Source organism: Aliarcobacter vitoriensis, assembly GCF_003316695.1.
In the GTDB taxonomy this organism is placed as follows: Bacteria; Campylobacterota; Campylobacteria; order Campylobacterales; family Arcobacteraceae; genus Aliarcobacter; species Aliarcobacter vitoriensis.
Window position 1 is genome coordinate 1 of the sequence record NZ_PDKB01000006.1, and the last position, 57,671, is coordinate 57,671.

At 26.1% G+C, this 57,671-nt stretch carries 63 protein-coding genes (1 of these 63 running past the window's edge); 23 read left to right on the plus strand and 40 right to left on the minus strand.

What is annotated here, in order from left to right:
* The 4 genes from CRU91_RS12155 to CRU91_RS04245 all read left to right on the plus strand — a co-directional run.
* On the plus strand, positions 1-786 hold a 786-nt coding region (locus CRU91_RS12155), incomplete at its 5' end, for a hypothetical protein (RefSeq protein WP_222718394.1).
* A gap of 274 nt (positions 787-1,060) precedes the next feature.
* Positions 1,061-2,791 carry a DUF262 domain-containing protein gene (locus CRU91_RS04235; protein WP_113893728.1) on the plus strand — a complete coding sequence of 577 codons (1,731 nt, stop codon included), beginning with the start codon at positions 1,061-1,063 and terminating at the stop codon, positions 2,789-2,791.
* On the plus strand, positions 2,792-3,937 hold the full coding sequence (locus tag CRU91_RS04240) for a DUF3696 domain-containing protein (RefSeq protein ID WP_113893777.1): 1,146 nt from the start codon (positions 2,792-2,794) through the stop codon (positions 3,935-3,937).
* 5 nt (positions 3,938-3,942) lie between these two features.
* Positions 3,943-4,803, plus strand: a complete 861-nt coding sequence (locus CRU91_RS04245) for a hypothetical protein (RefSeq protein WP_113893779.1) — start codon at positions 3,943-3,945, stop codon at positions 4,801-4,803.
* Here the strand turns inward: CRU91_RS04245 and CRU91_RS04250 are convergent.
* Positions 4,771-6,243 carry a phosphoadenosine phosphosulfate reductase domain-containing protein gene (locus CRU91_RS04250; protein ID WP_113893781.1) on the minus strand — a complete coding sequence of 491 codons (1,473 nt, stop codon included), beginning with the start codon at positions 6,241-6,243 and terminating at the stop codon, positions 4,771-4,773. The two genes, CRU91_RS04245 and CRU91_RS04250, sit on opposite strands and share 33 nt — an antisense overlap.
* A 211-nt stretch (positions 6,244-6,454) precedes the next feature.
* Here CRU91_RS04250 and CRU91_RS04255 point away from each other — a divergent pair, with 211 nt between their 5' ends.
* Positions 6,455-6,706, plus strand: a complete 252-nt coding sequence (locus tag CRU91_RS04255) for a type II toxin-antitoxin system Phd/YefM family antitoxin (RefSeq protein WP_046994518.1) — start codon at positions 6,455-6,457, stop codon at positions 6,704-6,706.
* The gene (locus CRU91_RS04260; protein WP_113893784.1) at positions 6,696-6,980 is read left to right on the plus strand and encodes a type II toxin-antitoxin system RelE family toxin; all 285 of its coding nucleotides are present in this window, start codon (positions 6,696-6,698) and stop codon (positions 6,978-6,980) included. Before CRU91_RS04255 ends, CRU91_RS04260 begins: the two co-directional genes overlap by 11 nt.
* Before the next feature lie 234 nt (positions 6,981-7,214).
* Here CRU91_RS04260 and CRU91_RS04265 read toward each other — a convergent pair whose 3' ends face one another.
* The 18 genes from CRU91_RS04265 to hypB form a co-directional block, all read right to left on the minus strand.
* Positions 7,215-8,162, minus strand: coding sequence for a hypothetical protein (locus tag CRU91_RS04265; RefSeq protein WP_113893786.1), 948 nt, complete (start codon positions 8,160-8,162; stop codon positions 7,215-7,217).
* Positions 8,163-8,252: 90 nt separating this feature from the next.
* The gene (locus CRU91_RS04270) at positions 8,253-9,101 is read right to left on the minus strand and encodes a PD-(D/E)XK nuclease domain-containing protein (RefSeq protein WP_113893788.1); all 849 of its coding nucleotides are present in this window, start codon (positions 9,099-9,101) and stop codon (positions 8,253-8,255) included.
* Positions 9,102-9,376: 275 nt separating this feature from the next.
* Entirely contained in the window at positions 9,377-10,465 is a 1,089-nt protein-coding gene (locus tag CRU91_RS04275; protein WP_113893790.1) for a tyrosine-type recombinase/integrase, read from the minus strand.
* Positions 10,466-10,639: 174 nt separating this feature from the next.
* Positions 10,640-11,290 carry an energy-coupling factor ABC transporter ATP-binding protein gene (locus CRU91_RS04280; RefSeq protein ID WP_113893792.1) on the minus strand — a complete coding sequence of 217 codons (651 nt, stop codon included), beginning with the start codon at positions 11,288-11,290 and terminating at the stop codon, positions 10,640-10,642.
* On the minus strand, positions 11,287-11,931 hold the full coding sequence (locus tag CRU91_RS04285) for an energy-coupling factor transporter transmembrane component T (protein WP_113893794.1): 645 nt from the start codon (positions 11,929-11,931) through the stop codon (positions 11,287-11,289). The genes CRU91_RS04280 and CRU91_RS04285 overlap by 4 nt, the downstream gene beginning before the upstream one ends.
* Positions 11,928-12,410: a hypothetical protein gene (locus tag CRU91_RS04290; protein ID WP_113893796.1), complete on the minus strand. Its 483-nt coding sequence runs from the start codon at positions 12,408-12,410 to the stop codon at positions 11,928-11,930. The genes CRU91_RS04285 and CRU91_RS04290 overlap by 4 nt, the downstream gene beginning before the upstream one ends.
* A complete protein-coding gene (locus CRU91_RS04295) occupies positions 12,404-13,009 on the minus strand; it encodes a CbiM family transporter (protein WP_113893798.1) in 606 nt (201 codons plus the stop codon). Before CRU91_RS04295 ends, CRU91_RS04290 begins: the two co-directional genes overlap by 7 nt.
* Positions 13,010-13,016: 7 nt before the next feature.
* A complete protein-coding gene (locus tag CRU91_RS04300) occupies positions 13,017-13,739 on the minus strand; it encodes a DUF4198 domain-containing protein (protein ID WP_113893800.1) in 723 nt (240 codons plus the stop codon).
* Positions 13,740-13,827: 88 nt separating this feature from the next.
* Positions 13,828-14,169 (minus strand): hydrogenase/urease nickel incorporation protein HypA, encoded by a 342-nt coding sequence (gene hypA / locus CRU91_RS04305; RefSeq protein WP_113893802.1) that lies wholly within the window; start codon positions 14,167-14,169, stop codon positions 13,828-13,830.
* A complete protein-coding gene (gene hypE / locus CRU91_RS04310; RefSeq protein WP_113893804.1) occupies positions 14,169-15,167 on the minus strand; it encodes a hydrogenase expression/formation protein HypE in 999 nt (332 codons plus the stop codon). The genes hypA and hypE overlap by 1 nt, the downstream gene beginning before the upstream one ends.
* Positions 15,168-15,524, minus strand: a complete 357-nt coding sequence (locus CRU91_RS04315; RefSeq protein ID WP_113893806.1) for a nucleotide pyrophosphohydrolase — start codon at positions 15,522-15,524, stop codon at positions 15,168-15,170.
* Positions 15,525-15,533: 9 nt separating this feature from the next.
* Complete coding sequence (locus CRU91_RS04320; RefSeq protein WP_235826947.1) at positions 15,534-16,412, minus strand: NAD(P)-dependent oxidoreductase; 879 nt, start codon at positions 16,410-16,412, stop codon at positions 15,534-15,536.
* Between the two features lie 9 nt (positions 16,413-16,421).
* Positions 16,422-17,252, minus strand: coding sequence for a BRO-N domain-containing protein (locus tag CRU91_RS04325; RefSeq protein WP_113893808.1), 831 nt, complete (start codon positions 17,250-17,252; stop codon positions 16,422-16,424).
* Between the two features lie 2 nt (positions 17,253-17,254).
* Entirely contained in the window at positions 17,255-18,955 is a 1,701-nt protein-coding gene (locus tag CRU91_RS12510) for an McrB family protein (protein WP_306458723.1), read from the minus strand.
* Positions 18,948-20,099, minus strand: a complete 1,152-nt coding sequence (locus tag CRU91_RS04335) for an McrC family protein (RefSeq protein ID WP_113893810.1) — start codon at positions 20,097-20,099, stop codon at positions 18,948-18,950. Before CRU91_RS04335 ends, CRU91_RS12510 begins: the two co-directional genes overlap by 8 nt.
* A gap of 8 nt (positions 20,100-20,107) precedes the next feature.
* Positions 20,108-21,232, minus strand: a complete 1,125-nt coding sequence (hypD, locus tag CRU91_RS04340; RefSeq protein ID WP_113893812.1) for a hydrogenase formation protein HypD — start codon at positions 21,230-21,232, stop codon at positions 20,108-20,110.
* Between the two features lie 2 nt (positions 21,233-21,234).
* Positions 21,235-21,501, minus strand: a complete 267-nt coding sequence (locus CRU91_RS04345) for a HypC/HybG/HupF family hydrogenase formation chaperone (protein ID WP_113893814.1) — start codon at positions 21,499-21,501, stop codon at positions 21,235-21,237.
* A 4-nt stretch (positions 21,502-21,505) separates the two neighbouring features.
* Positions 21,506-22,309, minus strand: coding sequence for a hydrogenase nickel incorporation protein HypB (gene hypB, locus CRU91_RS04350; protein ID WP_113893816.1), 804 nt, complete (start codon positions 22,307-22,309; stop codon positions 21,506-21,508).
* A gap of 115 nt (positions 22,310-22,424) precedes the next feature.
* Here hypB and CRU91_RS04355 point away from each other — a divergent pair, with 115 nt between their 5' ends.
* Entirely contained in the window at positions 22,425-23,060 is a 636-nt protein-coding gene (locus tag CRU91_RS04355; protein WP_113893818.1) for a hypothetical protein, read from the plus strand.
* On the opposite strand, the gene hypF is transcribed toward CRU91_RS04355, so the two are convergent.
* The 13 genes from hypF to CRU91_RS04420 all read right to left on the minus strand — a co-directional run bounded on the left by hypF (position 23,043) and on the right by CRU91_RS04420 (position 38,887).
* Positions 23,043-25,292: a carbamoyltransferase HypF gene (gene hypF / locus CRU91_RS04360; RefSeq protein WP_113893820.1), complete on the minus strand. Its 2,250-nt coding sequence runs from the start codon at positions 25,290-25,292 to the stop codon at positions 23,043-23,045. The two genes, CRU91_RS04355 and hypF, sit on opposite strands and share 18 nt — an antisense overlap.
* Before the next feature lie 33 nt (positions 25,293-25,325).
* Complete coding sequence (locus tag CRU91_RS04365) at positions 25,326-26,945, minus strand: hypothetical protein (protein ID WP_113893822.1); 1,620 nt, start codon at positions 26,943-26,945, stop codon at positions 25,326-25,328.
* Positions 26,929-27,489, minus strand: coding sequence for a HyaD/HybD family hydrogenase maturation endopeptidase (locus CRU91_RS04370; protein ID WP_113893824.1), 561 nt, complete (start codon positions 27,487-27,489; stop codon positions 26,929-26,931). Before CRU91_RS04370 ends, CRU91_RS04365 begins: the two co-directional genes overlap by 17 nt.
* Entirely contained in the window at positions 27,489-28,154 is a 666-nt protein-coding gene (gene cybH / locus CRU91_RS04375; RefSeq protein WP_113893826.1) for a Ni/Fe-hydrogenase, b-type cytochrome subunit, read from the minus strand. Before cybH ends, CRU91_RS04370 begins: the two co-directional genes overlap by 1 nt.
* Before the next feature lie 17 nt (positions 28,155-28,171).
* Positions 28,172-29,902, minus strand: a complete 1,731-nt coding sequence (locus CRU91_RS04380; RefSeq protein ID WP_113893828.1) for a nickel-dependent hydrogenase large subunit — start codon at positions 29,900-29,902, stop codon at positions 28,172-28,174.
* A 1-nt stretch (position 29,903) separates the two neighbouring features.
* On the minus strand, positions 29,904-31,070 hold the full coding sequence (locus tag CRU91_RS04385) for a hydrogenase small subunit (RefSeq protein ID WP_113893830.1): 1,167 nt from the start codon (positions 31,068-31,070) through the stop codon (positions 29,904-29,906).
* Positions 31,071-31,142: 72 nt separating this feature from the next.
* The gene (locus CRU91_RS04390) at positions 31,143-32,642 is read right to left on the minus strand and encodes a Kae1-like domain-containing protein (RefSeq protein ID WP_113893832.1); all 1,500 of its coding nucleotides are present in this window, start codon (positions 32,640-32,642) and stop codon (positions 31,143-31,145) included.
* Entirely contained in the window at positions 32,626-33,231 is a 606-nt protein-coding gene (locus tag CRU91_RS04395) for a HyaD/HybD family hydrogenase maturation endopeptidase (RefSeq protein WP_235826948.1), read from the minus strand. Before CRU91_RS04395 ends, CRU91_RS04390 begins: the two co-directional genes overlap by 17 nt.
* Before the next feature lie 15 nt (positions 33,232-33,246).
* Positions 33,247-33,948, minus strand: a complete 702-nt coding sequence (locus tag CRU91_RS04400; protein WP_113893834.1) for a cytochrome b/b6 domain-containing protein — start codon at positions 33,946-33,948, stop codon at positions 33,247-33,249.
* Positions 33,949-33,958: 10 nt separating this feature from the next.
* Positions 33,959-35,683: a nickel-dependent hydrogenase large subunit gene (locus CRU91_RS04405; protein ID WP_113893836.1), complete on the minus strand. Its 1,725-nt coding sequence runs from the start codon at positions 35,681-35,683 to the stop codon at positions 33,959-33,961.
* Positions 35,683-36,918 (minus strand): hydrogenase small subunit, encoded by a 1,236-nt coding sequence (locus CRU91_RS04410; protein ID WP_113893838.1) that lies wholly within the window; start codon positions 36,916-36,918, stop codon positions 35,683-35,685. Before CRU91_RS04410 ends, CRU91_RS04405 begins: the two co-directional genes overlap by 1 nt.
* A gap of 225 nt (positions 36,919-37,143) precedes the next feature.
* Positions 37,144-37,725 carry a hypothetical protein gene (locus tag CRU91_RS04415; RefSeq protein WP_113893971.1) on the minus strand — a complete coding sequence of 194 codons (582 nt, stop codon included), beginning with the start codon at positions 37,723-37,725 and terminating at the stop codon, positions 37,144-37,146.
* A gap of 1 nt (position 37,726) precedes the next feature.
* Entirely contained in the window at positions 37,727-38,887 is a 1,161-nt protein-coding gene (locus CRU91_RS04420) for an FAD-dependent oxidoreductase (RefSeq protein WP_113893840.1), read from the minus strand.
* 81 nt (positions 38,888-38,968) lie between these two features.
* Between CRU91_RS04420 and CRU91_RS04425 the strand changes: the two genes are divergently transcribed.
* The 5 genes from CRU91_RS04425 to CRU91_RS04445 all read left to right on the plus strand — a co-directional run bounded on the left by CRU91_RS04425 (position 38,969) and on the right by CRU91_RS04445 (position 42,784).
* A complete protein-coding gene (locus CRU91_RS04425; RefSeq protein WP_113893842.1) occupies positions 38,969-39,331 on the plus strand; it encodes a response regulator in 363 nt (120 codons plus the stop codon).
* A 7-nt stretch (positions 39,332-39,338) separates the two neighbouring features.
* Positions 39,339-39,956, plus strand: coding sequence for a chemotaxis protein CheX (locus CRU91_RS04430; RefSeq protein ID WP_113893844.1), 618 nt, complete (start codon positions 39,339-39,341; stop codon positions 39,954-39,956).
* Positions 39,953-41,449 (plus strand): PAS domain-containing sensor histidine kinase, encoded by a 1,497-nt coding sequence (locus CRU91_RS04435; protein WP_113893845.1) that lies wholly within the window; start codon positions 39,953-39,955, stop codon positions 41,447-41,449. Before CRU91_RS04430 ends, CRU91_RS04435 begins: the two co-directional genes overlap by 4 nt.
* A 69-nt stretch (positions 41,450-41,518) precedes the next feature.
* On the plus strand, positions 41,519-42,382 hold the full coding sequence (locus tag CRU91_RS04440) for a DnaJ C-terminal domain-containing protein (protein WP_113893846.1): 864 nt from the start codon (positions 41,519-41,521) through the stop codon (positions 42,380-42,382).
* 15 nt (positions 42,383-42,397) lie between these two features.
* The gene (locus tag CRU91_RS04445; protein WP_113893847.1) at positions 42,398-42,784 is read left to right on the plus strand and encodes a heat shock protein transcriptional repressor HspR; all 387 of its coding nucleotides are present in this window, start codon (positions 42,398-42,400) and stop codon (positions 42,782-42,784) included.
* 10 nt (positions 42,785-42,794) lie between these two features.
* Here the strand turns inward: CRU91_RS04445 and CRU91_RS04450 are convergent, their stop codons facing one another.
* Complete coding sequence (locus CRU91_RS04450) at positions 42,795-43,865, minus strand: DUF475 domain-containing protein (protein WP_113893848.1); 1,071 nt, start codon at positions 43,863-43,865, stop codon at positions 42,795-42,797.
* A 286-nt stretch (positions 43,866-44,151) separates the two neighbouring features.
* On the opposite strand from CRU91_RS04450, the gene CRU91_RS04455 reads away from it, so the two are divergent.
* The 6 genes from CRU91_RS04455 (at position 44,152) to CRU91_RS04480 (ending at position 49,549) form a co-directional block, all read left to right on the plus strand.
* Positions 44,152-44,397 (plus strand): helix-turn-helix domain-containing protein, encoded by a 246-nt coding sequence (locus CRU91_RS04455; protein ID WP_113893849.1) that lies wholly within the window; start codon positions 44,152-44,154, stop codon positions 44,395-44,397.
* A 162-nt stretch (positions 44,398-44,559) separates the two neighbouring features.
* Positions 44,560-46,506, plus strand: coding sequence for a ribosomal protection-like ABC-F family protein (gene abc-f / locus CRU91_RS04460; RefSeq protein WP_113893850.1), 1,947 nt, complete (start codon positions 44,560-44,562; stop codon positions 46,504-46,506).
* A 36-nt stretch (positions 46,507-46,542) separates the two neighbouring features.
* Positions 46,543-46,986 (plus strand): GatB/YqeY domain-containing protein, encoded by a 444-nt coding sequence (locus CRU91_RS04465; protein WP_113893851.1) that lies wholly within the window; start codon positions 46,543-46,545, stop codon positions 46,984-46,986.
* A 33-nt stretch (positions 46,987-47,019) separates the two neighbouring features.
* On the plus strand, positions 47,020-47,961 hold the full coding sequence (locus CRU91_RS04470; protein ID WP_113893852.1) for a M23 family metallopeptidase: 942 nt from the start codon (positions 47,020-47,022) through the stop codon (positions 47,959-47,961).
* The gene (locus tag CRU91_RS04475) at positions 47,874-48,338 is read left to right on the plus strand and encodes a bactofilin family protein (protein ID WP_113893853.1); all 465 of its coding nucleotides are present in this window, start codon (positions 47,874-47,876) and stop codon (positions 48,336-48,338) included. The genes CRU91_RS04470 and CRU91_RS04475 overlap by 88 nt, the downstream gene beginning before the upstream one ends.
* Before the next feature lie 95 nt (positions 48,339-48,433).
* Positions 48,434-49,549 carry a GGDEF domain-containing protein gene (locus tag CRU91_RS04480; protein ID WP_113893854.1) on the plus strand — a complete coding sequence of 372 codons (1,116 nt, stop codon included), beginning with the start codon at positions 48,434-48,436 and terminating at the stop codon, positions 49,547-49,549.
* Here the strand turns inward: CRU91_RS04480 and CRU91_RS04485 are convergent.
* Together CRU91_RS04485 and CRU91_RS04490 are read right to left on the minus strand one after the other, a co-directional pair.
* On the minus strand, positions 49,546-50,058 hold the full coding sequence (locus CRU91_RS04485; RefSeq protein ID WP_113893855.1) for a 3'-5' exonuclease: 513 nt from the start codon (positions 50,056-50,058) through the stop codon (positions 49,546-49,548). The genes CRU91_RS04480 and CRU91_RS04485 overlap by 4 nt on opposite strands.
* Complete coding sequence (locus CRU91_RS04490; protein ID WP_113893856.1) at positions 50,055-50,270, minus strand: tautomerase family protein; 216 nt, start codon at positions 50,268-50,270, stop codon at positions 50,055-50,057. The genes CRU91_RS04485 and CRU91_RS04490 overlap by 4 nt, the downstream gene beginning before the upstream one ends.
* Positions 50,271-50,361: 91 nt before the next feature.
* Here CRU91_RS04490 and CRU91_RS04495 point away from each other — a divergent pair, with 91 nt between their 5' ends.
* Positions 50,362-51,189, plus strand: a complete 828-nt coding sequence (locus tag CRU91_RS04495; RefSeq protein WP_113893857.1) for a LysR family transcriptional regulator — start codon at positions 50,362-50,364, stop codon at positions 51,187-51,189.
* Positions 51,190-51,198: 9 nt separating this feature from the next.
* Here the strand turns inward: CRU91_RS04495 and trpC are convergent, their stop codons facing one another.
* Genes trpC through CRU91_RS04515 form a run of 4 tightly spaced genes read right to left on the minus strand, consistent with a single transcriptional unit; the run spans position 51,199 to position 54,359 of the window.
* Entirely contained in the window at positions 51,199-51,990 is a 792-nt protein-coding gene (trpC, locus tag CRU91_RS04500) for an indole-3-glycerol phosphate synthase TrpC (RefSeq protein ID WP_113893858.1), read from the minus strand.
* Positions 51,987-53,291, minus strand: coding sequence for a tetratricopeptide repeat protein (locus CRU91_RS04505; RefSeq protein ID WP_113893859.1), 1,305 nt, complete (start codon positions 53,289-53,291; stop codon positions 51,987-51,989). Before CRU91_RS04505 ends, trpC begins: the two co-directional genes overlap by 4 nt.
* Positions 53,267-53,650 (minus strand): YkgJ family cysteine cluster protein, encoded by a 384-nt coding sequence (locus CRU91_RS04510; RefSeq protein WP_113893860.1) that lies wholly within the window; start codon positions 53,648-53,650, stop codon positions 53,267-53,269. Before CRU91_RS04510 ends, CRU91_RS04505 begins: the two co-directional genes overlap by 25 nt.
* Positions 53,643-54,359: a tRNA1(Val) (adenine(37)-N6)-methyltransferase gene (locus tag CRU91_RS04515; protein WP_113893861.1), complete on the minus strand. Its 717-nt coding sequence runs from the start codon at positions 54,357-54,359 to the stop codon at positions 53,643-53,645. The genes CRU91_RS04510 and CRU91_RS04515 overlap by 8 nt, the downstream gene beginning before the upstream one ends.
* Before the next feature lie 141 nt (positions 54,360-54,500).
* Between CRU91_RS04515 and CRU91_RS04520 the strand changes: the two genes are divergently transcribed.
* From CRU91_RS04520 to CRU91_RS04535, 4 genes are read left to right on the plus strand one after another with little or no spacing between them, the layout of a single operon-like run.
* The gene (locus tag CRU91_RS04520) at positions 54,501-54,830 is read left to right on the plus strand and encodes a 4Fe-4S binding protein (RefSeq protein ID WP_113893862.1); all 330 of its coding nucleotides are present in this window, start codon (positions 54,501-54,503) and stop codon (positions 54,828-54,830) included.
* A 2-nt stretch (positions 54,831-54,832) separates the two neighbouring features.
* Complete coding sequence (locus tag CRU91_RS04525) at positions 54,833-55,963, plus strand: 2-oxoglutarate synthase subunit alpha (protein WP_113893863.1); 1,131 nt, start codon at positions 54,833-54,835, stop codon at positions 55,961-55,963.
* A gap of 1 nt (position 55,964) precedes the next feature.
* The gene (locus CRU91_RS04530; RefSeq protein WP_113893864.1) at positions 55,965-56,798 is read left to right on the plus strand and encodes a 2-oxoglutarate ferredoxin oxidoreductase subunit beta; all 834 of its coding nucleotides are present in this window, start codon (positions 55,965-55,967) and stop codon (positions 56,796-56,798) included.
* Between the two features lie 12 nt (positions 56,799-56,810).
* Positions 56,811-57,380 carry a 2-oxoacid:acceptor oxidoreductase family protein gene (locus CRU91_RS04535; protein WP_113893865.1) on the plus strand — a complete coding sequence of 190 codons (570 nt, stop codon included), beginning with the start codon at positions 56,811-56,813 and terminating at the stop codon, positions 57,378-57,380.
* 5 nt (positions 57,381-57,385) lie between these two features.
* Here the strand turns inward: CRU91_RS04535 and CRU91_RS04540 are convergent, their stop codons facing one another.
* On the minus strand, positions 57,386-57,671 hold the end of the coding sequence (locus CRU91_RS04540) for a 3'-5' exonuclease (protein WP_113893866.1). 533 nt of this gene lie beyond the right edge of the window; the window shows 286 of its 819 coding nt (coding positions 534-819); its start codon lies off the right edge, out of view — the gene reads right to left on this strand; it ends in the stop codon at positions 57,386-57,388.

A 57,671-nucleotide genomic window follows, 5' to 3' on the forward strand; every position in this document is an offset into this window, starting at 1 on the left:
AGAAAACAAAGAAAACAAAGAAAACAAAGAAAACAAAGAAAACAAAGAAAACAAAGAAAACAAAGAAAACAAAGAAAACAAAGAAAACAAAGAAAACAAAGAAAACAAAGAAAACAAAGAAAACAAATGATAAATTTAGACAATTTCAACAGTATTTTAAAAAAATCTTTAGACTTAAAATTTATTTTACTTTTATGCAACTATTTATTACTTTGTGAAATAATTTTTGTTCATTTTTTAAATATTAGTTTAATTAAACTTGAATCATATTTTGTAGAAAGTAATATTAAATATTTTTTATTATCATTCATAATTTTTGCATTTTATATGCAGCTTATGAAAATAGTAATTAAATCTATATTAATATATTTTAAAGAAGATTTAAGTTTTCCTGAAAAAGGTTCATATTATGATGAAGATATTATACTTAAATATGCTCTACATAAAAAAAATATATTAGACTATAAATATATAAAAGCTTATAAAAAAGATTATAAAAATTACTATAATTCACTTATATATAGTATCATTTTAGGTGTTACAATAATTTTCAATTTTTATATAAATTATAAAGACTCAATAATATATATTTTTCATCATAATTATCCTATATGGGCTACAATTATTGGAATTTGTTTTATGTTATTTTTATGTGTAATATTTAAATTATTATTTCAAATAACTGACAAAATATATTATCCAGAATTTGAAAAAAAATTACAAAAGGTAGAAAAGTCAAGCAGTCATACTCGTACAGTTGATAAAATCAAATCTTTCAATAATTAAATATTTTTTCACAAGAAAAAATCCTAAAATCTTTTTGAAAAAAAGTTTTAGTTAAAGAACTTCGTTAGAACAGAGTAAAAAAATGTTGTACATTTTTGGGGTGTTAGCCCCTATCTCTGCCATATATTAATATTTATTTATTCACTTAAGAATTTAATATAAATTAGTTAAATTTTAAAAATAACTATTTTGAGTAAAATAATATTCAATTTATGATTTAAGATATTTATTGTATACTTAAGAAAGAATGAATGAATAAAAGGAAAGATTGATAATGATTTCAAATGAATTAAGACGTAGCTTGAAGTTAAATATAGAATTTTATAAATCAATTAGAGAAGATTTACCTAATTTATTAGATAGTTCTAAAAAAGAAATTTTTAATATTTTGTTAATTCTTGAAAAATTAAACAATGAAGATTCAGAAATAAACTATGATGAAGTTTTAAAGAAGATATTAGATTATCTTCGTGATTATTTTCATAAAATTCACGATTTATATAGAAGTAAATTGGAGAGCAACTATAAAAATATAAATAATTTATTAATAAATCTACATAAAATAATTGAAACAATTTTGGAAGATTTTGAAAAATCTGTAACGAAAAAAATTTATGACGATTCATTTTATGATCTTGCAGAAAACTTATTAGAAGAATCTGAAATACGTATTGTTTATCCTGCTGTTAAAAAATATTTAGATGAAATATTAACTAAAAAAGATGAATTTAATTTAAATGATCAAGATATTATTAATTTTTATGAACTTTTTATTAATAAAGTAAATGATTTTTATTTTGATTATTTATATGATTTAGAGAAATTTGAAGAAATGTCTCTTGAAAGTAAAATTAATATTCTATATAAATATTTAAAAAATGAACTACCAGATTGGATATATGACTTAACTGAATATAAAGGAGAAAATGAATCTTCTGATGAAGAAAATATAAAAACAAAAAATTCAGAACCTTATGATGTAAGTAAAATAGATATTATAAACCAACCCTTTGAAGTTCAATCTTTATATAAAAAATATAAAAGAGAACCAAAAGAATTAGAATTATCTCCAGATTATCAAAGAAATTTTGTCTGGAATGGAAAAGAAAAAAGTAGACTAATAGAATCAATTATAATAAAAATACCTTTGCCTCTTTTTTATATAGATTCAAGAGATGAGGATAAATGGATTGTTATTGATGGTTTACAAAGATTAACAACAATTTTTGATTTTATGGATGATAAATTTAAATTAACGAATATGGAATATTTAGATGGATTAAAAGGAAAAAAATTTTCTACTTTAGAAAGAAAATATCAAAGAAGAATAGAAGATTTCTCCTTATTATGTAATTTAATTAGACCTAATACTCCACCAAAAATTGCATTCAATATTTTCCAAAGAATAAATACTTTAGGTAAAAAACTTGAAGTACAAGAATTGAGAAATGCTATGTATATTGGTAAATCTACACAATTATTAAATGAATTGATAAAAACAAAAGAATTTAAAGATATTACTAGTAACAAAAGAAATTTTAAAAGAATGGATGATCAAGCTATCATATTGAGGTATTTATCATTTAAAATTTTTCCTTATGAAAATTATAATAAAAATGATATGAATGAATTTTTAGAAAATACAATGGAAAAAATTAATTCAATGAGTGAAATTGAAATAAGATCATTAAAAAATACTTTTATAGATTGTATGAAAAAATCAAAAATACTTTTTGATAAAAATTACTTTGCAAAACCATCTAAAGGAAAAGATACTTCAAATCCAATTAGTAAAACTTTATTTGAGTCAATAGGTTATTCTTTAGATAAGTATACAATTAATGATATTGAAAATAATAAACTAGAACTTAGAAAAAAAATATATGAATTATATGAAAATGAAGAATTTATATTAAAAACATCAGTTGCTACTAACAATCCACCCCAAGTTAATTATAGATTTAGTAAATTTCAAGAATTATTTAGAGAAGTAATAGGATATTAAATGAGAAAATTAAAAATTAAAAATTTTAAATGTTTTATTGATAAAGAAATATCTTTATCCAATTTAACTGTACTTGCTGGTGGAAATGGTGCAGGAAAATCTACTGTAATTCAAACATTTCTTTTATTTGCACAAAGTTTTAAAAGTTCTACAAGTTTAAATTTATCAAATAAATTATATTTGAATGATTATTATACAGAATTAGGAAATTCAAAAAGTCTTTTAAATTATGATGCAAATAATGAAACAATTGAATTTGAATTTACCGATGATAATGATAAGAGTATTAATTTTAAATACAAGTATGATGAAGAAATAGATTCAAATATTTTTGAATTATTAAATAAAGAAGAAGTAATAAGAAATCTAAAAGAAAGTAATGCTTTAAATTTTGTTAATTATTTTGAATTTATTGGAGCTGATAGACTTGGACCAAAAACTTTTCATCATACTGATAAAAATTTTACTGAATTGAGGGTTGGAAAAATTGGAGAATACTCTGCATTAATATTTGAAAAACATAAAATGGAAATACTTCCAAATGGAAAGAATCTAAGAGATAATGTAAATGAAGTATTATCAAATATATTTGATTTTGTTAATATTGACACAGAGTTTAACAAAAAAGCAAATATTGCAATGTTTGAAATAAAAAATCATCCATTAAGTACAGAATATGAAAGCCCTGTTAATATGCCTTATGGTGTGAGTTATATTCTACCTATAATTATAAGTTGTTTAGTAAGACAAATTGATAAAACAAAAATTATAGAAAATTATCAATATAAACAAGAAGAAAATGAAATTATAATTATTGAAAATCCAGAGGCACATCTTCATCCATCTGCTCAGTCAAAACTTGGATATTTTTTAGCAAAAATATCGAATCATATTCAAATTATTATAGAAACACATAGTGAACACATTATAAACGGTATACGATTAGCTACTTTAGAAGATGATATAAATAATAATAATATTAGTATTAATTTCTTTTCCTCAAATAAAAAATCTTTTGAACCCAATATTCAAAATATTAAGATTGATCAATTTAGTGATTTAACTGATTGGCCTATTGGTTTTTTTGATCAACAAGAAGCAGATATTAGAGAAATATTTGAACATAGAAGAAAAAATAGAAAGTAGAGAATATGAATGTAAATTTTAATTTAGAAAGTTCTTCCTTTATAAACAGTAGTGAGGATTTAGATTATATTTATAAAAGAATAGATGAATTAGATTTGTTATTTCAAAATATAGAAAAAATAAATAAACGAAAAATTGAACTGGATAGACCTAAAGATACTATATATAAAAATTTAGATATCTATGATCAATTATTTTATGAAAATAAACCAGTTAGTGATTTTATTTATGGTACATTAGATATAAGTAGTGATTATAAAAAATTATTGAGAGCAATTATAGATAAATATACAACTTTTTATGAAAGAGGAACAGTAGATAAAAATATATTTTTTTATAATCGTGGAACAAATATTTATGATGAAAAAGATTTAAGAGATTTTTACCATAATTTCTTCAATACATTAAATAATGGAGAGAATTTTTTTTATGGTATAAAGATTCATTTTCCTAAATTAACATTAAGTGAAAATGTACAAAATACATTGTCAGCAATAGAAACTGATTTACCTAATTTTTCCATAAAAATTATTAAAACATTAGACTATTTGAGTAATAGAATTAAAGGTATTTTTGAAGATAAAAAAGATATCAGAGCCACTTTAGAAACATTAACTGAAGAAACTAGTTTTCATGCAAGTTTACAAGGTAAAAGTAAGGACTTATTAAATTTTGAATTTGAGTATATTGATAAAGAAAAAGTTAAAAAGAAAAAAACGATATGCTGTGATCCACATGTTAAATATAATAGGGGAGAAGTGTCAAAAGGAGATAAAGAATACTACAGATTATATTTCCAGATGGGAGATCCAGAGATAGATAATGGAAATATTTTAATTGGACATATTGGTAAACATATAGAATAAGTTAATAAATTTAATGTCTATGTTTAGTTTTTTTTCTTTTTTCCATTCTTTTCTTATATGTCTTTCCTCTTTTTTTGAAGGGAAAAACTTATTTTCTACTTTATCAGGATTTAGGATATATTGAATAGCAAATCTTTTTAAAGTAGCTATGTCAAACTCTTTTTTGATTTCTTTTTTATTTAATTTTTCTTTATAAAATAGTTTGGCTTCTTTTATATTTTTTCTTTGATCTTGTGAAAGAGTAAATGTATGGTTATATTTTTTAGCAATTTTAAATGCTGTAAGATTTAGGTCTCCTTCTTCAATCCATCTATTTTGAATCAAAATAATTTCTTCTTTTGTGATAATTGTTTCTTTTAATTTAGATTGCAAGTCTAAAAGTCTTAGAAATGATTTTTTCCTTATCTTTAATATAAGACCTTTTGGCATAGTCATTCCATATTTAGAATTTAATTCATCACCTTTATTATAAAGATCTCTTCCTTGATGCCTATGACTATACACATCTCTTGTTTTTTCCCAACCTTGTTGAGTAAGATTCCAAAACCAATCTCTATATTCTTTATATAAATCTATATTTTTATAACCACTTTGCATAAGACCATCTAAACTCTTATCTTGATCTCTTACCATATAACATTGCCAGCAACCAAAACGAGAAACACCACAGCCGATCTTACCTTCTTCAATATGTTTACCACCAGCACCAACAAAAGTACATTCTTTTGTATCTTTTCCACTTGCATCACTATATATTTTCCACAAGAAATCTATATTCATAAGCTCATTTGATTGTTTAAATAGATACTCCCATACATCTTTCGTACTCCAAAACTCAATAGGCATTAAATTACTTGCATTTTTATATCTATCGTTTAATTTTAGATCTGTATCTTTAACTGTTTTCTTTACTATTCTTGCTTCTCTTGAAAAGCTCTCATCTCTTCTAGTTCCAATAACAGATATAAATCTACCATCAGGAAAATTTTCTTTAATTTCTTTATCTATTGGAAATACTTTTAACTTATCAGTACACCATCTTAGTTGATTAGAAGGAGGAGGCATACCAACCCCAAGAAGTTGAACATTAAGTGTATTTTTTATTTCAGGTTTTACTTCTTTTACTTTTATAGGTAATTTATGAAGATTTGCATAATCTTGTATTTTTTTTAATGAATCTTCAAGATGTTTTAATACAGGAGGAAGTTCAGCTAAAGTATTTGAGTTTATTATTAATATTTCTTTATTTAATTTTTTATTCTTTTTAACTAAATTTTCAAGCATTTTAACAGTTAAATAAACCAATACACTACTATCTTTTCCTCCACTATATGCAACACAAAATGGACGACTATCTGTTGTATAGTAATACTCTAACATTTGTAAAGCTTGTTGTTCTTTTTCTTCTATAGAAAAAAGTTTATATTCATTAAAATTCATAAGCGATTGTATCGAAGTCTTAATTAAAAATAGTATATTTTTTAATATTATAAATTATTAATACTTATATTTATAATAAATATAACTTATTAAAATACTAAAAATACTTTCATTTAACAATCAAAGAATAATTTCATATACCTTTTAAATCTTAATTGACAAAAAGATACTATATTTAGTATAATATTTCATATTTAATTAAGGATATAAAATGCAACCAATTTTAGCAAATTATAGTGCAAGTATAACAGAACTTAAAAAATCTCCTACACAATTACTAAATGAAGCAGATAATGAAGTTATAGCAATATTAAATCATAATATCCCTAGTGCTTATTTAGTTCCAAGTAAACTTTATGAAAAAATGATGGATATTATAGATGATTATCATTTGTCATTAGAAGTTGGGAAAGCTTTAAATGATGGAGAAAAACCAATTAAAGTAAGTTTAGATGACTTATAATCTTGAATTTAAACCTCAAGCTTTAAAAGAGTGGAGTAAATTAGGCTCAACGATAAAAGAACAATTTAAAAAGAAATTAGAAGAAAGACTAGAAAATCCCAAAGTAGAAAAAGATAAACTAAGTGGATATGAAAATCTCTATAAAATAAAACTAAAAACTGCTGGATATAGACTTGCTTATCAAGTTAAAGATGAAGAAATAGTTGTTTTAGTATTGAGTGTTGGAAAAAGGGAAAAAGATAAAATTTATAAGAATCTAAAAGATAGATTTTAAATATTTAAATAAGTAGAAAAATTAAAAAAGTACAGCTTTTAGCTTGGGTGTGCTAGAAATTTTGTGTCAATCTGATAGAATTTATTCTAAAGGATTGAACAATGAATCAAACACTTAATTTAACAGATGTACTTGAACAAATTAAAGCTAGTACAAAAATAGAGGTTATGTAATACCGCATTCAATTAAGCTAAAGATGTGTTGTCTATTGGAATGTTTATTTACAGTTTTTTTCTACTGTTTACTTTCCGATATGTTATATATTGTCTTGTTTTTTCTAGTTTTAAAATCATTTTTTAAGGTTAAGAAATTATCCATATTTGTGCCACCAGTAATACCCATACAATCCAATTCATCAATCATTACATCCAATATATCGATAGAAGCTAACTTGATAGATTCTAATAGTGATTCAATGCTTAAGCCAACAAAGTCACTACTTTTAATATACTCCAATCCATTAATAACGATGATATCCAAATTAAGCAGTCGGTATGATTCATTGTTGCTTTCAATTACATAATTCTTATAGTATTCGTCATGAAAACTATCTTTAATTTCATCTAGAGTATGGTTTAATAGATGCCGTAATAGAGAATTATTTAGTAAGTTAGCACAATAATCATGAATGTATAGGTATGCAAATGAAAAGTTTTCATTTTCTAATATTACCCGTGGTGCATAATCTTTCAACATATGGTTATGCTTTATATAGTTATTTAATACAAAGATTTCATGATTTTTTCCAATAAAGAAAAAACTCATATCTGATAAGTACCTAAACTTACATTTTTCATATAAATCAAAATCATATAGTTCAGGTCTATCAGTTTTACCTACTCCATATTTTTTCAATACTTTATCAACTAAATCATAATCACCTTTCTTTATCGGTTTGTAATCAATCTTTATATCAGGTTTAGATAAACCTATACGCTGTTGTATAACCCATGAATGATAATATTCTATAAGGACTGAAAAACTATTTATTAAAAAATCGACATTGTGTTCAAAATCAGTTAAACCGATATACCAAGTTTCTCTCGGCTTATCTAATTCAGACTCAACTTTTTTACATAAATCTTGAATTTTTTTAATTTGATATACCAATGACAATTCTACGTCACAAACTTTCTCATACGTATTTTCTATATCATGTCTTTCTATTAAAGATAAAATCATCACAAATTCCTATGGTAAGTTTAACTGCTAATGTTTAAAATGAACTAATAAATTACCCTGCACGGTAATTTTATTAGTTCTACTGATTTGTTATGTATCATGCCCAACCACATAGAAAGCTCTCCAATTCTTTGGAAACTTATTATCAGCCCAAACTTGTTCAAATTTAGATTCTCCCCAAAAGTCATTTGTAACATAAAAGACAGCATAGTAAACATTGTAATCTTGATCACCATTATAACCTTTTACATCTGCTGCAATTTGTTCTATTGTTGTTTTTAGTTTAGTTTCATCTTTTGCATATTTATATTCAATAGCAGCGCTTAATTCTGGAATTAAAATATCAGGTTTAAACTCTTTTGCTGTTTTGAGAAAGTTAGAAGATGCATTTTTTGATGTAGGAAATATTGACTCAAGGAGTATTTTTACTTCATTGTATACTTGGGGTTCTGATGTTGGTTTTTTTCCCATTTTATAAATCACTGTTGCAGTGTTTTTTAAAATAGTTTCTAAATATTTAATTCCTGTTTGTTTAACGCTTAAGTCTTTTTTGAAAAAATCAAAAGGACTCAAGAAAGACCATAGCTCATGCAAATATTGACTATATATTTGTCCATTAAAAGGTTCAAAATCAATCCCGTTATATGCGTCAGTTGTATTGGGGAACTCACCAAACTTTTTTATAAAAACGTCTAAATAACTATTTAATTTCATCATGTCAAAATAGCAGATGATATGATTATGTAGTGATTTAATCATGCTTTCATGAGAAAGATTCAATTGTTTATCTTCTTCGATCCACCAATCAGGTGGCGTTGATTTATTCAAATCGTGTTTTTGTCCAAATTGTTCGTGATTGAAAATTGTGTGCTGTAATTGTTCAAGTTCAGAAAACAATTTCAACATGTTGTGTTCTAAGTTAATTAGCTTGTCTTTCAAAGTTTTTCTCCTATAGATACATACTATTAATTAAACATACATTATATACAACATAGTCTAAAATCAACAAATAACATACACAAAAATATTATATATTGAAATAGTGAAAGCACTTTAAATAAGATAAATGTAAAAATTGTTCTAAAAATAAACTATAAAAACAAGTTCAACAAACTGTACTTTTGACACAAATTAGGATTAGTAAGATTAAGTATGCCAAAACTCTAGGATTATCAATCTTTGACACAAAGACTCTGAACAGTCTCTTTTTTATTCTATAATCCTAAATTAATAACCGCTTCTCGTCCACTATCAGGACTTAATTTAGCATATCTCAAAGTCATTTTTATATCTTTATGATTCATAAGCTTTTGAATTGTAAAGATGGGTGTTCCATTGATAGCTAAATGACTTGCGAAAGTATGTCTTAATGTATGGATTACAACTTTATTTTTTCTATCATGTGTATCTATTCCATCATTAAAAAGATTGTCTAAAATAGCTCTTAATCTCTTTTCAGGATTAGATGTAAAGATTTTGTCATTTAAAGATAGATTTTGAGTTCTAAGCTCTAATAAATACTTTAATTCATCTGTTAGAAAAGCTTTATAAGTTGAATTATTTTTAAAATCTTTTAAAGTTAAAAGATTGTGAGTAAAATCAATATCTTTTTTATGAATATTTAAAAGTGTTGCTAATCTTCCACCAGTATTTAAAGCCAATTTAAAAAATAAATAAACTGTTTCATCTTCTTTTATTTCATAATATAAAGTTTGTATCTCCTCTTTAGTTAAAAATCTTTCTCTAGCATTATCAACATCAGAAAGATTTATATATTTAGTAAAATCATTTTTAATTAAATCGTTTTTCAAAGCATACTTAGTAATCGCTTTTAAAATATTTAGAATATTATTTATAGTTTTTGGAGCTAGTGGTTTCTTAGTTCTAATCCCATTTGTGGACTTTAAAACATTTGTAAATTTTAAAATATCATTTTTTGATAAGTTTTCTATATCGTAAGACTTAAAGAATGGTAATATATGAGTTTGATAATGTGATTTTATAGACCTAACTACATTATTTGAATTAAAATATTCATTTGCTATTATTTCAATAGTTAAAATATTTCTTTTCTTTTTCATAGCAATAGCTGGTGGTTCTTCTCCATTTCTTTGCTTTGTAAGTATTTCATTTCTTTTTTGATTACAATAAGCTTCTCTTATACCCTCGCTAAATTTACCAATTTTTAACCAAATTTTTTTATTTGTATTCAATTCTTTATATGTGATATAATAAGTCTTATCAGCTTTTCCATTGGTTTGTGTTTCTCTAAAATATACTCCAGTTAGGTTAGTTTTTATCATTTCATTTTATACCTTATTTATACCCATATAATGTGATTATTGGATTTTATAAGTTTATTTGGATTTTGTCAAGACTTGACAAATAACCAATTTATGGCTATTTGTGAGCATTGTATTTTTTAAGATTTATTGTAAGATATATTTATGTGAGTTCGAGTCCGACCAGCGGTACCATTAAATTTTTATTAATAATTTATTATCTAGTTTATAAATAGTATTTGTTAGATTTACAATAAAAGTTTTATGATGAGATACGATAATCATAGATTTATTCAAAGAGTTTAATATATTTAAAATCTTTTTTTCACTCTCTTCATCTAAGGCATTGGTTGGTTCATCTAAAAGAAGAATTGTAGGATCATTTACCAAAATAGAAGATAATGCTACAAGTTTTTGTTCTCCTCCACTTAATTCAAATATTACTCTGTTTTCTAAATGTAAAATATCTAATTTTTTTAATATTTCAATACTTTTTGTATAAGCTTCGTCTTTATTTAAACCTTTTACTCTAAGTGAAAACATAATATCTTCAATAACTGTAATAGATAAGAAAAAACTACTTACATCTTGAGGTAAATAGCCTATATCATTTCTATATTTTTCATAGTCATTTTTATCCTTTACTAAATTATGGAAAAGATATATTTCTCCTTTATTTGGTCTTTCTAATCCAACAATCAATTTTAAAAGAGTAGATTTACCACAACCATTTGCACCAACTATTGCTATTTTTTCTTTATGACCTAAATCAAATGTTATATCTTCAAATAAAACTTTATCATCTTTTTTATATAAAATATTTTTTAAATTTAATGTACAACTCATATAAATGCCTTTAGAATTAAAGTTATAGAAATAAAAAAGATTAAAATAATATCATATTTACAAACTATAAAATCATCACTTAGAAAAATATCTCCTTGAAAATGTCGTAATTCAAAAGTTGATTTCAAATTCATAGCTCTAGAAATACTTTTTACAAATAAAAGTCCAAAAATATTTCCAAAAGTTTTATAAGTAAACATATTGGTTTTCGCTTTAAAATTTCTTGTTATTAAAGAATTTTTTATATTCTGTATATCTAAACTTAATTCAAAAATCATCTTTACAGTAAAATATAAAGTTGATACAAATTTATTTGGGAATTTTAAAATATAACATCCTCTTACAATATCAAATCCATTTGAATTAGAAAATAGTAAAAGATTAAATAAAATTATCAAATTTACTCTAATAAATAGATTTATAGCTTCATAAAAATTTGATTCTATATATAAAAATAATGATAAAACAAATATGAAAATATTTAAAAAGAATAGTTTCTTTAATATTTTAAAAAGATTATTAAAATTTATAATAAACAAAAAAACAATTGGAATTAAAAAATATATTTCAACATTTGAGAAACTTAAAAGTAAACTATATAAAAAAGCTAAAATCAAAGATATTGCAGGATTAAGATTCAATATTTTATTCTTTTTACAAATAAAAAAATTAAAAATATAAGTACTAAACCAAAAATAACTTTAAAGATTTCAAAATAGTTTAATTGTTCTTCTAAAACTATAATTTTATGTTTTAAAGCAATATTTTCTTCTTTTAATATATTTATCTCTAAATTTACATCATTATCTGATAATAAACTATTGTTTAAAGTATTATCATTTTTTATCTCTTTTGATACAATATGACCTGATCCAGCATCAATTGTAACTTTTAACTCTTTTAAATATGTTTTAAAATTGTACTCTCCTTGTCTATCTAAAGTTCCATCAAAAATAATATTATTTTGATTATCTTCTATTTTAAATTGACAATTTATACAAGGCTTTGCATTTGCAAAATATGAATTTATATAAAGATTATTATCTTGTAAATCTAAAAAAAGATTTATTTTGTGTGCAAATAAAATAATAGGAAATAAAAGTATAAGAAATCTTAACATATATTTGTACCTTTTAATAAATTTGGCATAATTTTTTTAATATATATAAGTAAAAATAGTGTAATTACACCTTCTAATATCATTGTTGGAATATTTATAAGAAGTATAGAATATGCTACTTTTTCATATTCTTGTTTTGAAAATATAAGAAGTAAGAAAAGACTCAATGAAGCTATAAAAACTCCTAAAAATCCAACTAAAAAAAATTTTATTTTTTCATTTACTCTTTTTAAAATCTCTAATTTAAAAAGTAAATATACACCATAGGAAGATACACCCATAATCAAAATATTTGCCCCAAGTGAACTAATCCCTCCGTATCCTAAAAGAAGTGCTTGTAAAATTAAAGCCAATGATATTGAAAATATTGATAAGTTACCTAAGAAGATTCCAATAAATCCTATAAGCATTAAATGTATTTGAGTAAATCCAAAAGGGATATGGATAAAAGAGGCAACAAAAAATAACGCACTGAAAGCTGCACTTAAAGATATTTTTTCATTTGTAAGATTTTTAAAAGAATAAATTAAAAAGCCAAAAGAAACAATAGTAGAAACTATTGTTACTTCCAGACTTAAAACACCATCACTTATGTGCATTTTTATCCTAATATGCTTTTATCCAAAGTAAAGCACCATTTTCAATTGGATATTTTTTACCTTTATACTCTTTTTCACCTTCTTCAATTAGTGCTGCAAATCCCCACCAACCTTTGTGATTCATAACAAAAGAAAAAACACCATTATCATCAGTCTTTACACTTTGAGTAATATGATTTTCAGTTGGAGCTTTTAATCCAAATTCATTGTATAACTCAACTTCTACTTGTACATTTGGCATAGCTTTTCCATCTTTTAGAACTTTTCCTTGAAAAATATTTCCAGAATATAAAGCAAAAGGTTTTGTAAGAGGAACAATTTCATACTCTAAACCAATTGGTTCATACCAACCATCTTCAACTCCAAAGGCACTTACAATTACTTTTGGAACATGACTTATAAATACTTCTTCAGCTTGTTCAAAATATGGTTCTGGTTGTACAAAAAACTGATAAACTCCTGGCTTTTTTATATCAAAATTTGTAGTCCAAGCTTTCTCTGAAAATTTTTTTATTTCAGTAATATTCAAAGAATTTTTTGTATCATTTACATAAAAACCTTTTGGCTTTTCCATATTCATTCCACTTTGTTCAAAAGGATGAATAAACATAGTTTCAATTTTTAAATTTGCATCTTTTTTATCAACAATATTATCTGTAGCTGGAATTAATGCTAAAAAATGGGCATTTGCATACATTGCAAAACATAGAGCTAATAAGCTTTTCTTCATATGTATCCTTTTATTTTTTAAAAATTATATCTTCCAATTATTTATGTAAAGTAAATTTTAGTATTTCTTATGTATTTTTAGAACAATATTAATCTAGTTCTAAACTCATAAGATACATATCTTCTCCATCAGTTACTTTTAAATTTGTACTTTGACACTTTGGACAAGAAAATTCATGCTTTTCTAAAGTTGATTTTGTTTGGCAATCATGACATAAAATCTCAATTTTCTGGACATTTATCAAAAATTGTGCATCATGACAAATGGTTTGTTCTTTAAAAGTATCAAAAGCAGTTTGAAGAAGATCTGGCTCAACTCCACTTAAAACTCCAATTTTTACAACTACTTTTGTAACTTTTTTTGCTTCATTTTGTCTTGCATGTTCTTCACAGCTTTCTAATAGTGATTGAACGATTGAATACTCGTGCATTAGCAAATCCTTGGAAGTAGTTCACCAGTTGGAGTATCTAAAAATCTTTTTGTTCCCCAAGAACTATTTAATATAACTCTTTGTGGATATTGTTGTGTTACTTTTCCAATAATACAGGCATTTTTTGCCTCTTCAAACTTATGTAAAATTTCTATTGCTTTTAAAGCATCATCTTTAGGAATTGCTAAAACAAAAGTTCCTTCATTTGCTAAATTTGTTGCTTCAAAACCTAACATTTCACAAACTCCTTTCACCTCATCACTTATTGGAATAATCTCTTCATCTACTTCTATGCAAATATTTGACTGTTTTGCCCACTCATTTAAAACAGCACTTACTCCACCTCTTGTTGCATCTCTTAAAGCAGTTATTTTAACACCACCATCAATAAGTGCTTTTACTTGTGGATATAAAGAGTTACAATCACTTTTTAAATTTGAGTTTAGTTCTATTCCCTCACGTGCTGTAAATATAGTAGCACCATGAGAGCCAATATCACGGCTTACAAGTATTAAATCATCTTGTGTTATATTGTTTGAGCTAATTCCACTATAAAGAACTTCTCCTATTCCAGTTGTATTTATAAATATTTTATCAACTGCGCCCCTTGGCACTACTTTTGTATCACCACTTACAATAATTGCTTCATTTTTGGCTAACTCTTCTTTCATAGAGTTTACTATGATTTCAAGTTGCTCCACTTCAAAACCTTCTTCAATGATAACTGAACAAGTAAGATATTTTGGCTTTGCGCCCATCATTGCTAAATCATTGCAAGTTCCACAAATGGCAAGTTTTCCTATATTTGCTCCACTAAAAAAAAGTGGACTTACTGTAAAAGAATCTGTACTAAAAGCAAGTTTTCCATTTTCTATAATCGCAGCATCTTCACAATTTTGCAAAATATCATTTTTAAAGGCTTTATAAAACACTTTAGATATAAGTTCATTGTTTTCAAGTCCACCATTTCCATGTGCTAAAGTAACTGTTTTCGTCATCTATTTATCTTCTCTACTTTTACTATATTTTTTACTTCCACCTTGCGAAGTTTCAGCTGGATATTTAGCTTCATTTTTTGTCATTTTATTTAATATAGCATCTTCTAAATCTATATTTAATTTCATACAAATTCGTATAAGATAAATAGCAATATCTGCAACTTCTTCTTTTGTATGAGCTAAGACATCTTCTGGTAAATTTTGTGATTCTTCAAAATTTAGCCATTGAAAAATCTCATTTAGCTCTCCCACTTCACCATTTAGAGCCATAACTAGATTTTTTGGATTATGAAAACTTTCCCAATTTCTATCATCACTAAATTTTTGAATTCTTGCTTTTATTTTTTCTATATCCATAAAAATCCTTTATTCATAATATTTACAAAGAGCTTGTGTTCCTAAATCTCCATCACCATTCTTTTCCAAAGCTTCATACATCTCTAAAACATCATTTAATACTTTCAAATTTGGAACTTCACTTGCAGCAATTTTTAAATCTTTTACCATATGTTTTATATAAAATCCTGGTTCAAACTCTTTATTTAACATCTTAGGAGCATTATTTGTAAGATGAAAACTCTGAGCTGCACCATTACTTATACTTTTAAGCATTGTAGGTAAATCTAGCCCTACTTTTTTACCATAAGCTATGGCTTCACTAACTCCTGCCATAACTCCTGCTATTGCTATTTGATTTGACATCTTAGTATGTTGTCCACTTCCTGAACTTCCAGCATAAACAATAGTTGTTCCTAAACTTTCAAAAATCTCTTTGCATGATTCAAAATCTTTTTGTTCTCCACCAACCATTATAGATAAAGTTGCATTTTTTGCACCAATATCTCCACCTGAAACTGGAGCATCTAAAGCTTTTAAACCTTTTTGTTTTGCAATTTCGTGAATTTTTATAGATAGACTTGGAGTTGTAGTTGTCATATCTATCAAATATGTACCTTCTGAAGCACTATTTATAATACCATCTGACGAGAAATATACCTCTTCCACATCTTTTGGATAACCAACTATTGTAATAACTGCATCTTTATTTCTTACACACTCTTTTATACTTTCACAAAAAATAGCACCCTCTTTTATAGTTTCTTCTACTTTTTGTCTGTTTCGTGCATAAATACTTACCTCAAAACCTTTTTTTAGCAAATTTGAAACCATAAATTTCCCTATAACTCCAACACCAATAAATGCTATTTTTTTACCTGCAAGCAGGATTTCGCTTTGCTTCATCATAAATCTCTCCTATTTATTTTCTAATAAATTTTTTGCATTTTTATTTGTTACTACTTTTTTGCCAGTTTTTGCTTCAAGCTCTTCTTTTGCTACTTTTGCAACATTTCCACCTTGAATTGCAACATCATAACTTTCATTAAAATCTTTTGGATTGACTGCTTCACTTATATCTTTTGTTGAAGCTTCTGCTAACATATTTAAAATAAGCTCTGTATTTGTCATATTATCTCTAAGATTCTCTTTTTTGAGTCCTTTTAAGATTTTATACTCTTTTGTAGTTTTATCTGCCCAAGTTTTTGTAATAATATCTGTCAAAGTTGCAAACTCTTGCCCCTCTTTTACTCCAACTCTTTTCCATTCATCTGTTAATTCTTTTCGTATTTCTATACTTTTTAATCTTTGATTTATCCAATTTTGACTATATCCAAGTTCTAAATATTGTTTTAAAGCTCTATCAATACTAAGTTCTGGGTCACTCATCTCATCTAATCGTTCTTTTCCTACTTTTGCTAACCAAAGCTTAAAAGGCTCTGCTTTTGGTGAAGGAATAGACTGAATAAGCCTAAATAGCTGTTCAGTATCTGCTACATCTGTAAATCTTAATTTCCCATCACTTGCTTTTAATTTCAACTGGTGACAATTTGTCACCGTTTCATTTCCTTCTTCTTTTAGCCGTTGTTTTAATTTATTCCAATACTTTCTAGCTGTTTGAAAATCTTTACTATCAACAAGTATTTCAATAACATCAACGATTGAAATATACCATTTCTCTTCATTTTCATCCCAAAGAGTTCGTACCTTTTTATCTTCAAAGATTTTGATTGCTTCTTGTGATTTCATAATTACTCTTTTATATTTAAAATATATAAAGCTTCTTTATACTTTTTATCATCACCATAAAAATACTCTTCAAGTAAAGGTTTTATTTTGTACTCTTTTACAAATTCTAAATCTAAACCTTGCATAAAATAACTATGTCCTAATTGATAATCTTCTCCTAAATTATTTGTTATAAACTCATTTAATTTTGAAAATAATTCTTTTGCAATATCTGGAACTAAATCTATATTTGGTTCCATTTTTAAAAATGTAAATCTTCTTCTTAAAGCTATATCAATAGTTGCAATAGATTTATCTGTACTATTCATAGTAGCTATAATATAAAGGTTTGAAGGAATTTTAAATTTCTCTTTTGAATAAGGAAGAGTTACTTCATAATCATCTCTTTTATCTTCTTCTATAAGAGTTATTAGTTCTCCAAAAATTTTAGAGATATTTCCTCTATTTATTTCATCTATTACTATATAGAAGTTTTTTAACTCACTCTTTTCTACTTTAGATTTATTTTTTAATTTTAACAATTCTTCTAATAATGGATTATAATATGGTGCTAAACCACCATTTATAATATTATTTGTACCTTCATAATACATTTTTTCTAAAGTTTTTAAAGATAAAGTATGAGATTTATCACCATTTTGTTTCTCAAAATAAATAGTTTTATCATTATAATCATAAATATTATAGAAGCTATTATTTCTTTTTAAATCAATTTTTACATTTTCCTGATTTTCAATTTTCTCTTTTAATATTAAATTTAAAGCATCATTAAATAATATTTCCTTATTATCAACTGATTTAAATAAATTTATTTTAGCATCATCACATAGTATTTTAAATATTCCATCTTCTAACTTTATATTTCCATTATCTTGAGGTCTAAATCCCTCAATAAAATCTTCATAAGAGTAGCTTTGATGAAAAGTTACAAACTCAAGTCTATTCTCTTTTTCTATATTTTTAAAAACTGAACTATCAAAATTATCTGTATTTTCATTTTTTGAAATAGTATCAAATATAGTTTTTTCATCACTACCATTTTCTATCATAGTAATTAATCTTTTATAATTATGAGTTTTACCAACTCCTGGAGCGCCATAAAGCATAATATTTTTTGTTTTTAATTCTATTTTCATATTTTCTTCTTTATCTTTTATTATTCTTGGCTTCATTTCTATTTTATTAAGTAAATCTTGAAATTCTTTTTCTGAAATAAAGTATTCTTTTTCTAAACCATATTTTATTATTAAAGAATCTATTCTAACTTTAACATCAGAAATAAAATATAATAAATTCTTTTCTAAAGATTCATTCAAAGTATATTGAAATTTACATTGATGAATTCTCTCAACAATAACTTTATCTGATTTTTCCAAATATTCGTTAATTTCATCATAAAAAGTTTTTTCATTACCCTGAATATTATTAAAAACTATCTCAATATATTGTTTATTCTCAGTATATACAAATCCTATTGTTTGCGTATGGTTGTTAGTATCTACTTTTTTATATAATGGTACAAAAATATAATTTTCATTACCTTGAAAAGTATACCCTTTACAAAGTCTACAATTCAAATGATTATTTTCTATATCATTATGCTTTTTCCTTGGTAGAAAAACAAAAGTAGTATGCTCTTTTTTATATTTTAATAAAAAATTAAATATCTCTTGATGTTTATTAATTAATTCTTGTTCATTCATTTAATTTTTCCACCCTTTTTATAATTTCACTAATATAATCTTTATAATTATTCCCACCAAAATCTAAATCAATAGTTTTTATCTTTAAATTTACTTCTTTATAATCTTTACCAAAAACCAAATCAAAACTAAAATTTTCCAAATGTTTTGGATATAAGAGCATTACATTTCCGATATTATAATTTATACCATAACTAAAAACTTGAAGTTTATCACTTTGTTTTATATCATTTAAGCTATTTAGTTTTTTATATTTTGTATCTATTATTTTATTTTTTAGTATTATATCTGGCTTTAAAGTTAAATCACCAAAATTATTTTTATTTTGTATTTTAACTGAATTATCTAACTCTTTAAAAATTCTAGCTATAAACTGTTCAAACAATATATTCATATCAAACAAAAAAGCAAAAGATTTTTTATCTTTTTTAAAATTTGGAATAAGTTGTTTCAAAAGCAAAATAGCTATTTCAAAACTTTTTTTAAATCTTTGATTTTGTCTATTAAAATGGATATTTTCAAGTTTATTCATATCAAATTGTCTATACTCAACTTCATCGAAAATTAGCTCACACTGTTTTGAAAGTTTTTTATCTTTTACAAATTTTTGAAGATATTTTACGCTATATAAAAAGAACTGATTTAGGCTGTTATTTGGAGTAAATTCATCATACTCACAATAAATCTTATCTTTTGTAAAGTTATATTTTAGATTTTCATTTATTAGATATTTACCTTTTAAGACTGGAAGATTATCTTGCTCTAAAATATACTCTTTATATAAACCTTTTTTTAGTTCATTTAAAAGATTTGAAGCAAACATCTGTACAAAAACTTCTAAAATAGAGTGTTCTTGATTGGCACAACTTGCTATTTGTTCATTTGATAATTTTACATCATAAGCATACATTAACATATAGATAAAAATATTTAGATTTTGTTCAGCATTATGATTTGCAATTTTTGGCAAGATATAAAAATCTTGACTGTCAAAATTTAAAATCCCACAATACTGTCTAGCTTTTAGAATTTTCCAATCAAGTTTAAAATATTGATGAAGTGAAGAATTATCTATAATATGTGTTCTTAATTCTTTATAGTTTTCTTCTTTTATTTCTTCATATTCATATATTGTATTTTGCATTTACTATTTTACAACAAATTCCCATATTTATAGTAAGCACTACAAGCACCTTCTGAGCTCACCATACAAGAGCCTATTGGATTTGCTGGAGTGCATACATTTCCAAATATTTTACAATCAGTTGGTTTTGCTACACCTTTAAGTATTTGGGGACATTTACAAGCTTTATTCTCTTTTACTTCAACAGTAGGTAAAATCTCTTTATAAACCATTTTTGCATTATATTTATAAAACTCATCTTTTAGCTCATATCCACTATTTTCTACCTCTCCAATTCCTCTAAATTTAAAAGGAACTTTTTTAAAGTATTTATTTATAAGTTCTTGAGCTTTTATATTTCCATCATAAGAAACAAGTCTTTTATACTCTATTTCTAAATCACTTCTATTTTCTTTAAACTGTTTTACTATCATAGAGATACTTTGCATAACATCAACAGGTTCAAATCCACTTACAACCACTGGTTTATCATAAGTCAAAGGAAATTCTTCATATATTTTACTTCCACTTATCACACTAACATGCGATGGTCCTAAAAAAGCATCTATTTTACAATTTTCATCTTGTACTAAAACTCTCATTACTTCTGGAACTGTTATATGATTTATATGAAATAAAATATTTTTTATATTCTTAGATATTACTTGATTCAATAAAGTACAAGTCATTGGAGTTGTTGTTTCAAAACCTATTGCAAAAAATATGATAGTTTTATCTTTGTTTTCATCTGCTATTTTTAGACAATCAAGTGGAGAATAAACAAATCTTACATCAGCACCTTCGCTTCTTGCTTTTTGTAAACTTCCTTTACTTCCTGGAACTTTTATCATATCTCCAAGTGTCACTAAAATTACATCTTTTTGCAAACTTAACTCATAAGCACTATCAATTCTATCTTTTGGCATAACACAAACTGGACATCCTGGTCCATGAATAAAGTTTATTTTTTTATTTAAAAGTTGTGGTATTCCATACTTCATAATTGTATGAGTATGCCCACCACAAACTTCCATAATATTTATAGTTTTAGGGTAATCTCTTAAATCTTCATCTATTAGTTTTTGATAAGCTTTTATAACTTTTGCATCTCTAAAACCATCATACAAATCTTTTAATTGTAGCTCTTTTTTCATAATCAACCATTTTCTTCAATCATTGCTAGTCTATCCTCTTCTTCCATTTTATCTATGATTTCTTGATAAACTTTGAGTGATTCTAAAGCATACTCTTCATCTATTTTATTCATAGCAAAACCAATATGAATTAAAACATAATCTCCAATTTGAACTTCTTGATCTATTAAATCTAAACTTGCACTTCTTTCAACTCCCATAGTATCAACTATACAGGAATTCATCTCTTTATCTATACTTTTTATTTTTGATGGTATTGATAAACACATTGAGTTATCTCATCTTTCTTTTAAAATTTATCCAATCAACAACTGCCTTTAGCGATTCTTTATCTTTTATAGAAACTTCCAAAATATCAACATTTGGTTTTAGCTTTCTTGCAACTGCTTTTTCTTTTTCTAAATCATATTCAAAATATGGCAAAAGGTCAGTTTTTGTAAAAAGTATCAAATCTGCACATCTAAACATAACTGGATATTTTGCTATTTTATCTTCACCTTCTGGAACTGAAACCAATACAATATTTAAGTGAGTTCCCACATCATAAGAAGCTGGGCAAACTAAATTTCCTACATTTTCCACAAAACAAACATCAATATCATCTAAAGATAAATCATGTAAACCTTTATGAACCATAAATGCATCAAGATGACAAGCACTTCCTGTTTGTATTTGAACAGCTGGAATTCCTTTTGCTTTTAGTCTATCTGCATCTTTTGAAGTTTCCAAATCACCTTCAACAACACCAAATTTAAAATCTGCAATTTGGCTTAAATGCTCTAAAAGTGTAGTTTTTCCACTTCCTGGACTACTCATCAAATTTATTCCTAAAACTTTGTGACTGTCAAAATGTGCTCTATTATGTGCTGCTTCATGGTCATTTTTATCTAATATTTTTTGAATTACTGAAATTGTTTTTGCATCATTTAATTGTGGATTATGATGAAGTGTTTCATGAGCTGCTTGATGTGAATGAGAATGATTTTCGTGATGATGTCCATGCTCATGTGAATGGTCATGTTCGTGATGATGATTATGTTCTTTTCCTGCTATTGTACAACCGCAATCTTTACACATATTTTTTTCCTTTTAAACTCTATATTTTTGTGAAGTTTAACCCAAAAAATCTAAATCTTATATAATAACTTTAAAGCACTTATATATTTTTAGAACAAATTTGTTAGAATATTGTATGAATTGTCCAAATTGTGAAAATAATAGTTTTTATGTATTAGCTGATGATTACATAAAATGTAAAAAATGTGCAAAAAAACTATCTCTAAAAAAACTTGAAAAAGATAGATTAATCATAGAAAAATTCTGTGAAGATAAAAATGCACTTCAAACAGCAAAAGAATTGAACTTAAACTATAAAACTGTAAAAGATAGATTTGATTTACTTAGAAAAAAAATAGCTATTTATTTAGAAGAAGAGTATCAAAATTCAATAAAAGATTACAGCGAATATGAAGAGTTTTACTATATAAAAGAGCGAGAAAAGCATAAAAAAAGAAAATCTCTAAGTGAAGCTATCAATATTATAGGTTTTTACTCAAATGGAAGAGTTTATACCTTACTTATGCCAAAAGTTGGAAATCGTGCTTTTGATATAGAAGATGGATTTATTCAATATCTAAATTGGTATAAAATTCATTCACAAAACTCTCATCAAACAAAACTAAATGAATTTTGGAAATTTTTAGAATCAAACTTGAGAAAATATAAAGGGGTAAATGAAGATAACTTTTTCTACTATTTAAAAGAGCAAGAGTTTAAGTTTAACTATATTAAGAGTGAACAACTAGAAACATTAAATAATATTGTTTAAATGATATATCTGTCCAAGACTTATACATTCATCATTTGGACTATATTTTTCATTGATATAAAACTCTATATTTTCATCTTCAAATCTTTCTATAATTAACTCCAACAAAGTTTTATTTTGAAAAACTCCACCACTTAACACAACAGGTAAAGAGTAAGATTTTGTAATATCAAATATGATATTTACCAAAGTATTTATAAATTTTGAAGCTATTTTTATTTTGTCATTATCAAAAATAATCTCTTTTATCATAAGTTTTATATCTATTTCATCTTCTAAAATCTCATAATTGTAAAAATCTTTTATATTTTTATCATAAAGACTTTCAATCAAAAGCCCACTTTCTCCTTCATATTCTTGAATATGTAAAATATTTCCTAATGATGCAACTGCATCAAATAATCTTCCAATCGAACTACAAAATGGAGAATTTAAACCTTTTTTCCACATTGTATATAATACTTTTATATCATTACTATTATACATATTTATTATTGGAATGTCTAAATTTAATACTTCATCTAAAGAATATATTTCAAAAAGTAAAGATAAAGCAACTCTTTTAGGCTCTTTTATAGCTATTTCTCCACCTAAAAGTTTAAAATATTTTAGATGTTTAACTCTTTCATACTTTTTAGCATTTGCTATAAAAAATTCTCCACCCCAAATATTTCCATCATCTCCATATCCAGTTCCATCGAAAGCAATTCCTAAAACATCTTTCGTTAGTGAATATTCAGCCATTACAGATAAAATATGTGCATAATGATGTTGAATCTGTACAAATTGTATTGATTGATTTTCTTCTTTTAATTTCATAGCATATTTTGTACTTTCATAATTTGGATGTTTATCACAAACTATAACTTCAGGTTTAAATTCATAAAAATTCTCAAAATTTTTAATAGTATTTTTATAATTATCTATTGTTAAAATTGAGTTTAAATCACCTAAATATGGAGAAGTTACAATATTGTTCCCAAAAGCTAAACTAATGGTAGATTTTTGATTTGCTCCTAAAGCTAAGATATTTTTATTGAAACTTTTTTCAACACTATTTAAAATTGGAGCATATCCTCTTGAAATTCTAAGTTTTACTAATCTATTTCCAATAATTTGAACAATAGAATCATCACAACTATTTACAATATCTCTATTATAATCTAACACAAAATCCACCAAACCATAAAGTTTTAAAAAAATTTCTTCTTTATTTGTCATAATAGGCTCATTTTTTAAATTTGCACTTGTTGCAATAATGGGATTTTTTAAGTTTTTAAAAATTAAATATTGCAATCCTGTATTTGGTAAGAAGCAACCTATTTTATCTATATTTGGAGCTATAAATTGTGATAAATTTGTATTCTTTTTTTTTCTTAAAAGAACGATTGGTTTTTCTTTAGAAGTTAAAATCTTTTCTTCTTTAAAATCTATGTTTGTATATTGTTTAATACTATTTATATTATTAAACATAACTGCAAAAGGTTTTGTTGGTCTATTTTTAATAACCCTTAATTTACTAACAACTTTATCATTCGTTGCATCACAAACTATATGAAATCCACCCATACCTTTTAATGCAATAATATATCCTTGTTTAATTAAACTAGCTGTTTGCTCTATGGCTTTAAAATTGCATTCTAATATATCACTATTTATATTATACAAAGCCATATTTGGACCACATTCTTCACAAGCAATAGGCTCTGCATGATATCTTCTATTTAAAGGATTTTTATATTCATCTTCACATTTTTTACATAATTTAAACTTACTCATAGAAGTATTAACTCTATCATAAGGAATTGTTTTGATGATTGAATATCTAGGACCACAATTTGTACAGTTTGTTAAACTATAACTATATCTAAAGTTATCAATATTATCTATATCCTTGATACAATCATCACAAATTGCTATATCAGGAGAGATAATAGTAGTTTTATTTTTTGAACTTGAACTTTGAATAATTTCAAAGTTTTTGTATTCTTTTATTTTGTTATTTTTTTCTATTTTTATATTAGTGATTTTTGCTAAAACTGGAGGATTTGATTTGATTTCATTTATAAAATTTTCTATATTTTTTTGTGTAGAATAGACATCTATTTCTACTCCATTTTCATCATTTTTAACCCAACCTTTTATATCATATTTGATAGCTAGATTGTAAATAAATGGACGAAAACCAACACCTTGAACAACTCCAAAAATAGATATTTTCTTGTTTATCATCACTCTTCTTTTTATATAAGTTTAAAACTATACCTATTTTTGAATGACAAACTCTTTATTGTAGTAGATTTTGAAGTTTTTTGTTATACTTTTTTCAACAAGTTGATTAAATCTGATATTTGCAAACATATCACCACATAAACTAATACCATCGAGATCATAACTATTATGTAAAATATCAACTTCATTGGCTATAAAGTGTGCAAAACTCTCGATAAATCCTAAGCTAATAGTTTCTTCATCAACACCTGCAAGTTTAAAACTCATGGCTGTTTTTATAAGTGGTAAATAGTCAAATTTTCTATTAAATACTTTTTTACTATCAAAGATTTTATAGTCAATTCTAGGTCCTTTTTCAAGTAATGAATTTGTAGCATTTACGACTACATCTTCTTCAAAATTTAGCACTATTTTTGCTATTTGCCAATATGTAAAGAATGATTTTTTTGAAAAATCTATCTTTGTGTTTAATACTTTTTCATAATCATTTTTAAACTTTTCTTCATAGTTTTTTAGAAGTTTTTGTCCTTTTATATCTTTTTTTATACTTTCAAAAACTTCATTTATTGAAGCTGGAATATATAAATCTTCTAAAATATCAACTAATCCATTTTGTGAGTAATAAGAGATTTTATCATCATTTAAAAAGCTAATATAAAAGTTCATAATAGACTTCTCAAATAATTCATTTTCAGCTAAAACAGTCATGAATTGGGCTTTATCTTTTTCTTTAAACTTACTAAAAACAGTATCTAGCTTTTTTGGATAAGAAATCGAGTTTAAAATGAGTTTTTTATTATCAAAACATACTATTTTAGGAATATCCAAAAAGATATTATTACTATTTTTTACATCTAAAAAATAGTTAGATTTAGCACTTTTATCTTCAATATTTAAAAAATCAATATTTAATTTTTTGAGTTCTAAGCATAGTAGATATAAAGTCAAATCATTTGCAAATCGCAAATCTATTTTCTCTTTTTTGATACTATGTTTTAGTTTATATATCTCATTTATTTTAAACTCAATTTGTGGCTTTTCTATACTTGCAAGTGCTACAATAGAAGTTGCATTTTCTACAATCAAAGTATTGATATTTTCTAAATTTGTAACCAATAACTCTTTATGATTTTCTATATCTTTAACTTTTGAAAAGACAAAAGTTCCACTTAAAGTTTTTATTTTGATTTTTTTATCTTCATTTATTAGTTGGCTTAACTTCTCAAAAAGTTTTTTATGTGATTTTATCTCTTCATTTTCAAAAATAAAAGTTGCATTCTCAAAACTTTTACAAACTTCACAAGATTTAAAAGCATTATAATAATCCAAACTTTTTTCATCTTCAACTTCTTTTAGGCAAGTTGGACAAAAAGATATGATTTTATCATCATAAACAGTAGTTGAATCCTCTTTTGGTAAATTTTCAACTACTTCAACTTCAATACCATAATAAAAAATTGATATAGGAATATATAAAGATAAAGTTGAAGAAAACTCTTCTAAAATCTGTTCATTTGCTTGCATATATAAACAAATAAAATCAAGTTCTTGATATATTTTATAGCTACAATCGAACTTCTTTGAAGCAAAATCCAAAAACTTTACTAAAGTTTTATCACTTGATTTATAGGTAAATTTAAACTTTAGGACCATTTATAATATCTCTTTTAAAAGAAACCAAAGCTATGTTTCTTATATCAACTTCTTTTATTTGTTTTACTGTAACTTCAAGTTTTAAAAGATGGTCAATTATGACTTTTTCCATAGTTTTTGAAGCTTGTATAATTTCACTGCTTAACTCAAAAGTAGTATCATCTGTAACTCTTTTAGGAATTACTCCTAAAATATGCGTTGTAGGTAAATCTTTATTCATATCAATCATATTTAATGTTTGAAGCATCTCAACTTCGTGAGCACTTCCTTGCCAGTTTATATTTGAAGGAACTTTTTTAAAATCAAAGAAAAAAACATCTCCAGCTTTTGAATTTATTGCATCAATACAATCAATAATCAAAACTTCATCATACTTTACAATTTCCGGAATCAATCTTTGAGCTAAAGTTCCACCATCAACTAAACTTACACTATTTTTTTGCGATATAAACTCATACTTTTCATCTAAATAGTGAATAAAATGTGCACCAATCCCTTCATCTTGAAATAGGATATTTCCTATTCCTAAAATCAAGATATTCATTATTTATGGTCTTCCCATTTATATCCAGAGATAATAGAGTCCATATCCCCTTTTTTTCCATAAACAGAGTTGAAAACAACCAAATAAATATGAATAGGCAAAAATATTATAAAAATCCACATACAAATATGATGAATTTCTCTAACCATAGCTAATCCACCCATTAAAACCTCTATGGGTCTTAGAACATCGTATAAAAACCCACCTAATCCTTCATGGTAAACATGAATATGTAAAATCAATCCAGTCAAAGAAATAAGTATCAAAGATATATAAATTCCAGAATATGCCATAAATTGTAGTGGATTATAAACACCTTTTATATGAGTATGTTCACCTATTAAAATATAATACTTTATCTGTTTTATCCACATTTTTGGTGAAATAAAATCAAAAAAAGATATTCTTTCTTTTTTACTTTCTCTATCAAAAAAGAATAAATACATTTTTCCAATAGTTACACAAATCAATAAAAATCCAAAAATAATATGCCAACTTCTCATCAAAGCATTTAAAAAGTTTGTTGGTTCACCTCCATTTAAAGAAGGAGATATAAATGGATATGCTAAATAAAATCCAGTAAAAGTCAAAACTGTTATAGCAAGCATTCTAAGCCAGTGAGTAATCCTTAGCCATAAAGAGTATTCATAATGTTTTTTTATCATATTTGCTCCAATTTATATTAGCAAGAAAAACCATATAATGGATCTACTTTGTATGTTCCTAAGTCATTACCTTTTTTATCCATAACATGAACTGCACAAGCAATACAAGGGTCAAAACTGTGTATTATTCTGATAATTTCAAGAGGTTGAGAAATATCTTGAACTTTTAAACCAACTAAATTTGCTTCATAAGGTCCCATTTGTCCTTTTGCATCTATTGGTCCAGCATTCCAAGTTGAAGGAACAACGGCTTGATAATTTTCAACAACTCCATTTTTTATTCTAATCCAGTGAGACAACATTCCTCTTGGAACATCACCTATAAATCTTCCTCTATATTCTTTATCTTTATCTATTTTATAAGAAGTAAAAGTTATCTCATCTACTTTTAGGTTTTCAATTAGAGTATGAAAGGCTTCTAAACCATATTTAGCAACTGCTTTTACTTGTAACATTCTAGCTGCTGTTCTTCCTAAAGTAGTAAATAAAGCACTTTTTGGTAAACCAGTTTTTTGTAAAAACTCATCTACAATTGGAACTATTTTTTTATTTCCTTTTGCATAAGATATCAAAATACAAGCCAATGGTCCAACTTCAATAGCTTTTCCATCATATCTTGGAGATTTAATCCAAGTATATTTTCCTTTTTCATCTATAACTTTAGAATGAACTTTTTCTCCATCCATTCCAATTGTATCCATATCTCTTAATCCTGTATATTTAGGGTTTGTTTTACCTTCATATGGATGAAGTGCTTCATTATTTTCATACCAAGAGTGAGTTGCTTCTTCTGTTATTAAATCTTCATTTATATCGAATACTTTAGATAAATCTCCATCAAAAATAATCCCAGAATCAAATAAAAACTCTGTTTTATTCAATCTCATCTCTTCATGTGCCATAAAGTTCATAACTCCAGCTGGTCTAGTTACAGATAACTCATCTTTAAATACACCAGCAGCCATTATAATATCCGCTTGATAAGCATTTTCTATAAACTCTGCCCCAACTTTAAATAAAGTTAGATATTCTCCCATTCTTGAAGGATCTAATAAATCCATAATACATGTAACTCCACCAACAGTTAAACTTTGTGGATGTGGTTGTTTTCCACCAAAAATAGCCATAAGTTTTGCTAAATCTCTTTGAACTTCTAAAGCTTTTAAATAGTGACTTAATAAAATCAAGTTTTGCTCAGGAGATAATCTATAAGTTTTATGTCCCCAATAAGCATTTGCAAATGGTCCTAATTGTCCTTTTTCTACAAACTCTTTAACTCTTGTTTTTACTTTTTTTAAGTCATTTTCTCCAGTTGCTATTGGAAAGTCTGAGTATTTAAAAGCTTCTTTTGAAGCTTTTTGCTCATCTGCATCAAGTGCTGCAACAACATCAACCCAATCAAGTCCATGTAGATGATAAAAATGTACAATATGGTCATGCATAAATAAAGCCATATTCATCAAACTTCTTGTAAGTTTTGCATTTATAGGAGGAATTATTCCTAAAGCATCTTCAACAGCTTCAATCCCTGCTCTATAATGAGAAAATGTACAAACTCCGCAAATTCTTTGCATCAAAAAACCTGCATCTCTTGGGTCTCTATTTTTTACTATTGTTTCTAAACCTCTCCATAAAGTTGATGATGAATATGCTTTTTGAATCACATTATTTTCATCAACTTCAACTTCTATTCGCAAATGTCCTTCTATTCTTGTAATTGGGTCTATTATAACTCTTTTATTTGACATTTTATTCATTTCCTTGCGAATCTTTTGGGTTTTTAAATCTTGAAATAGCAGCATGTGCAGCAATACCTATTCCAGTTAGAGTTAGTAATCCAACTCCTATTTTATCAGCTGTTGCATCAGCACCTAAACCTTTAAATACTGTATTATACAGTCTATTTGCAACTGGTTCTTCAAAAGGTCCCATAGTATCCCAAAAGTTTGGTTCACTGCAACCAATACACCCATGTCCTGCTTGAATAGGCCAAGAAGTATGAGAATTGAACTTATTTTTTGAACAGTTATTAAAAGTATATGGTCCTTTACAACCTACTTTATATAAACAGTATCCTTTTTTTGCACCTTCATCTCCAAACTCTTCTACAAACTCACCAGCGTCAAAATGCCCTCTTCTTTCACATAAATCGTGAATTCTCAATCCATAAGCCCATTTTGGTCTATTGTAAGCATCAAGAGACGGTAAAGTTCCATAAAGTATATAATGAAGTAAAGTTCCAACTATATTTTTTTCACTTGGAGGACAGCCTGGAACATTTATTACTAATTTATCTGTAACATTTGATAAAGCTTTTGCACCAGTTGGATTTGGAATAGCTGCTTGAACTCCACCAAAAGATGAACAAGTTCCTATTGCAAATATTGCTAAAGCATTGTTTGAAGCATCAATTGCTGATTGTTCTCCTGTTTTTCCATGCCCACCAATAGTTAAGAAAGTAGCATTTTCTCCTGTTGGAATCCCACCTTCAACCATTAAAATATATCTTCCTTTATATTTTTCAATAGCTGATTCAAGATTGTGTTCAGCTTGCCATCCAGCTGCTGCCATCAAAGTTTCATGATACTCTAAAGATATATAATCGAAAATTAATGAATCAATAGTTGGAGCATCCGTTCTAAGTAATGATTCACTACATCCTGTACATTCAGCCATATGAAGCCAAATAATAGGTAGTCTATCACTTAAAGAGGCTGCTTTTGCAACTAAAGGAGTAAAAGTTGCAGGAAGTGCTAACATAGCAGTCATTGCTGTAGCCCATTTCATAAAATCTCTTCTTGAGATACCTTTTTCTTCCAAATGAGAATCTATAGATTTTTCTTCTTTAAATCTTGGTAGTTTTTCTAAATCTAATAATCTATTAGATAATTTTTCATAGAGTTTTTTATTTTTCAAGTGCGACCTTTTTAAATAATATATGGTTTATTCTACCATATTTATCTTATATACTCTCTTGTTTATGGATTTCTAATAATCTAAAGGATACTCTTTTGGTAAAATTAGATTGTGATTTTTACTTAACTCTTTTAAAACTTTATTTAAAATTAATCTGTTTGCAAAAATATCTCCACAAAGAACTATATCTTTTGCTTTTATTTGTCTTGCTATCTCTTTTGAATATTCGACAATAAATTCTCCTAAAAATTCATAAAATGAGTAAGCTAATGTTTCATTATCAACATCAGCCATTTTATATGACATTATTGATTGAATAATTTTTCTATAATCTAAATAATTTTTATCTTCAACTTTATTAATTTTCATATCAATTTGAACACCATTAGAATAGCTACTACTTAATGCCAACTCTTCAAATTCGAGAATATTATTTAAACCTAAAACTTTTGCACAAATTTCGATGATAGAACCAAATGAATTCAAGTTTGATAATTTTTGATTTAAAATATCAGGGTATTTTTTTATAAAATTATCTATCAATCTTTTAGAATTTTCATCAATAGATGAAATATCTTTAAAAACTTTATCAATACAATTGTCTATTTCTGGAACATATATAACTCTTTTTTCTTTTCCATTTGAAGTGTTTATATCTACAAAACTATTTTTTGAGCTTTGTGAAAAATATACTCCAATAGTTGAAATATTCTCTTTTGATTCATAAGAAATAATTGACTTATATATATTTGGGAAAGAGTTAAAATACTCTTTTTTTGTATTAAAAACTTTTTTTAAAGCAAAATCATATTTAGGAAAAAGTATTTTTTCGTCACTTATAACAATATTTTTATCATTATTATTTATAGCTTTTAACTCTTTTTCATCACTTGTATATAAAATATAATCTATATTTTGTTTAGATAAAGCTTGCGAGAGAAGTAACATATCTTTATTATTTGGTAATCTTGTATAAATATATTTTGAATTTGAAATATTTAAGTATTCATCTTGAAGCTTTAATCTTACAAGAGGTCTTTCAATAGAACATAACAAAGCTAAATCAGAGTCATCGATTTTTACAATATTACTTATTTTATTACTATTACAAATTAAAAGTTTAATCTCTTCATTATTTATTTTCAATTCTTCTAAAATTTCTTTATTTGGTAAAAATATTTTTATATTTTTATATTCAACAACTTCATTTTTAGATAATTTTATTATATTATCTAAAAAATCAAAGTAATTATCTTCTAAAATTTCATTTATTTTTTTTAGTGTTAAAATCTCGAAATTTGGTTTGATATTAAAATCCTTTATCTCTTCCAAATTTTCATCAAAATTATCAATAACATAAGATTTTGATATAAACATAGAAATAGGAAGGTTTTTTTCTAAAGTAGTAAAGAATTCTTCTATTTTCTCACTACTATCTTCAAAAATTATAAGAATAAATCCAAAATATTGTTTTGTGAATGCTTTTATATTATCTTCAACTATTAATTCATCAATTAATTTTTTAAAATATAAAGCTGTTGAATTAAATTCAATTTTATAGATTAATTTCATGAGTAAAATCCTCTTCATTTGGAATTCTACTTAAATGTGTACCATTGTAGCTTCCTATCATACTTTTTACTATATCACTAACACTTATCTCATCTTTTTTTGAATATGAAAAACCTAAATCTTCAATTTCTTTCAATGCAGTTTTTATAAAAAGAGGAAAAAATTCTTCCATTTTTTGAGTAAGACCTATTTCTACGCTCTGTATATCTTGAGGAACTATACCTATGATTGTTACATTTGCATGAGAATCTAATACAGAAACTATCTCTAACATTTCAATAATTTCTACTTCATGAGCAGTTTTTCTATATTTTCCAAGTCCTAATAAAACATCACTGGGAAGTTTAAAAATAGATCCAACTTCATCTTCAATAGATACAGTATCTAAGATAATGACATTATCATAATCTTGAAAATATGCCATTAGCTTAAATCCTAATGTTCCACCATCAATTATCTCTAAATCACTACTAATATTATAGTTTTGCTTTATATATTCACTTGCATAAATACCTATACCCTCATCTTTAAAGAGCATATTACCAACACCAATTACAATAGATTTTTTCATATAAAGTTTAAGAGTCAAGCTTTCGCTTAACTCTTATTTCTCCTCTTCTTTTACAAATTTGCTTCCACCAAAAACAATAGCAATATCACCTTCTTTCCAGAATATTGTTCTCCAAACTTGATAGTAAATATGAAACATAACCCATACTAAAATAAAATACATAGTATAATGATGAGCTATTCTAACTCCCATATTTCCACCAAAAACATATAAAGTCCAATCCGTAACTAAGTGAAGCATTGCTGGCCACCAAGTACCAATAGAACTCTCTCCAGAAGCTAATCCATGAACATATAATTGAAGTCCTGTAAACAACATAAACCCTAACAATAGATGGAATATTGTAAAAAATACAATATTAAAGCTATCACTATGGGCTGAATTAAATTTTTTTCTTCTATTTAATGTTATTAAATTTAAAAATACCTCAAAAAATTCAACAAGATTTGTTTTTGTTGGAATTAGCTTTTTATATGGTTTTTCAAACCTAGAAAAAAAGTATAAATATCCAACTAAAACAGCTGTTACATCAAAGATAATAGCAACTATAAAGTGTGCCCATCTATTCCAAGCCATTACATATTTATCTACAGCTGGGTCAGCTATAAATGTTTGATAATATGGATGTCCAATATACAGTCCAGTAACTACTGCAATTATCATACTAAAGAATGTTACCCAATGCACTATTCTCATAGTTTTAGTCATTCTTTTTACTTCTATATTTTTTGCCATAAGTTACTCCTTAAATTGGATTTACTTTATATACACCAAGTTCTTTACCATTTGTATCTATGATATGAACAGCACAAGCAATACACGGATCAAAACTATGAATAGTTCTTAAAATTTCTAAAGGTTGATCTGGATTTGCTACCTTTGTACCAATCAATGATGATTCATAAGCACCTAATCTTCCCTTATAATCCCTAGGAGCTGCATTCCACGTTGAGGGAACAACCGCTTGATAATTTTCTACTTTTCCATCTTTTATTTTTACCCAATGTCCTAATGCACCTCTAGGAGCCTCTTCAAGCCCTATTCCTTTTGCATCTTTTGCAACATTATTAAAATCAAACTCTGTCCAAGTTGATAAATCTCCATGTGCAACATTTAAAGCTAACTCATCTACCCATTCCATCATAATATCAGCCATAAGCTCGCTTTCTATTGCACGTGCTGCTGTTCTTCCAACTGTTGAAAATAATACATTTGCAGGAAGATTTGCATTTGTTAAAAAATTTGTAACATATTTTTTGATTCTTTCATCATTACTTGCATATCCTACAATCATTCTAGCAAGAGGACCAACTTCCATTCTCTCATCGTCATAAAGAGGTGATTTAATCCAAGAATATTTATTTTTTGTATCTAAATATGCAATATTATCTTCTTTCTTACCAAAACCTGTATAATTTGGCTTAGTAACTCCATCATATGGATGTAAATTTGTATTACCTTCATACCAAGCATGAGTTACATCTTCTGTTATTTTAGTTTCATCTACTTCAAAAACTTTAGTTAAATCTCTATTTTTTACAATTCCTGATGGAAAAAGTTTTGAAGAGTTATAAAATGGTAAATCATCTAATCTAAACCCACCATAAGACATATAGTTTCCTACACCTCCACCAATTCCTTCTAAAGCTTCATCAGCATACATAGTTCCAGCCATATAAACATCACTTAAATATGCTTCCTTTGTAAATTTCTGACCTCTTTTTAAAATTTGTTTAAATTCTGCAATTCTTGCAGGATTTTTAATATCTTGAACACATGTAACTCCACCAACAACAAAAGATTGTGGGTGTGGGTTTTTACCACCAAAAATAGCCATCATTTTTGCTAAATCTCTTTGTAATTCAAGTGCATCAAGATAATGAGAAAGTCCAATTAAGTTTTGTTCAGGAGTAAGTTTAAACCCTTTTGAACCCCAGTAAGCATTTCCAAAAATCCCTAGTCTTCCTTGTTTTACATATTTTGTAACCCTTTCTTGAACTTGAGCATATACATCTTCATTTGCATTCCATGGTCTTTGCCCTGATATTTTTGCCCACTTTTGAGCTTCAACAACAGTTGCCTTAGGATCAGCTTTAAGTGCTTCTGTTATATCAACCCAATCAAGTGCATGTAAATGGTAAAAATGAACAATATGATCATGAAGGTATAAAGCACCTTGTATAAGGTTTCTAACTAACCTTGCATTTTTTGGAATAGTTACATTAAAAGCATGTTCAACTGCTTCAATACTTCTTTGATAATGTGTTCCTGTACAAACTCCACAAATCCTCATAGCTAAAAGTCCACAATCTCTTGGATCTCTTCCTTTTAGTATTTCTTCAATTCCTCTAAACATTGTTGAAGAAGAATAAGCATCTGTTACAACATTGTTTTCATCTATAATTGCTTCAATTCTAAGATGTCCTTCAATTCTTGTAATTGGATCAATTACTAAATGTTTTTTTGCCATTATTTTTCTTCTCCTTCATTTGATTTTTTACCAGCAATGATACTTGCAACAGCATGAACTCCAATACCAACAGCAGTTGCTGTTAATAATCCTAGTCCAAATTCATCAACAGTTTTTTCAACTCCACCTGTTGGAGCTTTTATTCGTGCAGTTGCCATTGGTCTTTCATAAGCATATTTATCCCAAAAATCTGGCTCACTACACCCAATACAGCCTCTACCAACACCAATAGGCCAATTGATACCATCATTATATCTTATGATTGAGCAGTTATTAAATGTCATAGGTCCTTTACAACCGACTTTATATAGACACCAATTGTTTTTAGCCCCTTCATCTCCCCACTCTTCAACAAACTCGCCAGCATCAAAATGAGCTCTTCTTTCACAGTTATCATGAATTCTATAACCAAATGCAAACTTAGGTCGTAAAAGTGAATCAAGTTCTGGAATTTGTCCAGTTAAAACATAATGTAAGATTACTCCAACCATATTTGCTGGATTTGCAGGACAAGCTGGAATATTTACTATTGGTTTTCCTTTTACTAAATCCATAACACCAACAGCACCTGTTGGATTAGGAGCAGCAGCTGGAACTCCACCAAAGGTAGCACATGTACCAACAGCAACAATAGCTGCTGCATCTTTTGATATTCTCATTAGATGTTCATGGAAAGTTTCTCCCATAGCACCAATCGTACCATATTGACCATTCATAGCCATAGGAATTGAACCTTCTACAAAAAGTAAATATTTACCTTTAAAGTGTTCAACTGCTTCTTCAAGTTGTTTATCAGCATCATGTCCAGCAGCTGCTTGCAATGCTTCATGAAATTCCAAACTTAAAACATCAAACAGCAAATCATCAACTGTTGGAGCGGAACTTCTTAAAAGTGCTTCAGAATTTCCAGCACAGTCTTGTAACTCTAGCCAAATAACAGGTACTCTATTCATAAGCTCAGTAGCTTCTGCTACAAGTGGAGCAAACATAGGAGGAAGCATAAGAGTAGCAGTTGTTGCACTCACCCACTTCATAAAATCCCTTCTATTTATTCCTTCACTCTCTATAATATCTAGCATATCAATATTTTTAAGTGGTGTTTCTTCTCTTAAAGCTTTTAATCTATTTTTTGATTTTTCAAATAATAAGTTATAATACTCATCACCTTTATTTGTATTTACTCTCGTTGATTTTTGAGTAAATACTTCCCTTACTCTATCCATTGAATCAGTCATATCTGTTCCTCCTACAAATAAATATCTGTATCTAAAAGATAATCCTTTAATACTTATACAATACTTAATGTTTTTTTTGGAAAAGAGTGAAAATTTAATATATTAAAGATTTTTTAATTTTTGGTAAAAAAATATTTCCGATTTTATCGAATATGAATATTTATCTTGTTCTAATTTTATATAAGAAATATTAAAATTAAGTTTTTTTTTAGTTTTGTTACAGTTTTACTCAAATTTGTTTAAGTTTTTAAAAAACTCATCCAAATTTATATCTATTTCATCATTAGTTATTCCATCTTGCAATGCACCTTTTTTTACACTACTTTTAAAAAGCCTTTCTATACTACCATCTTCAAAAATAGTATATACAAAATAGCTATTTTGTGAATTATCATCTAATCTTAAAGCTTTTATAAAAGAACCATCAGAATCATTTATTAAAGGAATTTTTGAAGTTTGATACATTTTTTCAAGTTCACCATTTATAGCTATTTGTTTAATCAACCAAGGAGTATTTGATATATTTGCAACTAAAACTATATTTTTATTTGTTTTTTTATACAAATCTTTAAAAATAGCTAAAGAATCATGATTTAATACAATTATGTAACTTTGTTCACTATTTTTAAAAAGTTCATCTTTTTTTGTATATGGATTTTTACCTATAACATCAAAAAAATTAGGAATATCATTTAAACTTAACTCTTGTTTTATATCATCTTCATTACTAAAATCTGGAATTGTCAAATAAACTAACAACGCAAATCCTACTAAACCTAAAAAAACTACTTTTATTGTATTTTTCATTTTAATCCTTATATTTTTTTGCCCATCGTGAAAATAATCTATAGTTTGTAATATTATCATCTAATATCTTATTATTTATTACAAACTCTACCAAATTTGAAGCCAAATAGAGTGAAAGTACAAAGCCTCTTCCTCCTACACCATTTAAAGTGTAAATATTTTCATAAAGTACTAAATTTTCATTTTTAATGTGTGTACCATTTTTGATATGAGGATATTTTTCAAAACTTTTTTTGCTATCAACTAAAGTTCCAACCATAGGTAAATAATCTATGCTAGAAGCTCTTGAGCCTATTTTTATATCAATAACTTCAATATCTTCTAGCTTTTTTATATCATTTGCTTTTTTTAAAAGTTCCTCTGTATCATTGTTTATTATTTCTAAAGTTTTTTTATTGTGTTTTATATTATTTATATTTTTAAGTTTCAAATTATATGAAGTATCTTCCATATTTTCTTTGAATCTGTGGTGTGTTGCTCCAATAGAGATAAAATTTTTACCGTTTTTAGGAATACTTTTTGATAATGAACACTCTTTATGGTAATTTATATCTATTTTTGTAGAACTCAAAATATCTATTTTTTGTCCCCAAACTGCTCTTATATCAAAATATTCTTCATTTATTAAAGATATATCTGCACCTGTAGATAAAAATAACTTTTTTGCTTCAATTTCATCATTTATTATCCATAAATCATCTTTTTTTTCTATTTTTAAAACATCATAATTGAATAATTTTTCTACATCTTTAGATAATTTTTTACATATTTCATAAGAGCTAACAACACTTCCAATATCAAAAAAATAGCCATCTTCAAAAGCCTTAAAATCAAAATCCATATGAGGAATATAACTTTTAAATTTATCAAAATCTTCTTGATTCTTTGGAATTCTACAAGTTCCAGAATTTTGAAAATATTCAGCAAAATCTTTTTTATAAATTTCCAAAGAGAATTTTAAAGCTTTTGTAACCAAAGATTTAAACTCATTTGGTTTTCCTAAAAGTGGAGATAAAAATGCTCCAGCAGCTCCACTTGCTCCGAAAGCAACATCACTATTTTTATCTATCAATAAAATATTTTTTGAATATTGTTTTAAAAAATAAGATAAAGAGCATCCACAAATTCCTGCTCCAATAATTATATAGTCATACTTTTTCATAAAAAAGAGTATATCTAAATTTCATAAAGTAATTTTTAAATATTACTCGATAAAATACAATATTATTTTAAAAGGTAGTTTATGAAAATTTTGGTAACTGATGATTCAAAAATAGCAAGAAAAATGGTTATAAGGACTATAGAAGAAGCACTAGGTCAAGAATATCAAATTCTTGAAGCACAAAATGGACAAGAAGCATTGGATTTATATAAAGAACATAAACCAAATATAACTTTTATGGATTTAACAATGCCTATTATGAATGGTTTTGACTCTTTAAAATATATAAAAGAGTTTGATAAAGAGGCAAAAGTTATAATAATTTCAGCAGATATTCAAAAACAAGCTATCGATAGAGCTATAGAACTTGGTGCATTTAATTTTATAAAAAAACCTATTGATATTACAAAAATGCAACAAATATTAAATAAACTAGTATTTTAGGCTAAAAATGGAATCAAATATAATACTAACAGAAGACGAAATAGATTGCCTTCAAGAACTCATGAATGTTGCTTATGGTAGTGCAACAGCTGCAATTACTGAAATTTTAGATGCTTTTGCAAGATTAAGTATTCCAAAAATAAAAATTATAGATGCTTCAAAATTACAAGAACATTTATCAAATGAATTAAATCTTGAAAATGAGCATCTAATTGCTCTTCAACAAATAAATGGTCGTTTAAGTGGTGAAAATATGTTTTTAATTGATAAAAAATCTGCAATTAATATGGCATATAAATTTGGATTAAATGAAGATGAAATAACAGATGAAGATATTTGTGATATAACTTTAGAAATAACAAATGTTCTATCATCATCAACTATTAGTAAACTAGCTGAAGATATAGAAACAAATGTTTCCTTTTCAGCACCAACAATAAAAGTTGTAAATTCAATGAAACAATTGAATAATCTTTTTATAAATAACTATGAAAAAGTTATTATAATATCTACAAAATTAGAGTTTGAAGATTTAAACATTCATGGAGAATTATTTATATTAACAACTGACAACTCTATTCTTTTTATAAAAGATAAACTAAATAAAATTTTGGATGAACTTTGAAAATAAAAGATACTAGATGTGATATCATCACAAATACAGTTGATAATGGAATTATAGTACTAAACAAAGATTTAACTGTTATATTTTGGAATAAATGGCTTGAACTAAGAACAGGAATTAGTAGTTCAGCAATTGTAGATAAAAATATTTTATCTTTTTATTCAAATATAGATGAAAAAAGATTAAAAAGAAAAATAATTACTTCTCTAAAACTTAATTCACCTACTTTTTATACTCCTCAGACAAATGATTATCTTATAAACATAGAGTTAAAAAATGTTGCTGATAAAGTATTTAACCAAATGCAACAAAGCATAACAATAGCACCTTTAGATATTGAAAATGAGCTAGTTGTTTTGTATATTTATGATGTAACACTATTGAGTGAAATCAACTTTAAATTAAAAGTTGCAAAAGAAGAACTGAATGAGAAAAATGAAGAGCTAAGACTTATTTTAGATGCTACAATGGAAGCTATTATTATTTTTAAAGATGACAAAGTAGTTGATTGCAATAAAATTGCAGTTGAACTTTTAAATAAAGATATTAAATTTGATTTAATAAATAAAAATTTTAATGAAATAATTTTTGATAAATATATCTGCGAAAAATCAAATAAAAATAGTATTGAAACTGTAATAATTAGGGACGATGGTAGCAAATTTAGTGCAGTTATAAATGTAAAAGATGCTTTTATAAATAAGCAAATTTTTAAAATTCTGACTATTATTGATATAGAAGATATAAAAAGAAAAGAAAATCTCATGGCTGAACAATCAAAATTAGCAGCAATGGGAGAAATGATAGCAAATATTGCACACCAATGGAGGCAACCTTTAAATATTATATCTATTACTGCGTCTAATATTAAACTTAAAAATGATTTGGATAATTTGGATAGTGATAGTTTAAAAGACTCATTAAAACTTATTTTAAAGACAACTGAACACCTTTCAAATACAATTGATACTTTTAATGATTTTCTTAAAATACATAAAGATAAATCTTTATTTAATGTAAATGAAAATATTAAAAATAGTATAACTTTAGTAGAAGATTTTTTTAGAAACTTCAATATAGAAATAATCTTAGATTTAGAAGATAATATCTATGTTTATAATGTAGAAAATGAATTTTCTCAAGCAATAATAAATATTCTTAATAATGCAAAAGATGCCTTAAACTTAAATATAAAAGAAGATGATACAAGAATCATCAAAGTTAGTACAAAAAAAGTTGGAAATTTTGTTGAAATTTCAATTTTAGATAATGCATCTGGAATAAAAGCTGATATTATTGATAAAATTTTTGAACCTTACTTCACAACAAAACATCAATATCAAGGAACAGGACTTGGTTTATATATGACTAGAAAGATTATAAATCAGAGTATGGGTGGAGATATTAGTGTGAAAAATATTAAGTTTATGCATAATAATATTGTATGCAAAGGTGCTATATTTAAAATAACTCTTCCTTATAAAGTTGATTGACATTGACTCAACCTTTTTGATATAATTAAATTCTAAAATTTGAATAATTTATTAGAATAGGAAGAAAATATGGCAAAAAGTTTATATGAAACATTAGAAGTTAGTGAAAATGCAACTGCTGAAGAGATAAAAAAAGCTTATAGAAAACTTGCAAGAAAATATCATCCAGATGTAAATAAAGACCCAAAAGCTGAAGATAAATTTAAAGAGATAAATGCAGCTTATGAAGTTTTAAGTAATCCAGAAAAGAAACAACAATATGACCAATATGGTGATTCTATGTTTGGTGGACAAAATTTTAGTGATTTTGCACGGAGCCAAGGACAAGGTGTTGATTTAGATGAGATTCTAAGACAGATGTTTGGTGGAGCTGGTGGATTTGGTGGTGGTTTTAGTAGAGGTGGATTTGGAAATTTTGGTTTTGATGAACCAGATTTAGATACAAATGCTCAAGTTACAATACCTTTTGATATATCAATTCTTGGTGGTAAACAACATATATCTTTAAGCAATGACTCTTTTGATGTAAAAATACCAGAAGGAATTGAAAGTGGTCAAAAGATACGAGCAAAAGGAAAAGGAAAATCATATCAAGGACAAAAAGGTGATTTAATCCTTAAAATAAATGTATCTCCAAGTAACGAATACACAAGAGAAGGCGATACATTGACAAAATATTTTGATGTCCCTTTAAAAACTGCACTTTTTGGTGGTAAAATAGATATAAAAACAATTCATAAAGATATTACATTAAAAGTCCCTCAAGATACTAAGCAAAATCAAAAATTTAGAGTAAAAGAGCTTGGAGTTTTAAATAGAAAAAGTGGAATAAAAGGAGATTTATATCTCAAAGCAAATATTGTTTTACCAAAACTTGAAGAATTAGATGATAGTTTAGTAAAAATAATGGAAGAGAAACTTCCAAATAACTAAAAGGAGTTTTGAGAAATGGAAAAGAATAGTTATATAGAACCTGTATATTTAATATCAGCTGTTGCAGAAATTTTAAATATTCATCCACAAACCCTAAGACAATATGAGAGAGAAGGTTTAATAAAACCGAGCCGTACAAATGGTAAAATAAGACTTTATTCACAAAAAGATATAAATCACATAAAATATGTTTTAACTTTAACAAGAGAATTAGGAGTAAATATTGCTGGTGTTGATATTATCTTACAATTAAACAAAAAAATAGAAGATTTAGAAAATGAAGTTGAAATATATAAAAATAAAATACAAAATATCAACTCTCTAAGTGTAGTACCTGATAAAAAAGCTTTAGTTGTACAGAAAAGTTCTTTTGAAATGGTGATTATAAAGAATAGTAAGTAATTTTTACTTACTATTTCCCATCTAAAATAAATTGTCTATTTTTATAGATTGAGTGAATGAATGCCAATGTTATAGGAACAATAGCAAAAGTTGTTATAAGCATTGGTGGTAAATGGTAAAAAATTTGAACCAACATAGATAAAGCTAAAAGCCCAATACTCCACATAGCTCCATGTTCTAAATAGATATATTTTGAAACAACTTCTCGTTCAACCATATATATTGTAAGACTTCTAACTGCCATTGCTCCAACACCAAGACCTAACATTATAATAACAATATTTTGAGTAATAGCAAATGCTCCTAAAACTCCATCAAGAGAAAAACTCATATCGATAAGTTCAAGATACATAAAAGATACAAAGCCACCACTTAATTTTGTAACATCTGCACCTGCTTCTTCATCTTCATTTCTACTTTCAATAACACCTTTTAAAAGTTCTATTAAATAAAAAGCAATAACTCCAATAATCATTGGAACCAAAATTTCCAACTTATTTACAGTTACCATTTTATCACCCATCACGACTTCATTTGGGGCAATATACGTGATACCTAACATTAAAAACATTATAAAAAGTGCTTTTATATCACCTACTTTTGAAAGTTTAACTGCAAAATTTTCAATACTTTTTATCCAGTGAATATCTTTATTTTCATCAAATAAAAACTTTAAAAATAGCATCAAAAGGAACATTCCACCAAAGGACATAATAACGTGATGAGAATTTTGTATAATCTTTTCATATTCAACTGGATTATTAACTGCAAGATCAAAAGAATCAATAAATCCCATAGAAGTTGAAAAATATACTATTAAAATAGGAAATACAAATCTAACACCAAAAACGGCTATTAGCATTCCCCAAATAAGAAATCTTCTTCTCCAAACAAGAGCCATCGTAGCCAAAATAGTAGCATTTACAACAGCATTATCAAATGATAAACTCAATTCCAAAACTGAAAGTATCGTCCCTTGATAAACTGCAAAGAATCCACCATACAAAAATAATAGAATAGTTGCTACAAACCAAACTGCAAAGAAACCATAAAAATATGAAATAATTGGTTTTTGTTTCAAATTAATCCCTTAAAATTTTTTTGCTATTGTATCTAAAATTTTTAAATTTAATGATTGCATTCAAATTTTTCTAGAAAAAAACATATAAACACCAATAATAAGAATTTGAAATATCACTATAAAAAATGTTGCTTCCATAATTAACCACCTATAATAAAACAAAAAGTCAATAAAACACGTTTTAATTGCATTTTAACCTTATTTATTAACATAAACACTACATTTGTAGCTTGATTATGAATTATTACATAACTATACTTAACACTTCAAATGTAGTGTGGATAAAATGAATAAAGAAATAAATGAGTTAAGTTCTGATGAACTTTATATGTTAATTGGTAGGAATGTTGCTAAACTTAGAAGCAAAGCCAATATGAGTCAATTAGAACTATCTTTAGAAATGGGGAATAAATCTTCTAGTCTTGTTTCTGCTGCTGAATTATATGCTAATAAAAGAAAATTTAATATTGCTCAATTACATAAAATAGCAAAAATACTTAATATTGATATTTGTGAATTTTTTAAAAAATAATTATTAAATATTTATAAAAGAATACTCATATCTAATAGCTTAAGCATATATACAATATAATGGAAATAAACAATACGATACTTTTCAGCTATTTTTAAGCAAAAAATATATCGATTAAATTTTAATTTACCCCCCCATAAAATGGGAATACAGGATTTCTATTTGGCACTAATCGACCTTCAAAATATTTCAAAACAATATGATATAAAAGTTATTTTAAAAGATGCAAATTTTACTTTAAATAGTGGGCAAAGAGTTGCAGTTATTGGACAAAATGGGCAAGGAAAATCAACACTATTTAAGATTATTATGAAAACCGTTGAACCAGATGGTGGAGAAATGGCTATTGATAGATCTATAAAAATAGAGATGCTTGACCAACAACCAAAATTTGCTTCAAATTTATCTGTAAGAGATGCAATTGAAAATCAACTTGTTGAGCTTAAAAGTGCAAAAAACGAGTATGAAAATATCACAAATAAGTTGATTACAGAGTATGAGAATGAAGAACTTTTAAGAAAACAAAGTGATTTAGCATCATTCTTAGAGTTTCACAATGCTTGGGATTTAGACAATATGATAGAACGAGTTTTAGTTGAATTTCAACTAAAACAGTATGAGTTTAAAGATGTAAATATGCTAAGTGGTGGAGAACAGCGTCGAGTTAGCTTGGCTGGATTGATACTAAAAAAACCTGATGTTTTACTTCTTGATGAACCTACAAACCACCTTGATGTTTATATGGTTGAGTTTTTAGAACAACTTTTATTAAAAAATAACTTCACATTGCTTTTTATATCTCACGATAGATATTTTATAGACAATATTGCAACAAGTGTAGTAGAAGTTGATGGTGGAGAGCTAAGACGTTTTAATGGTGGATATTCTTCATATTTAGAGCAAAAATCACAAATTTTATCAAATATGCAAAAAGAGCATGAAAACCTCCTAAGAATGGTAAAACAAGAAGCACACTGGATGCAACACGGAGTAACTGCAAGACGAAAAAGGAATGAAAGAAGAAAAGCAGAATATTTTGATTTAAAGCAAAAAGCAAAATCAAATCCAGCAGCAATAAGAAAAATGAGTTTGGAACTTCAAAGAGAGCAAAAAAGTTTTAATAGTGAAGAAAAACAACAAAATAGAAAAAAAATGCTTTACGAACTAGACAATGTTTATAAAACTTTGGGTGAAAAAGAGTTAATCAAAGATTTTACAACTAGAATCTTACAAAAAGACACTATTGCAATAGTTGGTCCAAATGGTACTGGAAAATCAACACTTCTTAAAATATTTATGGAAAAACTAAAAGTTGATAAAGGAAACTTCAAAAAAGGTGATTTTCAAATAGGTTATTTTGACCAACAAAGAGAAATGCTTGATGATAATAAAACTATTATGGAGATTTTTTGCCCAAATGGTGGAGATAGAGTAATTCTTGATGATGGAAGGAATATGCATGTTTTTGGCTACTTAAAAAACTTTTTATTTCCAAAAGAATATTTAGATAAGAAAGTTGGAGTTTTAAGTGGTGGAGAAAAAAATCGTGTTGCTTTGGCACTTCTTTTTACTAAAAGAGTTGATTGTATGATTTTAGATGAACCTACAAATGATTTAGATATTCCTACAATAAATATTTTAGAAGAGTATTTGCAAAACTTTCAAGGTGCTTTGATATTTGTTTCTCATGATAGATATTTTGTAGATAAAATTGCAAAAAAACTTTTTGTATTTACTGGAAATGGACATATTATGGAAAGCTTTCAACCATATAGTGAATATTTAGAAATTGAAAAAGAGTTAAAGGAACTTGATTCTTTAGAGGTTGAAATCGCAAAAGAAAAAAATAGTGTAAAAACTGTAACTGAAACAAAAAAACAAACAAAATTATCATATAAAGACCAAAGAGAATATAATAATCTACCAAAAGAAATAGAAGATTTGGAAAAAATAATAAAAGAATTAAATGATTGCTTAGCCAATCCAAAATGTTATGAACAAAAAGGAATCATTACTTTATCGACTGAGCTTGAAAAAACTAAAGAAATTTATGAACAAAAAGTAGATAGATTTTTAGAAATTGAAGAGCTAATAGAAAGTTTTAACTAAAAAATAATATAATAAAATCTTTAAAAAGGAAATAATATGAGTTTAAAAGAAAAATTAAGTGAAGATTTAAAACAAGCAATGAGAGATAAAGAAGTTGTGAAAAGAGATTCAATTCGGGCAATTAACACAATGATAAAGCAAATTGAAGTAGATGAAAGAAGAGTGTTAGACGATAGTGAAGTTATAAAGCTAATCCAAAAAGGTATAAAACAAAGAGAAGAAGCAATAGCTCAATATAGTGCAGCTTCAAGAGATGATTTAGTTCAAAAAGAGCAAGAACAAGTTGATATTTTTATACAATACTTACCAAAACAACTAAGTGATACTGAACTTGAAATTGGAATGAAAGAAATTATAAGTGAAGTTGGAGCAACAAATATAAAAGATATGGGTAAAGTTATGGGTGCAGCTTCAAAAAAATTTGCTGGTGTTGCTGATGGGAAAAGAATAAATGAGATGGTTAAAAAACTTTTAGCTTAATGCTATTTATCTAAAGTTTTAAAGGGGAAACCAGTGGATAAATATGCAAATAAGTATATAACATTTACAATAAATGATGACAATGGTATAAAACAATTAAAGATAAAGAGAAAACCTTTTTTTTATACTATATATACTATTCTCATAAGTTCTATACTCTTGGTTTGCTCTTTTATTTTTGTGAATATAGTATTGGTTCAAGTGGATAAAGATAGACTTTCCATAGAACTCGAGTTAGTTGAATTCCAAAGAATAAATGAAGAACTTAATACTCTTATAAATCAGACTCAAATGGAGCTTCACGAGAAAAAAGAAGAAATTAGTGAAGCAACAGATTATCTTACTAAAATAGAGTCAATTATTGGTTTATCAACAGAAAATGAACTCCCTTTAAAACAAAGAGTTGATATAGCAAGACTTGATTCAGAACAAAGAACAACTCTCTTACAATTAATTCCTAGTGGTTCTCCTATGGAGAAAATAGAAATTTCTAGCTATTTTGGATATAGACATCACCCAATTTTAAATAAAAAAGCTTTACATTTAGGAATTGATTTAAGAGCACCTATTGGAACTCCTGTTTATGCTACAGCAGATGGGATAGTAGAAAGTGCTACATTTGATAAATATAATGGAAATTTAATAACTCTTCAGCACATTTATGGTTTTAAGTCTTATTATGCTCATTTAAATAAAACTGTAGTAGAATCAGGAACTTTTGTTAAAAAAGGTGATTTAATAGCATATTCAGGCAATACAGGTATGAGTAGTGGACCTCATTTACACTATGAGGTACGTTTTTTATCAAAATCATTAAATCCACTTACATTTGTAAAATGGGATATAACAAATTATACAGAAATATTTGAAAAGGAAACAGAAATATCATGGGAATCTTTAGTAACAGCAATCAATCATATCAAAATACAAGATCCGACTCCTCAACTACAATTATCACTGCAGGAACCCAAATAAAAGGTGATATAAAATTAGCTTGTAATTTATATATAGATGGCTATTTTGAAGGAAACATTATCTCTGAACAAGAGATAAATATAGGTAAAGAAGGTAAAATAAAAGGTGAAATAACAGCTTTAAGAGTTGTAGTACAAGGCTTAGCCGAAGGTTCAATAAATGCTTCAAGAGTTGATATAAAACCTGATGGGAAAGTAATAGGATCTGTTGTTTCAGAAGAATTTGTGATAGAAGCAAAAGGTCTTTTTGAAGGAAATAGTTCTGTTAAAAAATCATCTATAAATAACCTTAATGAAAAAGAAAACTCTAAAATAGAAAAAGATTTAGAAGAAGCTAGTAATGCGTCAATAGATATAAATTCAGAGAATAAAATTTAATTAAATTTATATTTTTATTATTTTAGATATAATTTCGAGCTTAGATTAGTATATAATCTGAGATTGAAATAAATTATTATTTTTTAAGGTAAAATATGAAAAACTTTTTAAGTCAATTAAATGAAATAGAATACAATGAAGCTATTACAAATAATATTGACTCTTTAGAAAAACTTATTCAACTTCTTTTAAAAAGAATTCACCCACATAATATAGATGTTATAGTAGATATTTTAAAACAATCAATTACTCCATCAATCAGTCAAGACAATGATAATAGTATAGATATTTTATTTGATGAAATAAAAAAGAATCCAAAACTTATTTTTGAAAAAAATATACAAATAAAAATAGAAAAACTTATTATTCAAAGATTTGAAAAAGATAAAAAATTAGTTATTCAAAAAACAGAAGATATATCAAAACTTGTTTTACTTATGGAAGAGTATTTTAATGAAGCTATTTTTAGTAGTGGAACTGGTTCTAAAAATGTTTTAAATATAAAAGAAAAAATAGTATCAATGAATATTAAAAATGGTGGTATTGAAGTTTTAGAACAATTAAAAAAAGAACTTGTTTCAGCTGCTACATCTATAGAACAAGAGATGAATAATGTAACAAATAAACTCGAAAGTGGAAAGTCTAAAATAGAAGAACTTGAAGAAAAAATAAGTAGTTTAGAAAATGAATTAAATAGAACAAAAGCTGAAAATAGAAAAGATTTTTTAACTCAAGTTCTTACAAGAAAATCTTTTAACGAAGAGATAATAAAAATAGAAAGTTCATATAATAGATTAAAAACTCAATATGCAGTAGTATTTTTTGACATTGATTTTTTTAAAAAAGTAAACGATACTTATGGTCATGAATGTGGAGATGTAGTTCTTTCAACTTTTGGAAAAATCTTAGATAAAAGTATAAGAGATCATGACTTAGTAGGTCGTTACGGTGGAGAAGAATTTATTGCTGTTGTACATTTTAATCTTGATAGAGAACTTTTAATGTTCTTAAAAAGAATAAAAACTATTGTTACAGAAAATAGTTTTATATACCAAGATAAAAAAATAAAACTCACATTCTCAGCTGGAGTTGCTATACGAAATAAATATCCAACTTATGAAAATACGGTACAAAAGGCTGATAATTTACTTTATAGAGCGAAACAAAGTGGTAGAAATAAAATTTTATTAGATAATGGAGTTGAGATTTAAAAAAAATTCATCTTTTTTAAAATCTCATAAGTTTTTGTAACATCATAAGTTGCACTATGGTATTTTGAGGAATCAAATTCTATACCATAGTAATTACAAACTTCATCTAATTTTGGATTTTTTAGCCGTCCTATTTTATCATATACTTTTACTATATTTTTATTTTCTTTCATAGTACAAATATGTTTTTTGAAATTCACTCTTTTATCTATATGCCTCAATTCAAAGTCTATATTATGAGCTATTAAAACTTCACTATTTTTACAAAATTCTTCAAAATCCAAATCTTGAGCAAAATATGAACTATAACTTTTATCTTTTCTATAATCTAAAATAAGCTCTGGAGTTAATCTATGAATGGCATAAGAATGTATATTTAATGGATACCTAGAAAGATAATATCTATGAAATTTATCTAATATATTAAATTTTGTATCTATTTTTACTGCTGCAATTTCAAAAATATCACCAATATTATGTGTATTCGTCTCAAAATCCAAAATTATCATTTTATTTTTTGTTGTTCTCTTATTTTTGTAACAGATTTTCCACCAATATAATAATTGTCTGTACTATGTTCTTCTATTAAAACAACAGCATTTGAAGATGGGCGATTAAATATTTTACTAAAAGTTTCACTTATACTTTTTGCCAACTCTTCTTTTTGTTCTAATGTTGCTCCACCATCTTCTTTTGTCATTTTTACACTGATTATAGGCATTTAATCTCCTTTTTAATTTTAATTATAATATCATTAAAAATGATACTATGTCAAATATAAAATTATGATTTATAATATAAGGAAAAGTGATATGGACTCAAATTTATTAAAAATTTTTGTAGAAGTTACAAATGAAAAAAGTATATCTAAAGCTGCTATAAATCTAGGTTTTGCACAATCAAATGTAACTTCAAGAATAAAACAATTAGAGAAAGTAATAGGAAGTTATTTATTTCACAGAGTTCCAAAAGGTGTAATCTTGACAAAAGAAGGTGAGAAATTATACTCTTATGCAGTAGAAATTGTAAAAAAAATTGAAATTGCAAACTTTGAGATGCAAAATATTCACAATCAAAAACATTTAATTATTGGTTCAACAGAATCAAATGCAAGTACAAGATTAATTCCTTTTTTACTTCAATTAAATAAAGATTTTCCAAATATGAGTTTAGAACTCATAACAAACACAACAAAAGATACTATAAAAAATCTTTTAGAATATAAGGTTGATATTGCATTTATAAGTGGTAAACCACAAAATGATGAGATAATTATTATAAATAAAATTGAGGAAAATATAGTTTTAGTTGAGCCAAAAGATAAAAAATGCCCTAATATTTTTTTATCATTTAAAAATGGTTGTGCATATAATGATTTTGGGAAAAACTACTTAAAAGAATTTTTAAGTCAAGAATATAAACATTTAGAATTTGGAAATTATGAAACAATTTTAGGCTGTGTAAAAGCTGGTATGGGTAAAAGTATTTTACCACTTAGTATAATAGAAAAACTAAATTATAAAAATGATTTAAATATTAAAAAGATTCCCAAAAATGTATTAAATATCCCTACTTTCTTAGTTTGTAGAAAAGATTATATTCCTAGAATTAAAAAGTATTTAGAAGACTTTAAATTCTAGGATACTTATTTATTTCCAAGAGTTTTTAAACTTTAAAAGTTCATTTTTTATAGAAGGAACTCTCATAAAATGTTCTCCAATTAAAAAAGAATCTGCCCCAATACCATGAAGTCTCTTTATAACTTCAATATCACTTACACCAGACTCCGCAACAATAATTTTATCTCTTGGGATAAGTGGGATTAATTTATCACAAAGAGTCATATCCATCTCAAAAGTTTTAAGATTTCTATGATTTATCCCTATAATATCTGCACCACATTTTAAAGATTTCTCTAAATCTTCTAAGTCATGAATTTCAACTAAAACTTCTAAATCCAAACTTCTTGCATAGCTATATAAAGAGTTTAATTCATCTTGATTTAAAGCTTTTGCTATAAGTAGTACAAAATCTGCTCCATAAACCAAAGCTTCAGCGATTTGATATTTATCAACTATAAAATCTTTTCTAAGTAAAGGGATATTCGTAAATTTCTTAATCTCTTTCAAATAATTTAAATCACCTAAAAAAAAGTGTGATTCAGTCAATACTGAAATAGCATTTGCTCCATTATCATTATATTCTTTTGCAATTGAAATTGGGTCAAAATTTTCTTTTATGATACCTTTACTCGGACTTGCTTTTTTTACTTCAGCAATTATTCTTATAGGTTCATCTTTTGAAGACTTTAAAAAACTCTTAACATCTTTTGTTTTATATGAACCTTCTTTTATTTTTAATTCAAGTTCTTCTAAACTTATAGTTTGTTTTCTTAAATTCAAATCTTCTATTGTTTTATTTATAATTTTTTCTAAAATCACTTCTTACACTCCTTTATTTTTTCCCAATGAAATTTTATCTCTTCATCTTCCAAACCTATTTCATCAACTATTTGTTTCATATTTTTAAAAGCTTCTTTACAATTTTTAATTTTATACTCACCCCATGCTAAAGTATCTATAAAAGCAATATTTGTTGGATCTTGTTCCAAGGCTTTCTTAACTAAAATTAACCCCTTATTTATATCAATATCATAATCAATCAACAAATATGCTAAATAATTTTGATATATCGGGTTAGTTGAAGTTTCTAAAATTGTATCAAACTTTTTAATTACACTATTAAGTGAACTTTTTTTATCTTCTGCTAACTCAAACTCAATTATTGCTTGTTGTCCTAAATAATCAATATTTGAACTACTTTTATACAGCTTATCTAATAACTCATAAGCTTTTTGTATTTGATTTGTTCTTTTATAAAGTTCTAAAAGTAAATCATCTTCAATATTATTTTGTTCTAAAAATAATATTAATTCATTCACCTCAAAATTTTGAAACATAAATCCAACAGTTTTATTTAATTGTAAAGCATCTTCACTATTTTTATAATACAAAAACATATCTTTTAGAAGATTTTTTATATTATCTTTTTGTCCTAAACTATCATAAAAAGCCAACAACTGCAAAGCTATATTTAAGTTATATTCACTTTTTGGAAGATAATCTTTTAAGTTCTTTATAGCCTCTTCTTTTTTATTTAAATTAAAAAATTCCAAACTTGTTATTGTTTGCATAACAGTAACAGATGCTTCATATTTTAAAGCCTCTTGTAAAGCACTATAAGAATTATTAAATTCTCCTTTTGAAGCATAAATAGCTCCTAAAAGTTCATAATTTATACTACTTTTATAAAGATTTGTTAATTTTAAAGCCTCTTCTAAAGCTTTATCATAATCTTCAAGTCTAAGTAGTGCAAAACCATAAAGTCGTATTAATAATTCTTCTTCTTTTATATTTGGAAGTAAATATTTTTCTATCTGTTCTTTTACAGCTTCATAATCTTGAAATTGAGTCGCAATAGTGGTGTATTGTGCTAAATACTCATATTTATTTGTATTTTCAAAAAGCTTCAGATATATATCTCCTGCTGTTTCATACATTCTGATATTTTCCATTTCTAAAGCATACATAACATAATAATCTTCAAAATCAAAGGGTTTTGATTCAACTTGTATAAACTCTTTTACTTTTTTCTCTTCATTAATAGTTTGCTCTTTTAAACTACAAGATGCAAAAAAACTTATTATAAAAAAATATACTAAATATCTCTTATAGCTGGGCACTCTTTGTATACCTCTTCAATATTATTTTTAAAATAGTCCCAAAAAGGGAAAGTCCTACACTGCACTGGTCGATATTCATAAATCGAGCATTGTCGTTTACTTAAATCAAAAAAACAACAAGCAAAACTATTTTTGCCTAATTTTACCTCTTTTATACTATATTTATACCCTTCTTTAAAAAGGTATCTCTCTTTTAATTCTTCAACATCCATTTTTAAATAATTTGATAAATTTTCAATTTCAATTTTATTTATCCAAATATATCCGCTTTCTCCTATACAGCAATTTCCTTGACAAATACCACAAACAGAAGGTTTAAAAGTAAAATTATATCCATCTTTTTTTATTAAATCACTCAAAATCAACCTTTATACTATGTGTTCTTATATGTTTATAAATATCTTCAACTTCTTTTGTAAAATTTGAATTTTCATCAAAAACTATTAATGGCTTTAAAATTTTCAATAAAGATTTAGAATTCTTTTTTGCATAAACTAATACTAAACTAGCCTCTTTTTTAGCTTTTGGATACACAAATTGTAAGGCTTCTATATTAAAACTAAACTCATTTAAAAATAAAATAATCTCATTTAATTGTTTGCTATCATAACAAAAAAACAATTTTCCATCATTTTTTAAAATATTAGAACTTCTATATATAAAATTTCTTAATGGCATTGAACTATTGTATCTTGCAATTTTTAAAGATTCATTCTCACTTTTTATTACATTTTGATGATAAAATGGTGGATTTGAAACACAAAAATCGAATTTTTTATCAAATTCTAAATCTAAAAAAGATCCTTTATACAAATTTGCATAAATTTTATTTGTTTTTGCATTTTGTTGTGAAAAAAACTGAAAGCTTTTTTGTATTTCACACTGATTTAGAATCAATTTTTTATAATTATTAGCAAGTAAAAGCCCTAAAATACCGCTTCCACTTCCAATGTCTAAAATATCACCATTAATATTTTTATATTTTTCTAAACATTTACAAATAAAATTAAACAAAAAATGTGTATCGCTGTTATAACAGTATCCATTTCTAGGTTGATATAAAACCAAAAAGCGTCCTTTTTTAAAATCTTTAGATTATATCTAAAATATTCAAATAATCTCTTTTAGTAAAATAAGGAAAGTTATAGTATTATACACGCTAAATTATATATTTTATAAAATTTAATTATATTTCAATTAAGGAAAATTATGTCAAATATTGAAGCTCCTTTAAATATCCCTGTTTGGGTAGATGAAAGTAGATGTAAGGCTTGTGATAGATGTGTATCAGTATGCCCTGCTGGAGTTTTAGGAATGCGACAAGATATTCATTCAACATTGGGTTCTATGGCAACAGTTGTACATCCAGAAGCATGTATAGGTTGTAATGATTGTGAATTATCTTGTCCAGATTTTGCAATCTTTGTATCAGATAAAAAAGAGTTTAAATTTGCAAAATTATCTTCTGAAGCAAAAGAAAGACAAGAAAAAATCATAAGTAACAATTATAAAATTTTAGATGAAGATAAAAAGGTTTAATAATGGCAAGAGAGCTAATATCAACAGGAAATGAGTTAGCAGCATTAGCGGCTGTTGACTCGAAATGTGAGTTTTTTGGTGGATATCCTATAACTCCATCAAGTGAAATAATGCATGAACTATCATCAGCTTTACCAGCAAATGGTGGAGTATCTATACAAATGGAAGATGAAATATCTGGTATTTGTACAGCATTAGGTGCATCAATGTCAGGTAAAAGAGCTATGACTGCATCATCAGGACCTGGAATTTCTTTGAAATCTGAAAATTTAGGTCTTGGTTATATAGCTGAAGTTCCTTTAGTGGTTGTAAACGTTATGAGAGGAGGACCATCAACAGGTCTTCCTACTAGAGTTGCACAAGGTGATATTTTACAAGCAAAAAATCCAACTCATGGAGATGTAAAATCTATCACTTTAGTACCTGGTAATTTATCAGAATGTTACACTGAAATTGCAAGAGCTTTTAATCTTGCAGATAGATTTATGCAACCTGTATTTGTATTACTTGATGAAACTATAGGACATATGGCTGGTAAAGCTACAATTCCTGATTTAGAAGAAATACAAAAAAATATAGTTTTTAGAAAAAGATTTGATGGTGATAAGAAAGACTACAAACCTTACGGTGTAGGAGCTGATGAACCAGCTGTTTTAAATCCTATGTTTGAAGGCTACAGATACCATTTTACAGGACTTCACCATGGACCAACAGGGCACCCAACTGAAGATGCTGATGTTTGTGCTGCTTTGATGAACAGATTATTTACAAAAGTAGATGCCCATCTTGATGAATTAGAGTTAAATGAAGAATATCTATTAGATGATGCTGAGATTATGATTATTGCTTATGGTTCTGTTTCATTAGCTGTAAAAGAGGCTATAAATAGACTAAGACGTGAAGGAATAAAAATTGGTATGTTCAGACCAAAAACAATTTGGCCAAGCCCAGCAAAAAGGCTAGATGAACTTGTAAATAAATTTGATAAAGTTTTAGTAACTGAACTTAATATGGGACAATATACTCAAGAAATACAAAGAGTTTCTGGAAGAAGAGAGTTTGATACACTTTTAAAAGCAAATGGAAGACCACTTTCTCCGCTAGAAATTATTGAAAAAGTAAAAGGAATGTAATATGGCGTTTAATTATGATGAATATTTAAGAACTGATAAAATGCCAACTTTATGGTGTTGGGGCTGTGGTGATGGAGTTATTTTAAAATCTTTAATTAGAGCCATAGATAAACTTGGTTGGAATATGGATGATGTTTGTGTTGTTTCTGGAATTGGTTGTTCTGGAAGATTTAGTTCATATATAAACTGTAATACTGTTCATACAACACATGGAAGAACTTTAGCTTATGCAACTGGAATAAAACTAGCAAACCCAAATAAAAAAGTAATTGTGGTTGGTGGAGATGGAGATGGTTTAGCTATTGGTGGAAATCATACGATTCATGCAAGTAGAAGAAATATAGATTTAACATATTTGGTAATCAATAACTTTATTTATGGCCTAACAAATTCTCAAACAAGCCCAACAACTCCAAAAGGTATGTGGACTGTAACTATGGATAAAGGAAATATAGACCCAACTTTTGATGCTTGTAAATTAGTTGAAGCAGCAGGAGCTAGTTTTATTGCTAGAGAAACTATGATTGATCCAAAAAAACTAGAAAAGTCTTTAGTAAAAGCTATGGAACATAAAGGTTTTTCATTTGTTGAAGTTTTCTCAAATTGCCATGTTAATCTAGGTAGAAAAAATAAAATGGCAAGTGCTATGGCTAATTTAGAGTGGATTGACTCTATTTCAATTGCTAAAACAAAATTTGAAATGCTTGATGATGAGCAAAAAATAGGAAAATTTCCAACAGGAGTCTTAAAACAAGATGAAACTGCATTGGAATATTGTGAAGCTTATGAAAAAGTTAAAGAAGCACAAAGAACAAAAACTATGGTAAAACTATAAGGATAATGTATTATGGCAAATAACAGAACTTTAATGAGATTTACAGGAGTTGGAGGACAAGGAGTTTTACTTGCAGGAGAGATTTTTGCTGCTGCTAAAATAAATAATGGTGGATTTGGACTAAAAACTGCAACTTATACTTCGCAAGTAAGAGGTGGTCCAACAGTTGTTGATATAACACTTCAAGATGAAGAAATAATATATCCTTATGCAAATGATGGAGAGATAGATTTTATGCTCTCTGTTGCACAAATTTCTTTTGATTTATTTAAAAATGGAGTAAAAGATGGTGCAACCATTGTAATAGAACCAAACCTAGTTAGACCAAATGAAGAAGATAAAAAAAGATGGAATATTATAGAAATTCCTATCATCACTGTTGCAAAAGAAGAGGTTGGAAATGTAATCACACAATCTATATTAGCTTTAGCAATAGCAAACTACTTTACTGGGGAAACTATTCCAAAAGAAGTATTAAGACAGACTATGCTTTCTAAGATTCCTGCAAAACTTCATGATATGAACAATAAAGCTTATGATTTAGGTTATAAGTATGCAAAAGAGATAGATAATAGAGCTTAAAGGCTCTATTTATTTACTTTTCTAATAATATTATCACTTTTAGAAAAAGTTATTAAATCTTCTACATTTTCTATGTTCTTAAGGTCTAAACTCTGTAAACATTTCTCAAAAATAATTTTTGTTGTGAGTGCATCAAAATAAGCTCTATGGTGATTTTCTACATCTATATTCAAAAGTTCTTTTAAGGTACTAAGTCCATATTTATCAGATTGTATAGTTCTTTTTGACAAATCGATGGTACAAATCTTTCTATTTAAAAGTTTTCCTAAATTATATTTTTCAAAACTATCA

Excerpts from the sequence above, each read along its gene's own strand:
- CRU91_RS04235 (WP_113893728.1), top strand. The coding sequence starts at position 1,061 with ATGATTTCAAATGAATTAAGACGTAGCTTGAAGTTAAATATAGAATTT.
- CRU91_RS04240 (WP_113893777.1), top strand. The coding sequence starts at position 2,792 with ATGAGAAAATTAAAAATTAAAAATTTTAAATGTTTTATTGATAAAGAA.
- CRU91_RS04245 (WP_113893779.1), top strand. The coding sequence starts at position 3,943 with ATGAATGTAAATTTTAATTTAGAAAGTTCTTCCTTTATAAACAGTAGT.
- CRU91_RS04250 (WP_113893781.1), bottom strand. The coding sequence starts at position 6,243 with ATGAATTTTAATGAATATAAACTTTTTTCTATAGAAGAAAAAGAACAA.
- CRU91_RS04255 (WP_046994518.1), top strand. The coding sequence starts at position 6,455 with ATGCAACCAATTTTAGCAAATTATAGTGCAAGTATAACAGAACTTAAA.
- CRU91_RS04260 (WP_113893784.1), top strand. The coding sequence starts at position 6,696 with ATGACTTATAATCTTGAATTTAAACCTCAAGCTTTAAAAGAGTGGAGT.
- CRU91_RS04265 (WP_113893786.1), bottom strand. The coding sequence starts at position 8,162 with ATGATTTTATCTTTAATAGAAAGACATGATATAGAAAATACGTATGAG.
- CRU91_RS04275 (WP_113893790.1), bottom strand. The coding sequence starts at position 10,465 with ATGATAAAAACTAACCTAACTGGAGTATATTTTAGAGAAACACAAACC.
- CRU91_RS04280 (WP_113893792.1), bottom strand. The coding sequence starts at position 11,290 with ATGAGTTGTACATTAAATTTAAAAAATATTTTATATAAAAAAGATGAT.
- CRU91_RS04290 (WP_113893796.1), bottom strand. The coding sequence starts at position 12,410 with ATGTTAAGATTTCTTATACTTTTATTTCCTATTATTTTATTTGCACAC.
- CRU91_RS04295 (WP_113893798.1), bottom strand. The coding sequence starts at position 13,009 with ATGCACATAAGTGATGGTGTTTTAAGTCTGGAAGTAACAATAGTTTCT.
- CRU91_RS04300 (WP_113893800.1), bottom strand. The coding sequence starts at position 13,739 with ATGAAGAAAAGCTTATTAGCTCTATGTTTTGCAATGTATGCAAATGCC.
- hypA (WP_113893802.1), bottom strand. The coding sequence starts at position 14,169 with ATGCACGAGTATTCAATCGTTCAATCACTATTAGAAAGCTGTGAAGAA.
- hypE (WP_113893804.1), bottom strand. The coding sequence starts at position 15,167 with ATGACGAAAACAGTTACTTTAGCACATGGAAATGGTGGACTTGAAAAC.
- CRU91_RS04315 (WP_113893806.1), bottom strand. The coding sequence starts at position 15,524 with ATGGATATAGAAAAAATAAAAGCAAGAATTCAAAAATTTAGTGATGAT.
- CRU91_RS04320 (WP_235826947.1), bottom strand. The coding sequence starts at position 16,412 with ATGATGAAGCAAAGCGAAATCCTGCTTGCAGGTAAAAAAATAGCATTT.
- CRU91_RS04325 (WP_113893808.1), bottom strand. The coding sequence starts at position 17,252 with ATGAAATCACAAGAAGCAATCAAAATCTTTGAAGATAAAAAGGTACGA.
- CRU91_RS12510 (WP_306458723.1), bottom strand. The coding sequence starts at position 18,955 with ATGAATGAACAAGAATTAATTAATAAACATCAAGAGATATTTAATTTT.
- CRU91_RS04335 (WP_113893810.1), bottom strand. The coding sequence starts at position 20,099 with ATGCAAAATACAATATATGAATATGAAGAAATAAAAGAAGAAAACTAT.
- hypD (WP_113893812.1), bottom strand. The coding sequence starts at position 21,232 with ATGAAAAAAGAGCTACAATTAAAAGATTTGTATGATGGTTTTAGAGAT.
- CRU91_RS04345 (WP_113893814.1), bottom strand. The coding sequence starts at position 21,501 with ATGTGTTTATCAATACCATCAAAAATAAAAAGTATAGATAAAGAGATG.
- hypB (WP_113893816.1), bottom strand. The coding sequence starts at position 22,309 with ATGTGTAAAGATTGCGGTTGTACAATAGCAGGAAAAGAACATAATCAT.
- CRU91_RS04355 (WP_113893818.1), top strand. The coding sequence starts at position 22,425 with ATGAATTGTCCAAATTGTGAAAATAATAGTTTTTATGTATTAGCTGAT.
- hypF (WP_113893820.1), bottom strand. The coding sequence starts at position 25,292 with ATGATAAACAAGAAAATATCTATTTTTGGAGTTGTTCAAGGTGTTGGT.
- CRU91_RS04365 (WP_113893822.1), bottom strand. The coding sequence starts at position 26,945 with ATGGTCCTAAAGTTTAAATTTACCTATAAATCAAGTGATAAAACTTTA.
- CRU91_RS04370 (WP_113893824.1), bottom strand. The coding sequence starts at position 27,489 with ATGAATATCTTGATTTTAGGAATAGGAAATATCCTATTTCAAGATGAA.
- cybH (WP_113893826.1), bottom strand. The coding sequence starts at position 28,154 with ATGATAAAAAAACATTATGAATACTCTTTATGGCTAAGGATTACTCAC.
- CRU91_RS04380 (WP_113893828.1), bottom strand. The coding sequence starts at position 29,902 with ATGTCAAATAAAAGAGTTATAATAGACCCAATTACAAGAATAGAAGGA.
- CRU91_RS04390 (WP_113893832.1), bottom strand. The coding sequence starts at position 32,642 with ATGAAATTAATCTATAAAATTGAATTTAATTCAACAGCTTTATATTTT.
- CRU91_RS04400 (WP_113893834.1), bottom strand. The coding sequence starts at position 33,948 with ATGGCAAAAAATATAGAAGTAAAAAGAATGACTAAAACTATGAGAATA.
- CRU91_RS04405 (WP_113893836.1), bottom strand. The coding sequence starts at position 35,683 with ATGGCAAAAAAACATTTAGTAATTGATCCAATTACAAGAATTGAAGGA.
- CRU91_RS04410 (WP_113893838.1), bottom strand. The coding sequence starts at position 36,918 with ATGACTGATTCAATGGATAGAGTAAGGGAAGTATTTACTCAAAAATCA.
- CRU91_RS04415 (WP_113893971.1), bottom strand. The coding sequence starts at position 37,725 with ATGAAAAATACAATAAAAGTAGTTTTTTTAGGTTTAGTAGGATTTGCG.
- CRU91_RS04420 (WP_113893840.1), bottom strand. The coding sequence starts at position 38,887 with ATGAAAAAGTATGACTATATAATTATTGGAGCAGGAATTTGTGGATGC.
- CRU91_RS04425 (WP_113893842.1), top strand. The coding sequence starts at position 38,969 with ATGAAAATTTTGGTAACTGATGATTCAAAAATAGCAAGAAAAATGGTT.
- CRU91_RS04430 (WP_113893844.1), top strand. The coding sequence starts at position 39,339 with ATGGAATCAAATATAATACTAACAGAAGACGAAATAGATTGCCTTCAA.
- CRU91_RS04440 (WP_113893846.1), top strand. The coding sequence starts at position 41,519 with ATGGCAAAAAGTTTATATGAAACATTAGAAGTTAGTGAAAATGCAACT.
- CRU91_RS04445 (WP_113893847.1), top strand. The coding sequence starts at position 42,398 with ATGGAAAAGAATAGTTATATAGAACCTGTATATTTAATATCAGCTGTT.
- CRU91_RS04455 (WP_113893849.1), top strand. The coding sequence starts at position 44,152 with ATGAATAAAGAAATAAATGAGTTAAGTTCTGATGAACTTTATATGTTA.
- CRU91_RS04465 (WP_113893851.1), top strand. The coding sequence starts at position 46,543 with ATGAGTTTAAAAGAAAAATTAAGTGAAGATTTAAAACAAGCAATGAGA.
- CRU91_RS04475 (WP_113893853.1), top strand. The coding sequence starts at position 47,874 with ATGGGAATCTTTAGTAACAGCAATCAATCATATCAAAATACAAGATCC.
- CRU91_RS04480 (WP_113893854.1), top strand. The coding sequence starts at position 48,434 with ATGAAAAACTTTTTAAGTCAATTAAATGAAATAGAATACAATGAAGCT.
- CRU91_RS04485 (WP_113893855.1), bottom strand. The coding sequence starts at position 50,058 with ATGATAATTTTGGATTTTGAGACGAATACACATAATATTGGTGATATT.
- CRU91_RS04490 (WP_113893856.1), bottom strand. The coding sequence starts at position 50,270 with ATGCCTATAATCAGTGTAAAAATGACAAAAGAAGATGGTGGAGCAACA.
- CRU91_RS04495 (WP_113893857.1), top strand. The coding sequence starts at position 50,362 with ATGGACTCAAATTTATTAAAAATTTTTGTAGAAGTTACAAATGAAAAA.
- CRU91_RS04520 (WP_113893862.1), top strand. The coding sequence starts at position 54,501 with ATGTCAAATATTGAAGCTCCTTTAAATATCCCTGTTTGGGTAGATGAA.
- CRU91_RS04525 (WP_113893863.1), top strand. The coding sequence starts at position 54,833 with ATGGCAAGAGAGCTAATATCAACAGGAAATGAGTTAGCAGCATTAGCG.
- CRU91_RS04530 (WP_113893864.1), top strand. The coding sequence starts at position 55,965 with ATGGCGTTTAATTATGATGAATATTTAAGAACTGATAAAATGCCAACT.
- CRU91_RS04535 (WP_113893865.1), top strand. The coding sequence starts at position 56,811 with ATGGCAAATAACAGAACTTTAATGAGATTTACAGGAGTTGGAGGACAA.